The organism is Streptomyces sp. CB01201 (assembly GCF_002803085.1).
Lineage (GTDB): Bacteria > Actinomycetota > Actinomycetes > Streptomycetales > Streptomycetaceae > Streptomyces > Streptomyces hundungensis.
The window spans coordinates 1-57,671 of the sequence record NZ_NNBJ01000031.1; the positions used below are offsets into that span (position 1 = coordinate 1).

Annotated in this window: 47 protein-coding genes and 1 pseudogene (1 of these 48 running past the window's edge); 27 read left to right on the top strand and 21 right to left on the bottom strand. The window is 72.1% G+C overall.

Going from position 1 to position 57,671, the window contains the following annotated elements; translation table 11 throughout:
- Positions 1-481, bottom strand: a pseudogene (locus CG740_RS41380) (hypothetical protein); the annotation flags it as partial.
- Positions 482-603: 122 nt separating this feature from the next.
- Between CG740_RS41380 and CG740_RS37775 the strand changes: the two are divergent.
- Entirely contained in the window at positions 604-1,452 is an 849-nt protein-coding gene (locus tag CG740_RS37775; protein ID WP_100579851.1) for a (2Fe-2S)-binding protein, read from the top strand.
- A gap of 193 nt (positions 1,453-1,645) precedes the next feature.
- Positions 1,646-2,707 (top strand): DUF2637 domain-containing protein, encoded by a 1,062-nt coding sequence (locus CG740_RS37780; RefSeq protein ID WP_100579852.1) that lies wholly within the window; start codon positions 1,646-1,648, stop codon positions 2,705-2,707.
- A gap of 58 nt (positions 2,708-2,765) precedes the next feature.
- Here the strand turns inward: CG740_RS37780 and CG740_RS37785 are convergent, their stop codons facing one another.
- From CG740_RS37785 to CG740_RS37805, 5 genes are all read right to left on the bottom strand, one after another.
- Complete coding sequence (locus tag CG740_RS37785; protein ID WP_100579853.1) at positions 2,766-3,230, bottom strand: ATP-binding protein; 465 nt, start codon at positions 3,228-3,230, stop codon at positions 2,766-2,768.
- Between the two features lie 942 nt (positions 3,231-4,172).
- Positions 4,173-6,068, bottom strand: coding sequence for a serine/threonine protein kinase (locus CG740_RS37790; protein WP_100579854.1), 1,896 nt, complete (start codon positions 6,066-6,068; stop codon positions 4,173-4,175).
- 177 nt (positions 6,069-6,245) lie between these two features.
- Positions 6,246-7,988, bottom strand: a complete 1,743-nt coding sequence (locus CG740_RS37795) for a pyruvate dehydrogenase (RefSeq protein ID WP_100579855.1) — start codon at positions 7,986-7,988, stop codon at positions 6,246-6,248.
- A gap of 27 nt (positions 7,989-8,015) precedes the next feature.
- Positions 8,016-9,839, bottom strand: a complete 1,824-nt coding sequence (locus tag CG740_RS37800) for a protein phosphatase 2C domain-containing protein (protein WP_100579856.1) — start codon at positions 9,837-9,839, stop codon at positions 8,016-8,018.
- Between the two features lie 153 nt (positions 9,840-9,992).
- Positions 9,993-13,772: a S8 family peptidase gene (locus tag CG740_RS37805; protein WP_100579857.1), complete on the bottom strand. Its 3,780-nt coding sequence runs from the start codon at positions 13,770-13,772 to the stop codon at positions 9,993-9,995.
- Positions 13,773-13,984: 212 nt separating this feature from the next.
- Here CG740_RS37805 and CG740_RS37810 point away from each other — a divergent pair, with 212 nt between their 5' ends.
- The 3 genes from CG740_RS37810 (at position 13,985) to CG740_RS37820 (ending at position 16,202) form a co-directional block, all read left to right on the top strand.
- Complete coding sequence (locus CG740_RS37810; protein WP_100579901.1) at positions 13,985-14,965, top strand: helix-turn-helix domain-containing protein; 981 nt, start codon at positions 13,985-13,987, stop codon at positions 14,963-14,965.
- A 292-nt stretch (positions 14,966-15,257) separates the two neighbouring features.
- On the top strand, positions 15,258-15,740 hold the full coding sequence (locus tag CG740_RS37815; protein WP_199846699.1) for a DUF456 domain-containing protein: 483 nt from the start codon (positions 15,258-15,260) through the stop codon (positions 15,738-15,740).
- A gap of 81 nt (positions 15,741-15,821) precedes the next feature.
- Positions 15,822-16,202: a PPOX class F420-dependent oxidoreductase gene (locus tag CG740_RS37820; protein ID WP_100579858.1), complete on the top strand. Its 381-nt coding sequence runs from the start codon at positions 15,822-15,824 to the stop codon at positions 16,200-16,202.
- Positions 16,203-16,244: 42 nt separating this feature from the next.
- Here the strand turns inward: CG740_RS37820 and asnB are convergent, their stop codons facing one another.
- From asnB to rsgA, 4 genes are all read right to left on the bottom strand, one after another.
- Positions 16,245-18,092 (bottom strand): asparagine synthase (glutamine-hydrolyzing), encoded by a 1,848-nt coding sequence (gene asnB / locus CG740_RS37825; protein ID WP_100579859.1) that lies wholly within the window; start codon positions 18,090-18,092, stop codon positions 16,245-16,247.
- 258 nt (positions 18,093-18,350) lie between these two features.
- Positions 18,351-19,451: a calcium:proton antiporter gene (locus CG740_RS37830; RefSeq protein ID WP_100579860.1), complete on the bottom strand. Its 1,101-nt coding sequence runs from the start codon at positions 19,449-19,451 to the stop codon at positions 18,351-18,353.
- Between the two features lie 51 nt (positions 19,452-19,502).
- Positions 19,503-20,864, bottom strand: coding sequence for a bifunctional transcriptional activator/DNA repair enzyme AdaA (locus CG740_RS37835; protein WP_100579861.1), 1,362 nt, complete (start codon positions 20,862-20,864; stop codon positions 19,503-19,505).
- A gap of 401 nt (positions 20,865-21,265) precedes the next feature.
- Positions 21,266-22,411 carry a ribosome small subunit-dependent GTPase A gene (gene rsgA, locus CG740_RS37840; RefSeq protein ID WP_100579862.1) on the bottom strand — a complete coding sequence of 382 codons (1,146 nt, stop codon included), beginning with the start codon at positions 22,409-22,411 and terminating at the stop codon, positions 21,266-21,268.
- Positions 22,412-23,045: 634 nt separating this feature from the next.
- Here rsgA and CG740_RS37845 point away from each other — a divergent pair.
- The 4 genes from CG740_RS37845 (at position 23,046) to CG740_RS37860 (ending at position 27,492) form a co-directional block, all read left to right on the top strand.
- The gene (locus CG740_RS37845; RefSeq protein WP_100579863.1) at positions 23,046-24,794 is read left to right on the top strand and encodes an ABC transporter permease; all 1,749 of its coding nucleotides are present in this window, start codon (positions 23,046-23,048) and stop codon (positions 24,792-24,794) included.
- A gap of 26 nt (positions 24,795-24,820) precedes the next feature.
- A complete protein-coding gene (locus CG740_RS37850; RefSeq protein ID WP_100579864.1) occupies positions 24,821-26,239 on the top strand; it encodes an ABC transporter ATP-binding protein in 1,419 nt (472 codons plus the stop codon).
- Positions 26,240-26,433: 194 nt separating this feature from the next.
- Complete coding sequence (locus CG740_RS37855) at positions 26,434-26,838, top strand: ArsR/SmtB family transcription factor (protein ID WP_100579865.1); 405 nt, start codon at positions 26,434-26,436, stop codon at positions 26,836-26,838.
- 261 nt (positions 26,839-27,099) lie between these two features.
- Entirely contained in the window at positions 27,100-27,492 is a 393-nt protein-coding gene (locus CG740_RS37860; RefSeq protein ID WP_100579866.1) for a VOC family protein, read from the top strand.
- On the opposite strand, the gene CG740_RS37865 is transcribed toward CG740_RS37860, so the two are convergent.
- Together CG740_RS37865 and CG740_RS37870 are read right to left on the bottom strand one after the other, a co-directional pair.
- The gene (locus CG740_RS37865) at positions 27,432-28,154 is read right to left on the bottom strand and encodes a helix-turn-helix domain-containing protein (protein ID WP_100579867.1); all 723 of its coding nucleotides are present in this window, start codon (positions 28,152-28,154) and stop codon (positions 27,432-27,434) included. The genes CG740_RS37860 and CG740_RS37865 overlap by 61 nt on opposite strands.
- Positions 28,155-28,252: 98 nt before the next feature.
- Complete coding sequence (locus tag CG740_RS37870) at positions 28,253-29,458, bottom strand: YihY/virulence factor BrkB family protein (protein WP_100579868.1); 1,206 nt, start codon at positions 29,456-29,458, stop codon at positions 28,253-28,255.
- A 17-nt stretch (positions 29,459-29,475) separates the two neighbouring features.
- On the opposite strand from CG740_RS37870, the gene CG740_RS37875 reads away from it, so the two are divergent.
- The 14 genes from CG740_RS37875 (at position 29,476) to CG740_RS37930 (ending at position 43,019) form a co-directional block, all read left to right on the top strand.
- Entirely contained in the window at positions 29,476-31,122 is a 1,647-nt protein-coding gene (locus tag CG740_RS37875; protein ID WP_100579869.1) for an acyl-CoA dehydrogenase family protein, read from the top strand.
- Positions 31,123-31,453: 331 nt separating this feature from the next.
- Positions 31,454-32,707: a helix-turn-helix domain-containing protein gene (locus CG740_RS37880; RefSeq protein WP_234376738.1), complete on the top strand. Its 1,254-nt coding sequence runs from the start codon at positions 31,454-31,456 to the stop codon at positions 32,705-32,707.
- A 73-nt stretch (positions 32,708-32,780) separates the two neighbouring features.
- The gene (locus CG740_RS37885) at positions 32,781-33,347 is read left to right on the top strand and encodes a GNAT family N-acetyltransferase (RefSeq protein WP_100579870.1); all 567 of its coding nucleotides are present in this window, start codon (positions 32,781-32,783) and stop codon (positions 33,345-33,347) included.
- Between the two features lie 92 nt (positions 33,348-33,439).
- Entirely contained in the window at positions 33,440-33,523 is an 84-nt protein-coding gene (locus CG740_RS41810; RefSeq protein ID WP_310591794.1) for a putative leader peptide, read from the top strand.
- A gap of 114 nt (positions 33,524-33,637) precedes the next feature.
- The gene (locus CG740_RS37890) at positions 33,638-35,335 is read left to right on the top strand and encodes a nitrite/sulfite reductase (RefSeq protein WP_100579871.1); all 1,698 of its coding nucleotides are present in this window, start codon (positions 33,638-33,640) and stop codon (positions 35,333-35,335) included.
- The gene (locus tag CG740_RS41385; RefSeq protein ID WP_161256214.1) at positions 35,332-35,511 is read left to right on the top strand and encodes a hypothetical protein; all 180 of its coding nucleotides are present in this window, start codon (positions 35,332-35,334) and stop codon (positions 35,509-35,511) included. Before CG740_RS37890 ends, CG740_RS41385 begins: the two co-directional genes overlap by 4 nt.
- Positions 35,508-36,299 (top strand): phosphoadenylyl-sulfate reductase, encoded by a 792-nt coding sequence (locus CG740_RS37895; RefSeq protein WP_234376733.1) that lies wholly within the window; start codon positions 35,508-35,510, stop codon positions 36,297-36,299. The genes CG740_RS41385 and CG740_RS37895 overlap by 4 nt, the downstream gene beginning before the upstream one ends.
- Positions 36,296-36,877, top strand: coding sequence for an adenylyl-sulfate kinase (gene cysC / locus CG740_RS37900; protein WP_100579873.1), 582 nt, complete (start codon positions 36,296-36,298; stop codon positions 36,875-36,877). Before CG740_RS37895 ends, cysC begins: the two co-directional genes overlap by 4 nt.
- Complete coding sequence (gene cysD, locus CG740_RS37905) at positions 36,874-37,809, top strand: sulfate adenylyltransferase subunit CysD (protein WP_100579874.1); 936 nt, start codon at positions 36,874-36,876, stop codon at positions 37,807-37,809. The genes cysC and cysD overlap by 4 nt, the downstream gene beginning before the upstream one ends.
- Before the next feature lies 1 nt (position 37,810).
- Positions 37,811-39,160 carry a sulfate adenylyltransferase subunit 1 gene (locus CG740_RS37910; protein WP_100579875.1) on the top strand — a complete coding sequence of 450 codons (1,350 nt, stop codon included), beginning with the start codon at positions 37,811-37,813 and terminating at the stop codon, positions 39,158-39,160.
- A gap of 242 nt (positions 39,161-39,402) precedes the next feature.
- Positions 39,403-40,515 (top strand): ABC transporter substrate-binding protein, encoded by a 1,113-nt coding sequence (locus CG740_RS37915; RefSeq protein WP_100579876.1) that lies wholly within the window; start codon positions 39,403-39,405, stop codon positions 40,513-40,515.
- 45 nt (positions 40,516-40,560) lie between these two features.
- Complete coding sequence (locus CG740_RS37920) at positions 40,561-41,379, top strand: ABC transporter ATP-binding protein (RefSeq protein ID WP_100579877.1); 819 nt, start codon at positions 40,561-40,563, stop codon at positions 41,377-41,379.
- Positions 41,366-42,271: an ABC transporter permease gene (locus tag CG740_RS37925; protein ID WP_100579878.1), complete on the top strand. Its 906-nt coding sequence runs from the start codon at positions 41,366-41,368 to the stop codon at positions 42,269-42,271. Before CG740_RS37920 ends, CG740_RS37925 begins: the two co-directional genes overlap by 14 nt.
- A gap of 7 nt (positions 42,272-42,278) precedes the next feature.
- On the top strand, positions 42,279-43,019 hold the full coding sequence (locus CG740_RS37930; RefSeq protein ID WP_100579879.1) for a sirohydrochlorin chelatase: 741 nt from the start codon (positions 42,279-42,281) through the stop codon (positions 43,017-43,019).
- 167 nt (positions 43,020-43,186) lie between these two features.
- Here CG740_RS37930 and CG740_RS37935 read toward each other — a convergent pair whose 3' ends face one another.
- Positions 43,187-43,819 carry a mycothiol-dependent nitroreductase Rv2466c family protein gene (locus CG740_RS37935; protein ID WP_100579880.1) on the bottom strand — a complete coding sequence of 211 codons (633 nt, stop codon included), beginning with the start codon at positions 43,817-43,819 and terminating at the stop codon, positions 43,187-43,189.
- A gap of 126 nt (positions 43,820-43,945) precedes the next feature.
- Between CG740_RS37935 and CG740_RS37940 the strand changes: the two genes are divergently transcribed.
- A complete protein-coding gene (locus CG740_RS37940) occupies positions 43,946-44,806 on the top strand; it encodes an aldo/keto reductase (protein WP_100579881.1) in 861 nt (286 codons plus the stop codon).
- Here the strand turns inward: CG740_RS37940 and CG740_RS37945 are convergent.
- From CG740_RS37945 to CG740_RS37965, 5 genes are all read right to left on the bottom strand, one after another.
- Entirely contained in the window at positions 44,794-45,366 is a 573-nt protein-coding gene (locus CG740_RS37945; protein ID WP_100579882.1) for a DUF1697 domain-containing protein, read from the bottom strand. The two genes, CG740_RS37940 and CG740_RS37945, sit on opposite strands and share 13 nt — an antisense overlap.
- Before the next feature lie 87 nt (positions 45,367-45,453).
- Positions 45,454-46,659, bottom strand: coding sequence for a S8 family peptidase (locus tag CG740_RS37950; RefSeq protein WP_100579883.1), 1,206 nt, complete (start codon positions 46,657-46,659; stop codon positions 45,454-45,456).
- A 284-nt stretch (positions 46,660-46,943) separates the two neighbouring features.
- A complete protein-coding gene (locus tag CG740_RS37955; protein ID WP_100579884.1) occupies positions 46,944-48,260 on the bottom strand; it encodes an ABC transporter substrate-binding protein in 1,317 nt (438 codons plus the stop codon).
- Complete coding sequence (locus CG740_RS37960; protein ID WP_234376735.1) at positions 48,260-49,099, bottom strand: carbohydrate ABC transporter permease; 840 nt, start codon at positions 49,097-49,099, stop codon at positions 48,260-48,262. Before CG740_RS37960 ends, CG740_RS37955 begins: the two co-directional genes overlap by 1 nt.
- Positions 49,096-50,052 carry a carbohydrate ABC transporter permease gene (locus CG740_RS37965; protein WP_234376736.1) on the bottom strand — a complete coding sequence of 319 codons (957 nt, stop codon included), beginning with the start codon at positions 50,050-50,052 and terminating at the stop codon, positions 49,096-49,098. Before CG740_RS37965 ends, CG740_RS37960 begins: the two co-directional genes overlap by 4 nt.
- A gap of 128 nt (positions 50,053-50,180) precedes the next feature.
- Here CG740_RS37965 and CG740_RS37970 point away from each other — a divergent pair, with 128 nt between their 5' ends.
- Positions 50,181-51,146 carry a phosphotransferase gene (locus CG740_RS37970; protein ID WP_100579886.1) on the top strand — a complete coding sequence of 322 codons (966 nt, stop codon included), beginning with the start codon at positions 50,181-50,183 and terminating at the stop codon, positions 51,144-51,146.
- Between the two features lie 103 nt (positions 51,147-51,249).
- Here the strand turns inward: CG740_RS37970 and CG740_RS37975 are convergent, their stop codons facing one another.
- The gene (locus CG740_RS37975; RefSeq protein WP_100579887.1) at positions 51,250-51,972 is read right to left on the bottom strand and encodes a 3'-5' exonuclease; all 723 of its coding nucleotides are present in this window, start codon (positions 51,970-51,972) and stop codon (positions 51,250-51,252) included.
- A 109-nt stretch (positions 51,973-52,081) separates the two neighbouring features.
- Entirely contained in the window at positions 52,082-53,317 is a 1,236-nt protein-coding gene (locus CG740_RS37980) for an SAV2148 family HEPN domain-containing protein (RefSeq protein WP_100579888.1), read from the bottom strand.
- A gap of 325 nt (positions 53,318-53,642) precedes the next feature.
- Between CG740_RS37980 and glgX the strand changes: the two genes are divergently transcribed.
- The gene (glgX, locus tag CG740_RS37985; RefSeq protein ID WP_100579889.1) at positions 53,643-55,763 is read left to right on the top strand and encodes a glycogen debranching protein GlgX; all 2,121 of its coding nucleotides are present in this window, start codon (positions 53,643-53,645) and stop codon (positions 55,761-55,763) included.
- Positions 55,764-55,861: 98 nt separating this feature from the next.
- Here the strand turns inward: glgX and CG740_RS37990 are convergent, their stop codons facing one another.
- Positions 55,862-57,127: an MFS transporter gene (locus CG740_RS37990; RefSeq protein ID WP_100579890.1), complete on the bottom strand. Its 1,266-nt coding sequence runs from the start codon at positions 57,125-57,127 to the stop codon at positions 55,862-55,864.
- Positions 57,128-57,208: 81 nt separating this feature from the next.
- On the opposite strand from CG740_RS37990, the gene treY reads away from it, so the two are divergent.
- Positions 57,209-57,671 carry the start of a malto-oligosyltrehalose synthase gene (gene treY / locus CG740_RS37995; RefSeq protein ID WP_100579891.1) on the top strand. 1,907 nt of this gene lie beyond the right edge of the window, so only the first 463 of its 2,370 coding nucleotides appear in the window; its start codon is at positions 57,209-57,211; its stop codon lies beyond the right edge, outside the window.

The window sequence follows — 57,671 nt, forward strand, 5'->3', positions numbered from 1 at the left end:
GCACCGGGGTCGCGGACACCCCGAAGCGGTCGGCGAGGGCGGGGGCGGAGTACACCTCGCCGGGCACGAGGTCGCCGTCGACCAGGGCGGTGCGCAGGGCGGCCAGTAGCTGTCCGCGCACGGAGTGCCGGTGGACGGCCGCGCGGGGGGCCGGGGCCGGGGACCCGGCGGTGCGGGGGGCGGTCGGCTCGGCGGTGCGGGCGGCGGGCGGCTCGGCGGTGCGGGCGGCAGGCGGCTCGGCGGTGCGGGCGGCGGCCGGCTCGGCGGTGCGGGGAGCGGGCGGCTCGGCGGTGCGGGCGGCGGTCGGCTCGGCGGTGCGGGGGGCGGGCGGCTCGCTGTGGGTGTGCTCGCCGCGCGTGCCCCCATCGGGTGCGCACCCACCGGGTGCGCCGCAGCACGGCTCGGCGGCCCGGGCCTGGCCGGGGACCCTGGGTGACCCGTACGGAGGCACGGTCGCCTCGCGCCCTCTGCCCTGCTGCACCCCGGCCTCCTACGGCTCCACTGCCCCCACAGACCATAGGCGGACAAAGCGCGAGTTCAAACATCGCCGGTATCGGCTAAGGTAAGCCTTACCTGTCAACGATCGTGATTCGGTGGTCCCGCATGACCGTCTCCACCTTGCTGCCCAGCCCCGCGCCCGGCCCCGTCGCCCCCTCCTATGCCCGGCTCGCCGAGGTGTACTCCGGCCTCGGGATCAGCGAGCTGACCTCGGCGGAACGGCTGCCGAGCGGTGCGGGCTGGGTAGGCGCGGCGGAACTCGCGGCCGGCGGAACGGCCCTGGACGCCTTCCTGGCCTGGGACAACGCCCAGGTCGTACGGGACTACGGACATCAGGCACGCCCCGATGTCATCGCCTCCTTCGGCTTCCACCGCTACGCCTGGCCGGCCTGCCTCCTGGTGACGGTGCCGTGGTTCCTGCACCGCCGGGTGCCGCGCATCCCCGTCGAGGATGTCGCCTACCAGCGCAGCAGCGGCCATATCGCCCTGCGCGTAAGGGAGTTCGCCTGCCTGCCGGACGACCCGGCCGGGGCCCTCCCCGGCGCCCGCGTCGTGGCGGACGAGGAGGCCCTGCGCGGTGCGGTGCGGGACGCGGTGGCCGAGCACATCGGGCCGGTGCTCGAAGGGTTCGGGCCGCGCATGCGGCGCGGCCGGCGGGCGCTGTGGGGCATGGCCACGGACGAGATCGTCGAGGGCCTCTGGTACGTCGGCGCGCTGCTCGGCCAGGAGTCCCGCGCGATGACCGAGCTCGACCAGCTGCTCCCCGGGACCACGAAGCCGTACGTGGGCACGCCGGGCTTCCGCGAACTGACCGCGCCCGACGGGCGGAACCTGCCGACCCGGGACCGGGCGAGCTGCTGCTTCTTCTACACGGTCCGGCCCGACGACACCTGCGTGACCTGTCCGCGCACCTGCGACGCCGACCGCGTGCAGAGGCTCAGCGCCGCATCCTGACTCCATGCCACCCATACGGGTGAGCGCCAGTCGAACTCAACTCGCGCGCCGGGCACGGCAGTTCGAGCGATCGCCCCCTATCCGGCTGCCCTCGCACTCCGTTGGCGTCCTCTTGCCCCGAAACCCCCTGCCGCCCCGCGCGGCTGGAGCAGTATGGCGCCCGATACGCCCTACGCGATGCAAGGGACACCGCATGCGACTGACCGACATATCGCTGGACTGGCTGCTTCCGGGCGGCGTGATGATCGTGGGGGTCGTTGTGGCTCTGGTAGTACTCGCGCGTGGCAAGCGCACCGCTGACAACGCCACCGGGGACGACTCCTGGGAGCGCAGCGAGGAGCGCCGCAGAAGGAAGGAGGCGGTGTACGGCACCGCTTCCTATGTGCTCCTGTTCTGCTGTGCGGCGGTGGCCGCCGCGCTCTCCTTCCACGGTCTGGTCGGCTTCGGCCGGCAGAACCTGAATCTGACGGACGGCTGGGAGTACCTCGTACCGTTCGGCCTCGACGGCGCGGCCATGTTCTGTTCCGTGCTCGCGGTGCGCGAGGCCAGCCACGGTGACGCGGCGCTCGGCTCGCGGCTGCTCGTGTGGACGTTCGCGGGTGCGGCCGCCTGGTTCAACTGGGTGCACGCGCCGCGCGGCATGGACCACGCGGGGGCCCCGCAGTTCTTCGCGGGGATGTCGCTCTCGGCGGCGGTGCTCTTCGACCGCGCGCTGAAGCAGACCCGCCGGGCGGCCCTGCGCGAGCAGGGTCTGGTGCCGCGGCCGCTGCCGCAGATCCGGATCGTCCGCTGGCTGCGCGCTCCCCGGGAGACCTTCGGCGCCTGGTCGCTGATGCTCCTGGAGAATGTGCGCACCCTGGACGAGGCGGTCGACGAGGTCCGCGAGGACAAGCGCACCAAGGAGGAGAACAAGCTCCGCAGGCGCGACCAGGAGAAGCTGGACCGGGCGCACTTCAAGGCGCTCAGCCGGCAGAACCGCTCCTGGGGACGCGGCCGGGGCGGCGGCCGTCAGGTCGACGTCCAGGGCATCGGACCCGGCCCCGGCTCCGCGCAGCCCAAAGCTGTCGCGGAGCCGGCCATAGCAGAGCCAGGACAACTGCCTCTGCGCAACCGGCCCTCCCTCCAGGCCGTCGGGACCGCTGAGTCCCCGGCGGCCAGGACCGTCGATCTCACCGCCGAGGACGACACCCAGGCGTTGCCCCGGCTCGACTCGTTGGAGCGCAAACTGAAGGATCTGGAGCAGCAGTTCGGCTAGCCGACGGCGGCGGCCCGGACCCGACGGACTTCCCCATCGTCCGTCCCGTCCTTCGGGTCTAGTACCGCGCCACCCCGTCGCCGAGTTCGAACCAGACGACCTTTCCACGGTCGTGCTCGCTGACGCCCCAGGCGTCCGCGAGTGCCTGGACGAGCAGCAGCCCCCTGCCGTGCGTGCCGTCGTCGGACGACGGCGCGTACGGCGTGGGCAGTGCTGGCGTGAAGTCCCTTACCTCCACCCGGAGTCCGGCCTCGCCGACCGCCACCGTCACGACGGCGCCGTGGCCGGTGTGGACGAGGGCGTTGGTGAGCAGCTCACTGGTGAGCAGTTCGGCCACGTCCGTCGCCCCCGCCTGCGGCGTGGCCGCGAGGAGTTCCCGCAGCGCGTGGCGTACTTCCCGTACGGCACCCAGATCCGACTGCCCCACTCTCCTGCACAGCAGACGCTGGTCCCCCTGCTGCGCATCAGGTGTCCGGACGGGCCCGCTCCGCGCGGAGCCGAGTCCTGCCTGATGCCTTGTCATAACCCCCACCCGCACGCTGTGACGACCTTTCCCCCTCGAACATGCACACGGGATGCATGCCCAACCGGGCCACGGTCACGCATGGTGATTCCACGACAACCGAAAGGGATTGCCTCCGGGGCGGCGCGGACAGGGGGCCTGGGCATGACAGCCGCGGGCCCGGCGATGGACACCGCGAGCGGGCCGTGCGCCATCTCGCGCGCCCCGCGCAACACGCCGCCGGGTGCCGCCGGTCCCTGGCCGGCCGGCGCCCACCCGCGTAGAACCAAGGCCGCCGCCCTGAGCGTTGACGGCGGCATACGAGGACGGTCGAGGCCGTACGGGAACGGGTCCGGCCCTGCCCGGCGAGCCGGTGCCGGATCCGAAGGGAGGGCAGCCGGGGCCTGGGCGGGAGGTGAGGTCGGGGCGGTTCTCCACCCCGGTTTCCCGGAAGCTCGTCCGGGCTCGCGGACGGAAGGCCCGGCGGACGACAGCACGAGGAGCCCGCCGTAGGGCGTCCCCGCTCGCAACCGGCATATCCCGGAGGCAGCGCAGGCCACGGCCGCGCGGGGGGTCGCACTCCCCCGGGCCGTGGCCGCCCGTCCGGCAGTGCCGCACGCCATCGGACGGACCCCGCGCGGGGACGTCGTGACCGGCGGGCATCGGCCGATCCGCCGACGCGCACCTGCCGAACCCGGCGTATCGCGGATCGAGTTGGGGAACACGCTGCTGCACGTGGTGGCGGCGGCGCAAGCGGTGCGCGGGGGCGACGGTTGCGGAAGCAGGCACTGATGCGTCCGCCCACGGCAATCCGCCCGGCTCGCCCAGCACCCCGCTCCACCACGCGGCGTACCCGCGGCTACGCGAGGAACCGGAGGGCGTCGGCACGGGCCCCGGCCCGGCACCGTGTGCGACCGGGATCGCCCCGGACCGGGCGGCGGCGCAGCACCCGAAGCGGACCCCTCAGTACTCCACGGTGCCGCACCAGGTCTCCGCCCACGCCGAGGGGCCGTACTTGTTGGCCGCACGCATCGAGATGCAGATCTCGTCCCCCGAGAAGGGGCCGTTGATCGTGTAGTTGGTGCCCTGGGCGGAGTAGATGGTGTCGACGCTCTTCTTCGTGAAGTTGCTGCCCTTGTTGGTGTAGTGGATGTCGTAGCGGGTCGCGCCGGAGACCGTCGGCCAGCTCACCGCGATCGGCCTGGAACAGGCGCCGACGCAGCTGTTGGTGTACTGGAGCTTGTATGCCTTCATGTCGGCCGGCGGGGAGCCCGTCTGCGATCCGGAGGATCCGGACGAGCCCGAACCGCCGGACGTCCCCGACGAGCCGGAACCTCCGGACGAGCCGGACCCGCCCGGGGAACCGGACCCGCCCGAGGAACCCGTGCCACCGACGGCACCCCCGCCGGAGCCGCCGGTGGAGGAGCCACCGGCGGTCGAACCCGCCGCGCCGACGCCGCCCGACGAGGCCGAACTACCGCCGCTGGCAGCCGTGTTCTGCCCGTCGGCGCCCTTGCCGTCGGGCCCCTTGGTGGCGTCCTTGCCCTTCTCGCTCGCACTCGCAGAAGGCGAACCGGTCTGCGCCACAGGCGAGTTGTTCATGGACGGCGTGGCACTGACGCCGGGTCCCGTACTCGCGCTCGCGCTGCTGCTCGGCGGCTGGGCATGGGCCTCGTTCCCCGGGTCGCTCCCGAACGGCTGGAGCACCGCGATCGTGCCGCCGCCCACGGTGAGCACGGCGATGACGGGCAGCACCACGAGCCGCCGCCGGCGGCGGGGCCGTTCGGGTTCGCGGGCCGTGACGGGGCCCGTCGTCACCACGCCCTCGGCGGGGCCGGCCGGCGGCGGCCGCAGTGCGACGGTCGCCCGGTCCACGGGCGGCTCCCGCAGGGGCGCCGCCTCCGCGTCGAGCAGCCGGGCGGACTGCTGGGCGATGCGCGCGACGACGCGCGCGGGCAGCCACGCTCCCCGCGCGGTGCTCGGACGCGTCCGCTCCGGGTCCGCCAACAGCTCGTCCACGGACGGGCGTTGATCGATGTCCTTCGTCAGGCAGCGCGTGATGAGCGCGCGCAGCGAGTCGTCCTGGACGCCCGTCAGATCGGGCTCGCCCTCCACGATCTGGAACATCACGGCATGCTGGTTGTCGGCCCCCTGCCCGAACGGCAGCTGCCCGGTCGCCGCGTAGGTCAGTACGCAGCCGAGGGTGAACACATCGCTCTTGGCCCCGGCGCTCTGGCCGCGCACCTGCTCCGGCGACATGAAACCGGGCGAGCCGACCGCCATGCCCGTACTGGTGAGCAGGGACTCGACGGACGTCCCCAGGGCCCGGGCGATCCCGAAGTCGATGACCTTCGTGCCGTCCACGGTGAGCATCACATTGGACGGCTTCAGGTCGCGGTGCACGATCCCGGCGCCGTGAATGTCCTTGAGCGCCTTCAGGAGCCTCTCGGCGAGGGCGTGCAGGGACGAGACCGGCAGCGGTCCGTAGCGCCGCACGATCTGTTCGAGCGAGAGCCCCGGAACGTATCCCGTGGCCACCCACGGCGGTTCGTCGCCCGGACCCGCGTCGAGCACGGGTGCCGTATAGCGCTCGCCGACCTTGCGCGCCGCCTCGATCTCCCGGCGGAAGCGCGCCCTGAACTGGTCGTCGGACACGTGCTCCTCGTGCACGACCTTCACGGCCACCGTGCGGCCGCTGTCCGACCGGGCCAGGAACACCCGCCCCATCCCGCCCGCACCCAGCCGTCCGAGCAGCAGGTACGGCCCGATGCGCGCGGGGTCGCCGGCCGCGAGCGGCTTGATACCCCCCTCGATGTAATCGTCCTGCCCGCCGCGTCCGTCCCCGTTCGTACCACTCATGATGGTGTGGCTCCCCCAGCCCTTCTCGCCTGGTCATCGGCGCAACTGCGCTGAGCGTAGTCGCTGTTGACGACAGGAGTGAAGGCGAGGACGCGGGGGGCGGGCGGGGCGGTTCCGTCCGGTCCGGTGGAGCGGGAGAGTCCGATTCGCGGGCGCCGGGGACCCCGGATCGGGCCGTCAGGGCCTGGGTACGTTGCGGAGGTTGGAGCGGGCCATCTGGAGCATGCGGCCCACCCCACCGTCCAGGACGATCTTGCTGGCGGAGAGCGCGAAGCCCGACACCATCTCGGCGCTGATCTTCGGCGGGATGGACAGGGCGTTGGGGTCGGTGACGATGTCGACCAGGGCCGGGCCCTTGTGCCGGAAGGCGTCCTTGAGCGCGCCCGCGAGCTGCTTGGGCTTCTCGACCCGCACCCCGTACGCCCCGGCCGCGCGCGCGATCGCCGCGAAGTCGGGGTTGTGGTTGGTCGTCCCGTACGAGGGGAGGCCGGCGACCAGCATCTCCAACTCGACCATGCCGAGCGAGGAGTTGTTGAAGAGCACGACCTTCACCGGCAGGTCGTACTGGACCAGGGTGAGGAAGTCGCCCATCAGCATCGAGAAGCCGCCGTCGCCGGACATCGAGACGACCTGGCGGTCGCGGTCGGTGAACTGGGCGCCGATGGCCTGCGGCAGCGCGTTCGCCATGGAGCCGTGGCTGAACGAGCCGATGATGCGGCGGCTGCCGTTGGGCGAGACGTAGCGGGCCGCCCACACGTTGCACATACCGGTGTCCACCGTGAACACGGCGTCGTCGTCGGCGAGTTCGTCCAGGACGGAGGCCACGTACTCGGGGTGGATCGGGACGTGCTTGTCGACCTTGCGGGTGTACGCCTTGACCACGCCCTCCAGGGCGTCGGCGTGCTTCTTCAGCATCTTGTCGAGGAACCTGCGGTCCGTCTTGACCTTCACCCGGGGCGTCAGCGAGCGCAGCGTCTCCTTGACGTCGCCCCACACCGCGAGGTCCAACTTCGATCGGCGGCCCAGGTGTTCGGGCCGCACATCGACCTGGACGATCTTGACGTCGTCCGGCAGGAAGGCGTTGTACGGGAAGTCGGTGCCGAGCAGGATCAGCAGGTCGCACTCGTGGGTCGCCTCGTAGGCGGCGCCGTACCCGAGCAGCCCGCTCATGCCGACGTCGTAGGGGTTGTCGTACTGGATCCACTCCTTGCCGCGCAGCGCGTGCCCGATGGGCGACTTGATCCGCTCGGCGAACGCCATGACCTCCGCGTGCGCCCCGGCCGTTCCGCTGCCGCAGAACAGGGTCACGCGCTTGGCCGCGTCGATGAGCGCGGCCAGCCTGTCGATCTCGGTGTCGCCGGGCCGCACCGACGGCCGGGACGTCACCAGGGCATGGTCGATCGCCTTGTCGGGCGCCGGCGCGGAGGCGATGTCGCCGGGCAGCGCGAGGACGCTGACGCCGCCGCGTCCGATGGCGTGCTGGATCGCGGTCTGCAGCACGCGCGGCATCTGCTGCGGGTTGGAGATCAGCTCGCTGTAGTGGGAGCACTCGCGGAACAGCTGGTCGGGGTGGGTCTCCTGGAAGTACCCGAGACCGATCTCCGAGGACGGGATCTGCGAGGCGAGGGCGAGCACGGGGGCCATCGAGCGGTGCGCGTCGTACAGGCCGTTGATGAGGTGCAGGTTGCCGGGCCCGCACGAGCCGGCGCAGGCCGCCAGCTTCCCGGTGAGCTGGGCCTCGGCGCCGGCCGCGAAAGCGGCGGTCTCCTCGTGCCTGACCTGGATCCAGTCGATGGCGGGGGTGCGCCGGATGGCGTCGACGACGGGGTTCAGGCTGTCGCCGACGACTCCGTACAGTCGCTTCACGCCCGCGCGGGTCAGGATGTCGACGAACTGCTCTGCAACGTTCTGCTTGGCCATGGGTCCATCAACCCACGGCCTTCGCCGTTACGCCTCCCAGACGGCGACCGCCGTACGGTCGTCGGCGTAACCCTTCACCCTGAGCTGTACGTCGGCGAGGAATCCGGCGAGGCCGGGCGGCTCGGGGACGGCCCAGCGTTCGGCGAGTTCCTCGGCCAGGGCGGACTCGCCGCGCAGGGGCTCGGCGAGGCCGCCGCTGCACAGGAGCAGGGTGTCGCCCGGTCGGGCGACCGAGGCCCGGAAGCGGAACGGTTCGCCCGGCGGGGCGGGCGGGTCGATGTAGGGGCGGACGGGCTCGACGGTGCCGAGATCCATGGTGAGGCGGTCGCCCTGCTCGGTCTCGGCGGGCGCCGAGCCGAAGCCGACCACCGGCTCGCCGCGGGCCTCCCCCGGCTCGGGCACGGCGGGCTCGATGTCCTGCCACACGCCGCCGCGCAGCCGGAACAGACCGCCGTGGCCGACCCCGAAGAACACCCGGGTGCGGCAGGCCGGGTCGGCGGACAGCAGCAGACAGCGCAGGTTCGCGGTGTACTCCTCGGGCTCGGCGCCGAGCTCGGCGGCGCGGGCCCGCAGCATGCCGTAGCTGCGGTCGGTGAGCCGGTGCAGGCCCGACTTGAGGTCGCCGCGCCGGCCCGCCCTGATGTCCTCGGCGAGGCGGACGTGGCTGCGGCCGATGGCACCGCCGATCCAGTGACAGGCGTCGGCGGCGGCGAGCTGCGCCCGCTCGCTGGTCCGTACGCCGCTGGCCACCGCGACCAGGACCAGGGCGTTCTCGCCGGTGCCGAAGCGGGCGGTGAGCAGCGCGTCGCGGCGCGGCTCGCCGCGGTAGCGGGCCGAGTCGCCGCGCGAGGAGACGGCGCGCAGGACGTAGGCGCCGTAGCGGGCGCCGTCGAGGACGGTGTCGGCGACGAGGTCGTCCAGCTCGTCGGGCCGGGCGGCGGGCAGCGCGGTGGGCTCGGCGTCGTAGGTGGGCGGCCCGTCACCCACATGGCCGGTACGCGGCCGGGGCACCGGCGCGAACTGCTCGGGAGGCGCGGTCTCGGGCGCCGCGAACTGCTCGTCGGGCGCGGTGACGGGCGGTCCGGACGCCCCGGTGGCGGGCGTGCGCAGACTGCGTGGGGCGTTCGTGACGCGCTGCCCGTCGTCGGCCGCGCGGGGCGGCTCGGGCGGGGCGGTGGGCGGGGGTGCGGTGAGCGGTGTTGCGGTCGGCCGCGCCGGAGCCTGGCGTTCGGCGCCGGGCGCGTCCTCCTCGGCCCAGCCCGGCGGCAACTCGGGCACGGGCTCCGTCGGCGGGGGCGGGGCCGCCGGCACGGATTCCCACCAGGCGGCGGGCTTGCGCACCACCGCCGGACTCTCGGGCGGCTCCCAGGGAGCGCGAGGGCGGGTCCGCGGGGTGGAATCGCCGGCAGGGGGCGGCGTGCTGGGCGATTCCGATCGCGCGGGGGCGGGGTGCGCGGCGGGAGTTGGGGCCGGCTCCGCGGAGGCGGGCGGCACGGCGGGCGCGGCGGAAGGTGAGGCCGGTTCCGCGGAGGCGGGCGGCACGGCATGCGCGGCGGCGGGCGATGGCGCCTGCGGGGCCGGTTGCGGGGCGGGGTGGGGGGCCGGTTGCGAGGCGGGGCGTTCGGGCGTGGCCGGGGTCTGCGCGCTCGGGCCCGGCGCGGCGGGTCCGGCCGCCCCGGAGTCCGCCGGCCTGCCCTCCTTCGGGGGTGAACCCACCGTGTCCGACGCCGAGTTGAAGCGGTCGTCGAGGCTGTCGCGCGAACCGTCGGGACCGGCGTCCGGGGCCGACTCGTCGTACAGCCGGTTCCACCAGTCGTCGTCCCGCGTCGGCCTCTCCCCCTGCTGACTCATGCCCTTATTGTCCACCGCTGGAGGCATACGAAAACGGGGCATCGGGAAAATGTGCTCAACGGACAAGTGTGGCAACGGCAGAGAAAAGTCCGCCGGGCGCCCCCACCCCCCACGGGGAGGACACCCGGCGGACCGCCTGTGTGGCGAACGCGGCTACCGCACCGCGTAGGCGTTCACCACGGTCTGGGTGACCGAGTTGCCGTTGGCGTCGGTCAGTTCGGTCTTCAGCGTGACGCTCTTCGCGGCCGCGCCCGCGTGGTTCACCGTCGCGGTCCAACTGCCGCTCCGATGCGTGGACTTGGCCTCGGTCCAGGTGGCTCCGCCGTCGTACGAGTACGAGAGCCTGGCCGCCGTCAGGGCTGCGGGGGTGTAGCCCGCGTGGCCCGTTGCGGTGAGGACGATCTTCTGGCCGTCGGCCGCCGGGACCGTCTTGAGGCCGTCCTCGGGGACGCCGTAGTGCGGGAAGAGCAGCGGGATGCCCTGTGAGTACGCCTTGTCGTCGAGGTGCGAGCGGAACTTCCAGCTCGTGACGACTTCCTGGGACCTCTTCCAGACCGCTCCGGAGGGCCCGATCTTCTGGTTGTCGCTGACGAGCTCGTACGCCGCGTCGTCCGCGGGAACGGTGAAGACCCCCGACGGCCAGCCGCTGCTGTCGTAGTCCTCGCCGTTGCGGCGCAGGAGCAGCGAGCCGATGTCCCCGAACGAGCCCGGCTGGGCGCTGTGTTGGGAGTCGCCCCACATGCCCGGGGCGAAGCCCATCAGGTTGCCCTGGCGCTCGGCGGCGAGCAGCGGCTTGCCCGTGGCGTCCCGTCCGGCGTCGGGGCCGACGACCCCGTCGTACCAGCTCTCAGCGGTCTGCCTGCCCGCCTGGTAGGCCTTCGCCGGGGACAGCATGAACTCGCCGAAGGGGAAGCTGGACGAGACGAAGTGGTCCCAGGTGGTGGGGCCCGCCGTGTAGTACTCGGTGCGGGTGGAGGGGACGGACACCAGGTCGATGCCGGAGACGCTGATGGGACCGGCACCGCCCGGGCGATAGGCGGAGACGCCGTCGATGAAGTCGGCCGGCACGCCCATCGAGTGGTACGTCGAGACATTGCGGCCCAGCTGTGCGTCACGCACCCGGTAGGTGCGGTCGGACCCGAGGCCGCCGTCCTCCTGGAAGCCCAGGTTGTAGACGTAGCCGCTCTTCGCGGTGGCCTTCCAGCGCAGGGTCACCGGGCCCGCGGACAGCCGGCCGGCCAGCGCCTTCGCCTCGGCGGCCTCGACGGCGAGGGTGGGCAGCGGGCCGCCCGCGAAGCCGTACGCGGGCAGCCAGCGGCCGGCCGACGGACGGTGCACGACAAGGGCCTTGGCACCCGCGGCCTTGGCGTCCTTGCCCAGGGTCAGGGCGGAGGCGTCGCCGTCCGGCACCGCGACGAAGGCGATCTTCCCGCTGACCCCGGCCGCCTTGAGCTCGGCCGGGGTGCCCTTGCCCGCGTCGACGAGCGGCGCCCGGCCGGTGCCGTCGAGGTTGTCGGAGCCGACGCTCGCGGTGAGCGGATGCAGCTCGGGGCCGCCGACCGCACCCAGCTCTTCGAACTGCGGGGCGTAGGCCCGCCAGTAGCTGCCGAACTCGAAGTCGCCGGTACGGGCGCTGCCCTGGACGTCCGCGAAGTAGTCCTTGATCAGGCGGGATCCGCTGATGGAACCGGAGTGCAGCCACTGGCCGCCCCAGGAGCGGGCGAAGTCCAGTGTCGTGGTGCGGACTTCGCTCGGCCTGTCGGTCTTCACCGCGAGCCGGTGGGCCTTGCGGGCGTCGAGGACGAGGGTGGTGTCCTTCTTCAGGTCGAGCTGCGGGCGGCCGAGGTAGCTGACCGAGCCGACGTTCGCGCCGGTGGCGTCGCCCGGGTCGGCGGAGGCGACGAAGGACGACACGAAGTAGGCGCCGGGGCGCAGCCGGTAGACCTGGTCGGTGGCGCCCTCGTTGAAGCGGCGCTCGCCGGTCGCGGTGTCGGTGCCGATGACGTCGAGCGAGGAGGCGCCGGCGGCCGGCCTGCCCTGGCGGTCGACGAGCTTGACGCGCAGGGTGACCGTCTCGGGCTCGACGTACAGCGAGAACGGGGTGGAGACCTTGACCCCGTTCGCCGTGGCGAGCACCCGCCCGGTGACGTCCCCGTACTGGGCGGCCTTGAGGCGGGCGGTCGGGTCGATGGCGAGCGGCACCTTGACGGTGGCTCCGGCCGGCACCGTGACCGAGCGTGAACCGAGCTTCGCCACACCGGAGTTGATGGCCGAGCCGTCGTTCCCGGTGACGCCCGCGACCGCGAGGTCGAGCTTCACGGACTTGCCGGAGACGTTGGTGTAGGGCACCTGGACCGTGGTGCGGTCGCTCTTGTCCTGCGGCCAGTTGAAGGTGCCGGCCTGCACGGCGGGCGCGCCGAGCACGGTCTCGTCGATGGCGGCCTTGACGTCGAGCCGCCCGCCGCCGGTCTCGCGCACGTCCCCGGGGATGCCGCTGTTGGCGGAGGAGACGAGCGCGGCCTTGATCTGCTGCGCGGTCCAGTCGGGGTGGCGCTGCTTGACGATGGCGGCGGCGCCCGCGACATGCGGTGTGGCCATCGAGGTGCCGGACATCGTCTGGTACGCGTAGACGCCCCGGCCGCCCGCGTTGGCGGCGGAGATGCCGACGCCGGGGGCGGTGATCTCCGGCTTCAGGGTGTGCGTGAAGGGCGCCGGACCGCGGCTGGAGAAGCTCGCGGTGGTGTCGTCGCGGTCGACGGCGCCGACGGTCAGGACGCCGGGCGCGCAGCCGGGCGAGGACACGGTGTTCAGGGCCGGTCCCGAGTTGCCCGCGGCGATGACGAACAGGGTGTGCGTGGAGCTGGTCGCGAGCTCCTGCGCGGCGGTGCTCATCGGGTCGGTGCAGTCGGTCGGGACGGGGCTGCCGAGCGACATCGAGACGACGTCGGCCTTGTTGTCGACGGCCCACTGCATGCCGGCGATGATCCACGAACTGTCGCCGGAGCCCGAGTCGTTGAGGACCTTGCCGACCAGTAGGCCGGTGCCGGGTGCGATGCCCTTCTTCTTGCCGTCGCTGGCCGCGCCCGAGCCGCCCACCGTGGACGTGGTGTGGGTGCCGTGGCCCTGGCGGTCCTCGGTGTCGGGCGAGTCGGTGAAGTTCTTGGAGGCGGTGATGCGGCCCTTGAGGTCGGGGTGTTCGGCGTCCACCCCGGTGTCGAGGACCGCGACCTTGGTGCCCTTGCCGTCGTATCCGGCGGCCCAGGCGAGGTCCGCGCGGATCTGCTTGGCCGACCGGTCCAGGGAGGCCGTCACCTTGCGGTCGAGCCACAGCTTCTTGATCCCGGAGGCCGAGCGGCCGCGGGGGCTCGTGACGTTCGCCCACACCTGGGCGGCCTTCGCCTTGTCCGCGCTCAGGGCGATGCCGTTGACGGCGGGCAGGTTCAGTCCCGCCTTCGCGCCGCGCGGCACAGCCGGGGCCGCCGAGCGCGCCGCGCCGTCGCCGTACACCGCGATGAGCGGGAGCGACTTGGTGTGCGCGTCGTCGTAGCCCTGGCGGATGAGCCCGGAGACGTTGAACAGTTCCTCGTCGACCCGGCCGGCGGCGAGCGCCCCCGCCGCGTCGTCGGGGTAGACGTACAGCTCGTTCCCCGACCGCCTGGTCTGAACGAGCGGTACGGAACCGTCGGCGCGCGGCAGCGCGGTGACGCCGGTGGGCGTCCCGGAGCCGTCCCTGCTCACCACGACCTTGTCGCCGGTGACGAGGGTGACGGTGGCCGGCGTTCCCGTGCTGCTCGCGGCGCTGCCGACGAGCGGTCTCCTGGCGGTGTCGGCTGTGCCGTCGGTTCGTGGCGCTGCCACGGACGGCGCCACCGCGGTGACGGCGAGGGCGGCGGCGGTCGCCACCCCCAGAGCCGTACGCGATATCGGGCGCATCGCTCTCCCCAGATCGATCCGGCACAGAAGCACTCGCGCCCGAAGTGCGCAAATGCCCCGTATCCAGAGGCTGTTGGTGCTGCGGTGGCTCGACATTGGCAGAGCGGCGGCCGATCCGGGGATGATGTTGTGCGGCGGGTTTGTGCCGGGGCGGTTTCCCGCCAGCGCGCAGGTGAGGGCCTGGCGGCAGGCTTTGAGGGAGGCGGTCCGTGGTGCTGGGAGCGATAGGTCTCGACGAGACGCAGGAGTCGGCGTACCGAGCCCTGGTCGCGGTGGGCGCGGCCGAGGTGAGCGACCTCGCGCACCGGCTGGCGCTGCCGGAGAACGAGACCGAGCGCGCGCTGCGCCGCCTGGAGCGCCAAGGCCTGGCCGCCCAGTCCTCGGCCCGCACCGGGCGGTGGGTCGCGGCTCCGCCCGGGGTCGCGCTCGGCGCGCTGCTCACCCAGCAGCGGCACGAGCTGGACCAGGCCGAGCTGGCGGCGGCGCTGCTCGCCACCGAGTACCGGGCCGAGGCGGCCGAGCCGGCCGTGCACGATCTGGTCGAGGTGGTGACGGGGGCGAGCGCGGTGGCGCACCGCTTCCACCAGTTGCAGCTGGGCGCGGCCGAAGAGGTGTGCGCCCTGGTGACGGGGAAACCGGTCGCGGTGACGGGCATGGACAACGAGTCCGAGGAGCAGGCCTCGAACCGCGGGGTGAGCTATCGGGTGGTGGTCGAGCGCGAGGTGCTCTCGCTGCCCGCCGGGATCGTCGAGCTGTCCGCGGCGCTCGGCCGGGACGAGCAGGTGCGCACGGTGGACCGGGTGCCGACCAAGCTCGTCGTCGCGGACCGCACCCTCGCGATGGTGCCGCTGACCGGGCGCGGCGCCGAGCCGGCCGCGCTCGTGGTGCACGCCAGCGGGCTGCTCGAATCGCTGATGGGCCTCTTCGAGGCGGTGTGGAAGGACGCGCTGCCGCTGCGCCTGGGCGGCGGGGGCCGGGGCGTGGTGGAGGAGGGTCGGGGCCCGGACGCCACCGACCTGGAGATCCTGTCGCTGCTGCTCGCCGGGATGACCGACGCCAGCGCCGCCAAGCAGCTGGAGCTGGGCCTGCGGACCGTGCAGCGCCGGGTCAAGGGCCTGATGGAGCTGACCGGGGTCACCACCCGCCTCCAGCTGGGCTGGCACGCCTACGAGCGGGGCTGGGTGGCCCGCTGAACCCTGCTGAACCCTGCGGTGTCCGGCGGGCCCTTCCCGCGGCCCCGGAAGCCATCCCCGGCACGCGTCCCCGGCAGGTCCGGGCGGCAGTCACGCGCAGACGCGGGTCGGGCGCGCGGGACGGGCCGATCCCCTTGCCCCGGGCGGGGCCCGGGGCCCTGCCCCCGGAGGGGCCCGGGTGGCGGCCCACCGCACGGAACCGCGGGGCGCGCCGGCGTCCGCCGCGCCCGTGAGGCCCCGGCGGCAACCGCACGGAACTGCGGGAACGCCGCGTTTCCTGCACCCTTGGCAGATGGGTGTGTGGCAGCTCCTCGCGGTGGGGGCGGTGATGCTGATGGGCCTGTGCGGGGTGCTGGTCCCCGGCGTTCCCGGGCCGGCGATCGTATGGGCCGCCGTGGCGTGGTGGGCGCTCGACGACACCACCGGCCTCGCCTGGGCCGTGCTGGCCGGGGCGACGGGCGTGCTCCTGCTGAACCAGGCCCTCAGACCCCTGCTGCCGCCGCGCCGCTTCAAGGGGGCCGGGGTGTCCAGACGCTCGGTGCTGACCGCGGGCGCGTCGGCCGTCGCGGGGTTCTTCGTGCTGCCCGTACTGGGCGGGATCGCCGGGTTCCTCGGCGGCCTGTACGGCGCGGAGCGGGTGCGCCTGGGCAGCCGCGCGGACGCCTGGGCCTCGGCCCGTACGGCGCTGCGCGCGGGCGGCTACTCGGTGATGGCCGAGCTCTTCGCCTGCCTGCTGGTCGCCGGCGCCTGGCTCGGCGCGGTGGTCTGGGGCTGAAACGGGGGCCGCGGGACGGCCCCCGAGACCTGGGTCCGGTTCCCGGTGACGCGGTGGCGGCGGGCGTGTGAGGCTGGTGCCATGAGCGAATTCAGCGAGGCCGAGCGTGTGTACCTGAAGAGCCAGCGGCTTGGCCGGCTCGCCACCGTCGACGGGAAGGGCCAGCCGCAGGCCAACCCGGTCGGCTTCTTCCCGCAGGACGACGGGACGATCCTCATCGGCGGATACGCGCTCGGCACGACGAAGAAGTGGCGCAACCTCCAGGGCAACCCGAAGGCCGCCCTGGTGGTCGACGACGTGGTGAGCGTACGGCCGTGGAAGGTGCGTGGCGTCGAGATCCGTGGTACGGCCGAACTCCTCACCGGGCCGCACGAGTTGGGCCCGCACTTCAGCGAGGAGCTCATCCGCATCCACCCCGACAAGATCCACAGTTGGGGCCTGGAGGAGACCGGCCCCAACTAGGGTGCGCCGGGGGGTGGTTGGACGGCCCGTGCGCCGACCGGGCTACGGCTGGGACAGCTTCAGCTCCGGCTTGTACAGGTCGAGCCAGATCGCCAGGTCCAGGGTGCGTTCCAGGCCGCGTCGCGAGGCCTGGTGGATCTGCGGGCCGCTCACCTCGGCGGCCCGGCGCAGCCCTTCGCGGTCGATGAGGTCGAAGACCGGGTGCGAGGGCTGGGCGAGCAGGTCCTTGGCGTGCCCCTGGAGGGCGATGGCGTACTTCGGGTCCTGGGTGGAGGGGTAGGGGCTCTTCACCCGGTCGTACACGGACCGGGGCAGGACGTCCTTGGCCGCCTCGCGCAGCAGGCTCTTCTCGCGGCCGTCGAAGGACTTCACCGACCAGGGCGCGTTGTAGACGTACTCGACGAGCCGGTGGTCGCAGAACGGCACCCGCACCTCCAGGCCGACGGCCATGCTCGCGCGGTCCTTGCGGTCGAGCAGGATGCGCACGAAGCGGGTCAGGTGCAGATTGCAGATCTTGCGCATCCGGTACTCGAAGTCGCTCTCGCCGTCCAGGCGTTGGACCCCGGCGACGGCGGTGTCGTAGGAGTCCTTGACGTAGGCGGGGACGTTCAGGGCGGCGGTCAGGTCCGGGCGCAGCAGACCGGAGTCGTCGCCGAACTGCTCGGCGAACTTGACGAGCCAGGGGAAGGTGTCGGCGGCCCGGGCCTCCTCGTCGAAGAACTGCTTGTAGCCGCCGAAGACCTCGTCCGCGGACTCGCCGGACAGGGCGACCGTGGAGTGTTCGCGGATCGCCTTGAACAGCAGGTAGAGCGAGGCGTCCATGTCGCCGAAGCCCACCGGGATGTCGCGGGCCCGGATGACCTTGGCCCGCACCTCGGGGTCGGCGAGCGCCTGGGCGTCCAGGACGATGTCCTGGTGGATCGTGCCGGAGGTGCGGGCCACGTCGTGGACGTAGGGGGTGTCGGGGGTGGCGCGGAGTTCGTCGGCGACGAAGTTCTCGGTCTGGCCGACGAAGTCCACGGCGAAGCTGCGTACTTGATGGCCCACCTCGCCGAGCTGCCGGGCGGCGAGCGCGGTCAGCGCGGAGGAGTCGAGGCCGCCGGAGAGCAGCATGCAGCGCGGCACGTCGGCTATGAGCTGGCGGCGGACGATGTCGTCGAGCAGCTCGCGGACGTGGGCGATGCTGGTGGCGCGGTCGTCGTCGTGCGGACGGGTTTCGAGCGTCCAGTAGGTGTGGGTGCGCAGTCCGCCGCGGTCGACGGTCACGACGGTGCCCGGTTCGACCTCCCGCATACCGTCCCACACCGCGTGGCCGGGCGTCTTGACCATGGTGAACAGCTCGCGGAGCCCGTCGAGCGAGACCGAGCGGCGGGCCAGCGGGTTGGCGAGGATCGCCTTGGGCTCGGAGCCGAAGAGCACGCCGTCGGCGGTCTCGTAGTAGTAGAAGGGCTTGATGCCCATCCGGTCGCGGATCATGACGAGCCGCTGGACGCGCTCGTCCCAGATCGCGAACGCGTACATGCCGTTGAGGCGTTCCGCGACGGCCTCGCCCCATTCGAGGTAGCCGTGCAGGACGACCTCGGTGTCGGAGTCGGTGGTGAACCGGTGCCCGCGGGCGGTGAGTTCGGCCTTGAGCTCGGTGAAGTTGTAGGTCTCGCCCGAGTAGACGAGGGCGACGGCCCGGCCGCCCGCCTCGACGCTCATGGGCTGGCGCCCGCCCGGAAGGTCGATGATCGCGAGCCTGCGGTGGCCGAGGGCGGCCGGCCCGTTGGCCCAGACGCCGCGGTCGTCGGGGCCGCGGCAGTCCATCGTCTCGGTCATCGCATCCAGGGTGTCCCGCTCGGCGCGCAATTCACGTTCGAAGGAGATCCAGCCGGTGATGCCACACATGGTGCCTCCTGCTTGGCCTCTTCGGCCGGAGGGGGGACGTTCCGCCGACCGAATCAGATGTATGGAGCAACTACCTACCTTTCGATCGTGTGACTCGGCAGGCCATCCGTCAACATGTCCGTAACAGAGGTGGCTTGATTACGACGCCCAGTAGGCCGGGAACGCACGGGAAAAGAGCGGGGAACGTATACGGACCGTAGGGGCCGCAGGCAGGGGCCGGGCGGCGGGCGCGGGCGCGGCCGGATCCCCGGGCGGGGACTACGGGCTGACGGCGAGCACGATGTACGCGGCGAACAGCGAAAGGTGGAGTCCGCCCTGCATCAGGGTGGCGCGGCCCGGTACGACCGTGAGGATGCCGACGGTGACGGTCAGCGCGAGCAGCACCATGTGGCTGGCTCCGAGCCCGAGCACCAGCGGGCCCGACAGCCAGATCGTGGCGAGCGCGACCGCCGGAATGGTGAGGCCGATGCTGGCCATGGCCGAGCCCAGCGCGAGGTTGAGGCTGGTCTGCACGCGGTCGCGGCGGGCGGCCCGTACGGCGGCGATGGTCTCGGGGAGCAGCACGAGCAGCGCGATGACGACACCCACGACGGAGGCGGGCAGACCGGCCGCGGCCACCCCCCGCTCGATGGTCGGCGAGACGCCCTTGGCCAGGCCCACGACCGCGACGAGCGCGACCCCGAGCAGGGCGACGCTGGTCCACGCGGTGCGCGCGGAGGGCGGGTTGGCGTGGTCGTCGTCCCGCATCACCTCGCCCTGCTGGGTCACTGGCAGGAAGTAGTCGCGGTGGCGCACGGTCTGGGTGGCGACGAAGAGCCCGTACAGGAACACCGAGGCGATCGCGGCGAAGATCAGCTGGGCGGCCGAGAACTCGGGGCCCGGCTTGCTGGTGGTGAAGGTCGGCAGGGCGAGGCTGAGGCCCGCGAGGGTGGTGACCGTGGCGAAGGCCGTGACGGTGCCCTCGGCGTTGAACACAGCGAGCCTGCGGCGCAGGGCGCCGACCAGGAGGCACAGGCCGACGATGCCGTTGCAGGTGATCATCACGGCGGCGAAGACGGTGTCGCGGGCGAGCGAGGCGCTCTTGTCGCCGCCGTCCGACATCAGGGTGACGATCAGCGCGACCTCGATGACGGTCACGGCGACCGCGAGCACGAGTGATCCGAACGGTTCGCCCACCCGGTGCGCGACCACCTCCGCGTGGTGCACCGCGGCCAGCACCGCACCGGCCAGGAAACAGGCGACCACGGCGACGAGCCAGGCGGGCAGCGACCGCCCCCACGTCAGCGCGAGCAGCACGAGGGCGAGCGGCGGCAGCAGCGCCGACCAGCGGTCCAGGGGCAGGCGCGCGAGACGGATCATGCCTTCGACGTTCCCAGAAGTGGCCCGGCCCCGCCCGTCGGACTACCCCTGTCAGGCGGCCGCGACCGCGAGGTGGCGGCGGGCGTAGGAGCGCCAGGGCCGCCAGGCGTCCGGCCCCGCACCGCCCACGTCCGGGTCGCCGAGCGCCCGCGTACGGATCACCTGGACGGTCCCCTCGTCCATGCCGGGCAGCGCCCGCATCACCCGTACGGCCTCGTCGCGGTCGGCACCGGCGTCCAGGCGCAGGCTCCCGTCGGCGAGGGCGGCGGCCAGGGCGGCGAGGCGCGGATCGGGGTGGGCGGCGAGCACCGCCGGTTCGGGGAAGAGGTGGGTGAGCGTGCCGCAGGGCGCGTCGAGCCGTTTGCCGTACGTCTCCACGAGCCCGGCCGCCGCCTCCGCGCCGACCAGCGCCCGCACCGCGCACTCCTCGGGATCGGCGGCGCCCGGCGAGCGAAGGCCCGGGGTGCGTGCGACGAGCGGGGCGAGCTCCGGGTCCGCGCCGAGCCGCTCGTCGACGGCGTACGGGTCGGCGTCCAGGTCGAACAGCCGGCGCAGGCGTTGCACGGCGGTGGTGAGATCGCGCAGATCGGTGAGGTGGATCCGGGCCTCCAGCCAGCCCTGGCGGGCCGCGGTGTGCGCGGGGGCGGCCTCGTCGACGGCCACCACGGCGGCGCCGTGGGGCAGTCGCAGGGTGCGCCGGTAGACGCGGGCGCCGCTCGCGCCACCCACCTCCTCGATGCGCTCGACGGCCTCGCCCGCGAGGAGGTCGAAGGTCTCCCGCACCGCGTACGCGCCCCGGTGGGCGAGCCGGAGCGGAACGCCGGCGCTCGCCGCGACGCCGCGCTCGGCGGCCATGGTCCCGGCCTCCTCGCGCAGGCCGCTGGGGGTACGGGCGTAGATCTGCCGGATCGTGTCGTTGAACTGGCGCACGCTGGCGAATCCGGCGGCGAAGGCGATCTCGGTGACCGGGAGCGAGGTGGTCTGGAGCAGTACGCGTGCGGTGTGGGCGCGCTGCGCCCGGGCGAGGGCCACGGGTCCCGCGCCGACCTCGGCGGTGAGCTGCCGCTGCACCTGCCGGGTGCTGTACCCGAGCCGGGCGGCGAGCCCCGGCACGCCCTCGCGGTCGACGACGCCGTCCCCGATCATGCGCATGGCCCGGCCGACGACATCGGCCCGCGTGTTCCACTCGGCGGACCCGGGCACGGCGTCCGGGCGGCAGCGGCGGCACGCCCGGAAGCCGTGGCCCTGGGCGGCGGCGGCGCTGGGGAAGAACCGGACGTTCTTACGGCGTGGGGTGACGGCGGGGCAGCTCGGCCGGCAGTAGATCCCGGTCGTCGCCACGGCGAAGAAGAACTCCCCGTCGAACCGGGCGTCCCTGCTGCTGACCGCCTCGTACTGGGCGTCTGGGTGCATCACGCTTCCCAGTGTGCGGTTCCCCCAGCGGGGCTGCTGGCGCTTTTCGGACACCGAGCCCGCCCAACCCCGGGGGTCCACGGGCCCCCGGCCCTCCCCTTTCGTCCTCGCGCTTTGCGTGGTTGCCCGCGCCCCCGAAACCCGCCCTTGCCCGCGGACCGGGGTCGCTTCCCACGCAGTTCCCCGCGCCCCTGCAGGTGACCCCGAATGCCTCGGTCCGGGCCGGCGCAGGCACCCTCAGCCCGTCATGGGGGTCCCCCCGGCCCTTGAGGCCTAGGGGAAGATCGAGGACGAGCGCCCTCAAGGCGCGAACGGGGTCTGGGGCGGAGCCCCAGGGGGAGCCTCGGGGAGCCGGGTCCCCGTACCCAGTACCCCCCAAGACCCCGCACCCCCCGGAGGGATCAGCGGAGGCGGCCCCGCTTCAGGGCACCGTTCGCCCGCCCGGCCGCACCCTTCGCCTTCCAGTCGCGCCGGATCTCCGCCCGCAACCGCGCATCCGTCTTGGCCACGATCCGCTGGTTCTCGCGGAGCAGCTTGCGGTAGCTGTCCAGGCGGCGCACGGCCAGCGAGCCGTCCTCGATCGCGGCCAGCACCGCGCACCCCGGCTCCGCCTGGTGCGCGCAGTCGTGGAAGCGGCACTCGGCGGCGAGCGCCTCGATCTCGGCGAAGACCTGCCCCACACCCGACTCCGCGTCGTAGAGCCCGACCCCGCGCAGCCCGGGAGTGTCGATGAGCACACCCCCGCCGGGCAGCACCAGCAGGTTGCGGGTGGTCGTGGTGTGGCGGCCCTTGCCGTCCACCTCGCGCGCGGACTGCACCGCCATCACCTCGTCCCCGAGCAGCGCGTTGGCCAGCGTGGACTTGCCCGCACCGGACTGCCCGAGCAGCACGCTGGTGCCGCCGGCGACGACCGCGGCCAGGGCCTCGACGCCCGCCCCGCTCGTCGAGCTGACCGGCAGCACCTGGACTCCGGGCGCGGCCGTCGTCACGTCCTGGACGAGGTAGGAGAGCCCGACCGGGTCGGGAACCAGGTCGGCCTTGGTGAGCACGACGAGCGGCCGGGCGCCCGACTCCCAGGCCAGCGCCAGGAAGCGTTCGATCCGGCCGAGGTCGAGTTCGACGGCGAGCGACACCGCGATGATCGCGTGGTCGACGTTGGCCGCGAGGATCTGCCCCTCGGACCGGTTGGAGGAGGTGCTGCGCACGAACGCGGTGCGCCGCGGCAGATACGTACGGACGAAGCGCGGGTCGCCGACCGGCTCGACGGCCGCCCAGTCGCCGGTGCAGATGACCCGCAGCGGGTCGTGCGGGGTGACGAACGCGGTGTCGGCGCGCAGCGTCCCGTCGGCGGTCACGATGTCGCACTGGCCGCGGTCGACCCGTACGACCCGGCCGGGCACCAGGCCCTGCTCGGCGTACGGGGCGAACTCCGCGGCCCAGCCGTCGTCCCAGCCGTACGCGCCGAGCGGGCGCGCGGGAGCGGAGCCGTTGAAAGCGGCGCCGGAGAGCTCAGAGGTGTGCTGCGAGAAGGAGAACGAGGAAGACAAGGGAAACCCTTCGAAGGGCGGCCCCGGCGCCACGCGCACAGGCGTGGTGGAGAGAGTCGGTCAGCCGGAGACCGCGGGCATGGTGTGGATGAACTCCGGGATGCGGGCAGCGCCCTTCGCAACGACAGCCATCGTTCACACCTCCCCAACCACGTCTCAGTACCGGCGACGACGATGCGTCGCCCCGCTCGAACGATGCCGACTCTAAGCGCACCGGGCCCGACGGCGCCAGCGATTAAACGCGTACCGGACGCGAGGCCGTACAGAGCGACCTGCCCGCGTTCCGCGTCCGCGGCCCCGCCGCCGGGCGCAGCGGGCGCCCAGCGGCCAACTCCCTTGTGCAAGGCTCCCGTTGGATCAGGCACAAGATCCCGTCCCGCGCCCCCGGAACGTACCCGCGCCCACTTATTTGCGTATGGGCGCAAGAAGCGTCAGACTGCTGAAGCCGCTGGACACCGCATCACCGAAGGGGGCAGCCATGGACGCGGATCCTCCCAGTCCGCACCGCCCCGCCGGGCGTCGCTGACCCTTCCCCCTTCCTTCCTTTCTCACCACGTCGGGCTCTGCCACGCCGGGGTGCGCGGTCGCGCCTCCGGGACTCCTGTGCCCACAGTGTGGTCGGAGGTCTCTTGTGATGTCGTTCCGGACGAGCAGCCCCGCACCGCGGGCCACCTCCCGCTTCGCAGGGCGCCTGGCCCGGCTGAGCTGGGTCGACGCGGTGGTCGCCGCGGCCGTGCTCGTGCTCTTCTACGTCGTGCTCCAGGTCGGCCACGGCACCACGGTCCGGTTCTCCACCGATCAGTCGATCAAGGTCGACACCGATCCGGCCCAGCTGCCCTACGACGCCGCCCGCTCGCTCCTGCGCATGTTCATCGCGCTCGCCGCCTCGCTGGTCTTCACCTTCGGGTACGCACTGGCCGCCGCGAAGAGCAGGCGCCTTGAACGCATCCTGATCCCGGCGCTCGACATCCTCCAGTCGGTGCCGGTGCTCGGCTTCCTCACCGTCGCCGTCAGCGGGTTCATCGCCCTGTTCCCCGGCTCCATGCTGGGCCTCGAATGCGCGTCGATCTTCGCGATCTTCACCTCGCAGGCCTGGAACATGACGTTCGGCTTCTACCAGTCCCTGACCTCGCTCCCGCGCGAACTCGACGAGCTGTCGCGGTCGTTCAGGTTCACGCGGTGGATGCGGTTCTGGAAGGTCGAGCTGCCGTCCGGGATGATCAGCCTGGTCTGGAACGGGATGCTCAGCTTCGGCGGCGGCTGGTTCTTCCTCGTCGCGTCCGAGGCGATCAGCGTCAACAACAAGGACTACGCGCTGCCCGGTGTCGGCTCGTACGCGGGCGCCGCGATCGCCGACGGCGACCTCGGCAAGGTCGGCTGGGCCATCATCACCATGGCCGTGATGGTCATCGGCGTGAACTTCGTCTTCTGGCGGCCGCTGACCGCCTGGGCCGAGAAGTTCAAGAACGAGCAGTCCGAGGCCGGCGAGGTCCAGCGCTCGCTCGTGCTGGACTTCCTGCGCCGCTCCAACTGGCCCCGGGTACTGGGCACGGCCCTCCGCCCGCTGGGGCGGGCCCTGAACCGCGTGGGCCGCGTCCTCGGCACCGACGACCGGCCGCTCACCGTCAACGGAACCCGTCGGCGCACCGGGGACGTCGCCTTCACCGTCGTCGCGGGCGGACTCATCCTGTGGGGCCTGTTCGACCTCGGCCGCTACCTCCGGGAACAGACGGGGCTCGGGGTCTTCGGCGAGCCGCTGCTGCTCGGCCTCGCCACGCTGGCCCGGGTGGTGGTCCTGGTGGCCGCCGCCACCGTCATCTGGGTGCCGATCGGCGTGAAGATCGGCTTCTCGCCCCGGCTGACCCGCATCGCCCAGCCCGTCGTCCAGGTCCTCGCCAGCTTCCCCGCCAACTTCCTCTTCCCGCTGGCCGTCTGGTTCTTCCTGAAGACGGGCCTGTCCATCAACATCGGCGGCATCCTCCTGATGGCGCTCGGCGCCCAGTGGTACATCCTCTTCAACACCATCGCGGGCGCCATGTCGATCCCGAGCGATCTGCGCGAGGCCATGGACGACCTGGGTGTCGTCGGATGGCAGCGCTGGAAGCGGCTGATCCTGCCCGGCATCTTCCCGGCGTACGTCACCGGCGGCATCACCGCGTCGGGCGGCGCCTGGAACGCCTCCATCGTCGCGGAGGTCGTCACCTTCGGCGGCACGACCCTGACGGCCACCGGCCTCGGCGCCTACATCGCCAAGGCCACCGCCGCCGGCGACTTCCCGCATCTGCTGGCGGGCGTGGCGGTGATGAGCCTGTACGTCGTCGGCCTCAACCGCCTGCTGTGGCGCCGCCTGTACCGGCTCGCCGACACCCGCTTCGCCCTCTGACACCCCTGAGCCTTCTGGAGCCCCCCATGGTTCTGAACACCCTGCGCAACCTGCGCAGCGCACGGCACGCCGTCGCCCCGCGGGCGCCCCGCCCGGCCGACGGGGAGGTCCTGCTCGAAACCGTCGGCCTGACCAAGGCGTACGCGGGCGCCGACGGCGAGCTGCCCGTACTCGGCGGCATCGACCTCCAGGTGCGGGCCGGCGAGGTCGTCGCGCTGCTCGGCAAGTCGGGATCCGGCAAGTCGACGCTGCTGCGCTGTCTGGCCGGGCTCGTACCGCCCAGCTCTGGCGCTGTGTCGTACCGGGGCACCCCGCTGACCGGCGCCAACCCGGGCACCGCCATGGTGTTCCAGACCTTCGCGCTGCTGCCCTGGCTGACCGTGCTGCAAAACGTCGAACTGGGCCTGGAGGCACGGGGCGTACCGGCGGACGCGCGGTCGCGGGCGGCCCGCCAGGCGATCGACCTGATCGGCCTCGACGGCTTCGAGTCCGCCTATCCCAAGGAGCTGTCGGGCGGCATGCGCCAGCGCGTCGGCTTCGCGCGGGCCCTCGTCGTCGAGCCGGACGTCCTGATGATGGACGAGCCGTTCTCCGCGCTCGACGTGCTGACCGCGGAGAACCTGCGCGGCGAGCTGATGGAGCTGTGGGAGTCGGGCCAGTTCCCGACCCGGGCGATCGTCCTGGTGACCCACAACATCGAGGAGGCGGTCCTGATGGCCGACCGGATCGTGGTGCTCGGCTCCCGGCCCTACGGCACGATCCGCGAGACGTTCGAGGTGGGTCTGGAGCGGCCGCGCGACCGTGACGCGCCCGCGTTCGAGGAGCTCATCGACCGGGTCTACCGCACGATGACGGGCCGTGTGAAGGAGACCCACGGGTCGGGTCCCAGCCCGGTCCGGGCCGGTCAGACCCCGCTTCCGGGCCGCGCCGAGGGCATCGAGCCCGACCGGCGCACCCCCGCGAACAGCCCGCTGCCCGGCGCGAGCGTGGACGGCCTGTCGGGCCTGGCCGAGATGGTCGCCCACCGCGGCGGCAGCTGCGACCTCGCGGACCTCGCCGACGATCTGGGTCTGGAGATCGACGACGTACTGCCGCTGGTCGACGCCCTGGAGCTGCTCGGCTTCGCGGTCGTCACCGGTGACGACCTGGTCCTGACCGACCGGGGCACCACGTTCGCGGGCGCGGACGTGCGCCGGTCCAAGGAGATCTTCGCGGCGGCGGCGGTGGACGCGCCGCTGGTCCGCCTGATCACCACCAGCCTGCGCCAGAACCCCGAGGCCGCCCTGCGGGCCGGCTTCTTCCGGGACGTGCTGGCCCACCACTACACGAGCGAACAGGTCACCCAGCAGTTGGAGACCGCGACGGACTGGGGCCGTTACGCCGAGCTGTTCGGGTACGACGCGGAGCGCGAGGAGTACCGGCTGGACGAGGGCGCCGCGGCGTAGCCCCGCCCGGGCCGGCGCTCCCGGTTCCGCGCCCTTCCCACGCCCCGGGTCGGGCCCGGGACCCCGGGACGGGGCCGCCCTGCGGGCCTGCGCACGGGAAGCCCTCCGTCTGCGGCCCGATGTTCCCGCTCGCGCAGTTCCCCGCGCCCCTCGAAGCATCGCGCGGTACCCCGTGCCCCCGTTACGCTATTTGCATGGGAGCGCAAATGGACAGCTGGGACGCGGAGCGGGCCGACCGGGCGGTGGCCGTACTGAAGGCGGTGGCCGACCCCTCGCGGTACCGCCTGCTGTGGGCGCTCGGCGGGGCCGAACTGCCGGTGAGCGCGCTCGCGGAAATCCTGGGCGCGCATGTCGCAGCGACCTCGCAGCATCTGGCCAAGCTGCGCGCCGCAGGGCTCGTCACCTCGCGGCGCGAGGGCACGCGGATCTACTACCGCGCCGCCCACCCGGGAGTGCGGGGGCTCCTTGAGGAGGCGTCCGTGGTGGCCCTCGCGGTGTCGCCCGAGGCAACCGCGTCCGGCGCCCCCGCCCCGACGGGCGAGACCGTCCCGGCCCGGGCCACCCGCCGGGCCGGAGCCCCGCGCCCGGTCACCGAATAGCGGCCCGCCCGGCGTGCGCTGCCGGGCGGCCGGGGTGTCTTGAGGGGTGCGGGGAACCGCGCGAACGGCCGGGATCCGGTCCGCAGGGCGGACGTTTCCCCGGGCGCCCCGGATGCCACCCCGCACGGACGTGTCCCGGGCGCGCCCGGCACGGCCCGAGCGACGTGTACGGGGCGCGCCCGTGGTGGCCCCGCGCCCCGCCCGGCGGACGTGTCCGATTCGTTCAAGACCCGTGCCCGGCGCGCTGCCTACGGTGGGGCCATGACTCCACGACTCGACGCCATCGGCCTGGTAGTGGCCGACATGGCCGCATCGCTCGCCTTCTACCGCCGCCTCGGCCTGGACCTCCCGGCCGACGCGGACACCCAGCCGCATGTGGAGTGCACGCTCCCCGGCGGCACCCGGGTCCTGTGGGACACCGAGGACACCGTCCGCTCCTTCGACCCGGGCTGGAAGCGGCCCGAGGGCGGTGGCCGCGCCGGGCTCGCCTTCGCCTGCGCATCGCCCGCCGAGGTCGACGCGACGTACGAGGCGCTGACCGCCGCCGGTCACCACGGGCACCTCAAGCCCTGGGACGCCTTCTGGGGCCAGCGCTATGCGACCGTCCACGACCCGGACGGCACGGAGGTGTCGCTGTTCGCCGCCTCCGTGTAGGCGGTCAGTGTCATCCCGGCGAGCGCGCGCATCTCGCGCGCCAGGTGCGCCTGGTCGGCGCAGCCGGCGGCGAGCGCGGCCTCCGCGTACGGCACGCCCCGCGTCACCAGCGCGAGGGCGCGCCGCAGCCGCAGGATGCGGGCCAGCGTCTTGGGCCCGTAGCCGAAGGCGTCCAGGCAGCGCCGGTGCAGTTGACGGGCGCCGAGGCCGGTCTCGGCGGCGGTGGCCCGCACGCTCCACCCCGCGGCGAGGCGGGCCGAGACCACCCGCGTCAGCGGGTCCGGCGGCGGTGCCTTCGCGAGGGCCACCGCTTCGAGGGCTGCGGCGGGAGCCGTCGCGTCCCCGATGCGCAGGGCGAGCGAACGCACCTCGGCGCCCGGCCAGAGCGCGTCGAGCGGGACCCTGGTGTCCCGCAGTTCGTGGGCCGGGACACCGAGGACCGCGGGCGCGGCGCCGGGGGCGAACCGGATCGCGGCGTACCGCGTGCCGGGGGCCGCGTCGGGGACGTACGCACGGGTGTCGGGGCCCGCGACCAGGAGGCGGCCCTCGCACCAGAGCAGGTCCATGCAGCCGTCGGGCAGCACGGGCCGGGGTGCGCCACCGTCCACGGTCCGGGTCCAGACGACGGCGCCGGACAGCCGTGACGGCCGCTCTCGATACATGCTTCGATGCTAGTCCCGCAGCCTCGGCGGACCGCCGGTCAACGGTGCGGACCGCCCGTCACCCATGCAGCCCGCACGTCAGCCGCGCGGACCGCCCGTCAGTCCTGGTCGCGCGGGGACTTCTCGTGGCCGCGCGGGGGCTTCTCCGGCGACTTGCCCGAGGGCTTCTCCTCGTGCTTGCGCACGGTGTGCAGACGGGACTTGACGTCCTCGGGGGGCAGGAACTTCGACCAGCGTTCGGGGAATTCGGACGGCATGCCCGGGTCGCCCGCCTCGTCCCCGTCCTCCGTGCCGTCGAAGAGCATGGCCTGCATCGGCTGGGAGCGGGCCACGATCTCGGCGGCCTGCGCGGCCTTGACCCGCTCGCCCGCCTCGCGGGCCGCGGCCGTGGCGACCGAGGGCCACACCCGGTCGATCGCGGCGTTGACGGCCGCGCCGACCAGCACCGCGAACGCCGAGATGCCGATCCAGAGCAGCACCGCGATGGGGGCCGCGAGCGAGCCGTAGATGGTGGGGCCCTCCACCGTGCTGGTCAGGTAGATCCGCAGCAGGAACGAGCCGAGCACCCACATCGCCAGGGCCACCAGCGCGCCCGGCACGTCCTCGATCCACGGCGAGCGGACCGGCACCGAGACGTGGAAGAGGGTGGTGAGGAAGGCGATGGACAGCAGGATCATGGTCGGCCAGTACAGGAAGCTGATCACGTCCGTGCCCCACGGGATCCACTCCACCACCCGGTCCGGGCCGACCACCGCGAGCGGCAGCACGACCGCGCCGATCAGCAGCGCCACGACGTAGAGGACCAGCGAGAGCGCCCGGGTCTTCACGATGCCGCGGTGCCCGTCGAGCCCGTACATCACGGTGATGGTGTCGATGAAGACGTTGACGGCGCGCGAGCCCGACCACAGCGCGATGGCGAAGCCGATCGAGACGATTTCCGGGCGTTTGCCCTTGGTGACGTCGTCGAGGAGCGGCTGCGCGAACTCGTGCACCCCGCGGTCGGACAGCACGGTTCCGGCCGCGTTCAGGATGTTCTGCTCGATGCTGGCGACGGTGTGGGTACTGGTCCAGCCGTCCACGTAGCCGAGCAGCGCGATGACACTGAGCAGCAGCGGAGGCAGCGAGAGCAGCGTGAAGAACGCGGCCTCGGCGGCCAGGCCCAGGATGCGGTACTCCACACAGGAGTTGACCGTGTCCTTGAGGAGCAGCCAGCCCAATTGCCGCTTGGAGACGTTGCGGTAGAGGACGCGGGCCCGATGAAGGCGGCCGGATGTCCGCTCGGGTGTTTCATTTGCTGGCTGCACGTCCTTACCGTATCGGCATGGCAGCCACCACCCACACAGTGACCAACCAGGCTCCGCCCCTGGTCGGGTACGACGTCTTCACCGCCGACCGGGCCCTTGGCGAGGCCGTCGAGCGGCACGTAGCGCCGGAGCTCCTCGACGGCGTCCAGGAGGAGCTGGCGGTCCTCGGACGGTCGGCGGGATCGGCCCAGGCGCAGGAGTGGGGTGTGCTGGCGAACGAGAACCCGCCGAAGCTGCACACCCACGACCGCTACGGCAACCGGATCGACGAGGTCGAGTTCCATCCGAGTTGGCACCGGCTGCTCGGCAAGGCCGTGTCCTCGGGCCTCACCGACGCCTGGGGGCGGCCCGCCGGGCATGTCCGCCGGGCCGCCGGGTTCCTGGTGTGGACGCAGGCGGAGGGCGGGCACGGCTGCCCGGTCTCCATGACGCACGCGGCCGTCCCCGCGCTGCGCACCGACCCGGCGCTGGCCGCCGAGTGGGAGCCGCGGCTCACCTCGCACGTGTACGAACAGGGGCTGCGGCCCGCCGCCGAGAAGGGCGGTGTCCTGTTCGGCATGGGGATGACGGAGAAGCAGGGCGGCAGCGACGTACGGGCCAACACCACGTCCGCGGCCCCGCTCGGTGCGGACGGCGAGTACGTCCTGACCGGGCACAAGTGGTTCTGCTCGGCGCCGATGAGCGACGGGTTCCTGGTGCTCGCCCAAGCATCCCCTTCCAAGAAGGACAGCCTCACCTGCTTCCTGGTGCCGCGCGTGCTGGCCGACGGCACCCGCAACGCGTTCGCGATCCAGCGGCTCAAGGACAAGCTGGGCAACAAGTCGAACGCCTCCAGCGAGGTCGAGTTCGACGGGACGTGGGCGCGCCGGGTCGGCGAGGAGGGCCGCGGGGTGCGCACCATCATCGAGATGGTGGCCGCGACCCGTCTCGACTGCGTCATCGGCTCGGCCGCGCTCATGCGGCAGGCCGTGACCCAGGCGGTCCACCACGCCGCGTACCGCAGCGCGTTCGGCGGGGTGCTCATCGAGAAGCCGCTGATGCGCAACGTGCTGGCCGATCTGGCCCTGGAGTCGGAGGCCGCGACCACGCTCGCGCTGCGGCTCGCAGCCGCCTACGACGCCGACGCCGAAGAGGAGCGGGCGTTCCTGCGGCTCGCGGTGCCGGCCGCCAAGTACTGGGTCACCAAGCGGTGTACGCCAGTGGCGGGCGAGGCGCTCGAATGCCTCGGCGGCAACGGCTACGTCGAGGAGTCCGGGATGCCGCGGCTGCTGCGGGAGGCGCCGCTGAACTCGATCTGGGAGGGCTCGGGCAACGTCCAGGCCCTGGACGTGCTGCGGGCCCTCCAGCGCGAACCACAGGCCATCAACGCCTTCCTCCAGGAGGTCGGCAGGGCGCGCGGCGCGGACCACCGCCTCGACGGGGCGATCAAGGACCTGCTGACCGAACTCGCGGATCTGGACGGCATCGAGGGGCGGGCCCGGCGTCTGGTGGAGCGGATGGCCCTCGTGCTCCAGGGCTCGCTGCTCGTGCGCTGGGCACCGCCCGCGGTGGCGGACGCCTTCTGCGCCTCACGGCTCGGCGGCGACTGGGGGGCGGCGTTCGGGACGCTGCCGCACTCCCTGGACCTGGCGTCCGTGGTGGAGCGGGCTCGCGTCGAGATGTGAGCGGTGCCCGGGGCGCGGCCGAAAAGCGGCGCCCGGGGCGGTCCGTCGGGGGTGGTGCTGCGCCGACACGGCACCACCCCCGCACTCTCATGCGTCCGAGGACGGAGCATGACGACCGGACTTCCGGTGCACTGCCACCTTCGTACACACGCACGGCCGTTCGCGAGAGTTGCAAAGGGTTGCAACCATGTGGGGCATATCGCCGCGCGCCGACTACCGGGCGGGCACGATGAATTCAGGACATCCGAGCCCGGCCCCGCCGGGCCGCCGGTGTCGACGGCAGGAGGATTCCGTGCACACCACCACGCTGGACGTGGCCCGGCTGGCCGCCATGGACGCCCGGGAGGCGACCCGGCTCCTGAAGGGCGTGCGGGCGGCCGCGCTCGCGGGCCGGAGCTCCACGGTCGCACCGCGCACGGAGATCGGGGAGTCCTGGGGGCGGGTGCTGCGCAGCGGGCTCGATCCGGACGGCGACAACCACGCGGGCCTGCTGTCGCTGTCCGACGTCGAACGGCGGCGACAGCACTCGCCGTTGGCGGAGGTCCTGCCCGTCCTGCGGGACGCGCTGGTGTCGGTCGCGGACGCGGCCCAGCACATCATGGTCGTCTCGGACGCCGAGGGCCGGCTGCTGTGGCGGGAGGGGCACCCGTCCGTCCTGAGGCTCGCCGACGGCCTGGGGTTCGAGGTCGGCGCCGACTGGAGCGAGAGCGCCGCCGGCACCAACGGCGTGGGCACCCCGCTCGTCACCGGGCGGCCGGTGCAGGTGTTCTCGGCCGAGCACTTCGTGGCCGCCCATCACACCTGGACCTGCGCGGGCGCACCGATCGTCGACCCGCGCGACGGGCGGCTGCTGGGCGTGGTGGACGTCAGCGGCCCGCTGAACACCATGCATCCCGCCACGCTCTCCTTCGTGACCTCGGTCGCCCGGCTCGCCGCGGCCGAGCTGCGCGGCCGGCACTTCGCCGCCCTGGAGCGGCTGCGCACGGTGGCCGCGCCGGTGCTGTGCCGGGTGGGCGGGCGGGCACTCGCCGTCGACGACAACGGCTGGGTCGCCGCGGTCACCGGCATGCCGCCGACCGACCGGCTGACCCTGCCCAAGTCGCCCCGGGCGGGCCGCGTTTGGCTGCCCTCGCTCGGCATGTGCACCATCGAGCCGCTGCCCGGCGGCCGGCTCGTGCGGGTCGGCGGCGAGTCGGCCGGGCCCGGCCCGGCCACGGCCCGGCGAGTGGTGCTGGACCTCTCCCGGCCCCGGCGCTGCACGGTGACCGTCTCCGGCGACGCGGGCGACTGGACGCAGGAGCTCAGCCCCCGCCACGCCGAGCTGCTCCTCGTGCTCGCCCTGAACCGGGAGGGGCGCAGCGCCGCGCAGCTCGCCCAGGACATCTTCGAGGACCCGACGCGCACGGTGACCGTACGGGCCGAGATGTCCCGGCTGCGCCGCCGTCTCGCGGAGGTGCTCGCCCACCGCCCGTACCGCTTCAGCGAGGACGTACGGGTGGAGGTGGTCCGGCCCGACCACCCCGCGGACCTGCTCCCCCACTCCTTGTCCCCGGCGGTCGCGACGGCCCGGGGCCGGCTGCCCTGACCTGCGTTGGCCCGGGGCCGGCTGCCCTGACCTGCGTTGGAGGGTTCGGCGGCCGCATGATTGCCTGGCGTCCATGAGTATCACCGTGACCACCTGGTCCCTGGAACAGACCTCCCCCGCCGATCTGCGCCCGGCCGCCGAGCCCGCGGACGACATCACGATCGTGCGCGCCGAGGTGCCCTCGCCGGAGTTCAGCCGGTTCCTCTATACGGCGGTCGGTGGCGACATCACCTGGCTCGACCGGCTCGGCTGGAGCTACGCCGAGTGGCAGCGGGCGCTGGAGAAGCCCGGCACCGAGACCTGGGTGGCCTACGAGCGGGGCACGCCCGCCGGGTACGTCGAGCTGGAGGCGCAGCCGGGCGGCTCGGTCGAGATCGTCTACTTCGGCCTGATCGCCGCCTTCCGCGGCCGGCGCATCGGCGGCCACCTCCTGACGCAGGGGCTGCGGCGGGCCTGGGACCTGGCCGAGCGGTGGCCGGAACTGCCCGCCACCGAGCGGGTGTGGGTGCACACCTGCTCACTGGACGGGGAGCACGCCATGGACAACTACCTGCGGCGGGGCTTCAAGCTCTTCGACACCAAGGAGGAGCAGGCCGAGGACGTGCCCGCACCGGGCCCCTGGCCGGGCGCGGGTCAGTGACCCGGACCACAGCGTCTTACGATGCGGGACAGCTTTGTCCACCATATGGATAGTGGTGGACTGGGTCCAAAGTCCCGTGACACGCTTCCGTCATGTCTGGAACTGGAATTGCCTTGGTGAGTCGGCGGCACGTCGACCTCGGCCGCATGTCCAGCGCCATCTGTCCGGCACGCTGACTCCGCCAGTCACGCCGCGATTCCCCTCCTCTCTGTCCTGACTGCACACCGCCGCGCCGAAGCGCGAGTGTGCAGGTCAGAGCCGCCCACCCGCAGTCCCGAAGGACATACGCCATGGCCGCCAGCCCAGATAACCCTGCCCCCACGACGCCCCGCCGCAAGCCGGGCCGCCACCGGGGTGAAGGCCAGTGGGCCGCCGGCCACTTCACGCCGCTCAACGGGAACGAGCAGTTCAAGAAGGACGACGACGGTCTCAATGTGCGGACACGCATTGAGACGATCTACTCCCAGCGCGGCTTCGACTCGATCGACCCCAACGACCTGCGCGGCCGGATGCGCTGGTGGGGCCTGTACACCCAGCGCCGCCAGGGCATCGACGGTGGCAAGACGGCGATCCTGGAGCCGGAGGAGCTGGACGACGAGTACTTCATGCTCCGCGTCCGCATCGACGGCGGCCGTCTGACCACCGAGCAGCTGCGGGTCATCGGCGAGATCTCGCAGGAGTTCGCGCGCGGCACGGCCGACCTCACCGACCGGCAGAACGTGCAGTACCACTGGATCCGCATCGAGGACGTCCCCGAGATCTGGAACCGCCTCGAAGCGGTCGGCCTGTCCACCACCGAGGCCTGCGGCGACACCCCGCGCGTCATCCTCGGCTCGCCGGTCGCCGGGATCGCCGCGGACGAGATCATCGACGGCACCCCGGCCATCGACGAGATCCAGCGCCGCTGCATCGGCAACCCGGCCTTCTCCAACCTGCCCCGCAAGTTCAAGAGCGCGGTCTCCGGATCGCCGCAGCTGGACGTCGCGCACGAGATCAACGACATCGCCTTCGTCGGTGTCGAGCACCCCGAGCACGGCCCCGGCTTCGATCTGTGGGTCGGCGGCGGGCTCTCCACCAACCCCAAGCTCGGGGTGCGACTCGGCGCCTGGGTGCCGCTCGACGAGGTGCCCGACGCGTACGAGGGCGTCATCTCGATCTTCCGCGACTACGGCTACCGGCGGCTGCGCACCCGCGCCCGCCTGAAGTTCCTGGTCGCCGACTGGGGCGCGGAGAAGTTCCGCCAGGTCCTGGAGGACGAGTACCTGAAGCGCAAGCTGGTCGACGGCCCCGCGCCCGAGCTGCCCAAGGAGGTCTGGCGCGACCACCTCGGCGTGCACCGCCAGAAGGACGGCCGCTTCTACATCGGCTTCGCGCCCCGCGTGGGCCGCGTGGACGGCGCGACCCTGAGCAAGATCGCCGAGCTGGCCGAGACGCACGGCTCGGGGCGCCTGCGCACCACCGCCGAGCAGAAGCTGATCGTGCTCGACATCGAGGAGGGCCGCGTCGACTCGCTCGTGGCCGGCCTGGAGGCACTCGGCCTCAAGGTCGACGCCTCGCCGTTCCGGCGCGGCACGATGGCCTGCACCGGCATCGAGTTCTGCAAGCTCGCCATCGTCGAGACCAAGGCGCGCGGCGCCTCGCTGATCGACGAACTGGAGCGCCGCCTGCCGGAGTTCGACGAGCCGATCACCATCAACATCAACGGCTGCCCCAACTCCTGCGCCCGCATCCAGGTCGCCGACATCGGCCTCAAGGGACAGCTGGTCCTGGACGGCGACGGCAACCAGGTCGAGGGCTTCCAGGTGCACCTGGGCGGCGCGCTCGGCCTGGAGGCCGGCTTCGGCCGCAAGGTCCGCGGCCTGAAGGTCACTTCGGCCGAGCTGCCCGACTACGTCGAGCGGGTCCTGGGACGTTTCCAGGCGGAGCGCGCCGAGGGCGAGCGGTTCGCCACCTGGGCGGCACGCGCCGACGAGGAGGCCCTGTCATGAGCGAGCGCGCGGCCCCCTTCTACTGCCCCTACTGCGGCGACGAGGACCTGCGGCCCAACGAGACCGGCCACGGCGCCTGGGAGTGCGCGGCGTGCAACCGGGCCTTCCAGCTGAAGTTCCTCGGGCTGCTCGCCCGTGGAGTGCAGCGCAACGACGGTGGAGGGGAAGCGATATGACGGCCACTCGGACCGGCACGGAGACCACCCAGGAGCACCCGGCCCACGCCGAACAGCACCCGGCCGGAGCCGACCGGGCGGACCTCACCCCCGGCGGCCACACCGCGGAAGAGCTCAAGGCGCTCGCCGAGCAGGCCGGCCGGGATCTCGAAGAGGCCTCGCCCCTGGAGATCCTGCGCTGGGCCGCCGAGACCTTCGGCAAGCGCTTCTGCGTCACCTCCTCCATGGAGGACGCGGTCGTCGCCCACCTCGCCTCCCGGGCGATGCCCGGGGTGGACGTGGTGTTCCTGGACACCGGCTACCACTTCCCCGAGACCATCGGCACCCGGGACGCGGTCGCCGAGGTGATGGACGTCAACGTCATCACCTTGACGCCGCGTCAGACCGTGGCCGAGCAGGACGCCGAGTACGGCCCCGAGCTGCACGACCGCGACCCCGACCTGTGCTGCGCGCTGCGCAAGGTCAAGCCCCTTGAACAGGGCCTGAGTTCGTACGCCGCCTGGGCCACCGGGCTGCGCCGCGACGAGTCCCCGACCCGGGCGAACACCCCGGTGGTCGGCTGGGACGAGAAGCGGCAGAAGGTCAAGGTGTCCCCGATCGCCCGCTGGACGCAGGACGACGTGGACGCCTATGTCGCCGAGCACGGCGTGATCACCAACCTCCTCCTCATGGACGGCTACCCCTCCATCGGCTGCGCCCCCTGCACCCGCCGGGTCGCCGAGGGCGAGGACGCGCGCGCCGGACGCTGGGCCGGACGCAACAAGACCGAGTGCGGACTGCACGGATGACGGACCGTCAGAAAACGGATCAGGAGACTTCGATGAGCGTGACGGAGGCGGGAGCCACCATCTGGCTGACCGGTCTGCCGAGCGCCGGCAAGACCACCATCGCCTACGAGCTCGCGGGCCGGCTGCGCACGGCCGGGCACCGGGTGGAGGTGCTCGACGGCGACGAGATCCGCGAGTTCCTCTCGGCGGGCCTCGGCTTCAGCCGTGAGGACCGGCACACCAATGTGCAGCGGATCGGCTTCGTCGCCGAACTCCTCGCCGCCAACGGCGTGAAGGCCCTGGTCCCGGTGATCGCCCCGTACGCCGACAGCCGCGAGGCGGTTCGCAAGCGTCACCAGAGCGAGGGCACCGCCTATCTGGAGGTGCATGTCGCGACCCCGGTGGAGGTCTGCTCCGTCCGCGATGTGAAGGGCCTGTACGCCAAGCAGGCGGCCGGTGAGATCAGCGGCCTGACCGGCGTCGACGACCCCTACGAGGCACCCGTGACACCGGATCTGCGGATCGAGTCGCACACCCAGACCGTGCAGGAGTCCGCGGCCGCGCTCCATGCGCTGCTCACCGAGAGGGGCCTGGCATGACTTCCGCCATCACCGTGGGCGAGGGCGTCGACAGCCCGTACGCGCTCAGCCACCTGGACGCCCTGGAGTCCGAGGCGGTCCACATCTTCCGTGAGGTGGCGGGTGAGTTCGAGCGGCCGGTGATCCTGTTCTCCGGCGGCAAGGACTCCATCGTCATGCTGCACCTGGCGCTGAAGGCGTTCGCCCCGGCCGCCGTGCCGTTCACACTGCTGCACGTCGACACCGGGCACAACTTCCCCGAGGTCCTCGCCTACCGCGACCGCGTGGTGGCCGAGCACGGGCTGCGACTGCACGTCGCCTCGGTGCAGGACTACATCGACGCGGGCAAGCTGCGCGAGCGCCCCGACGGCACGCGCAACCCGCTCCAGACCCTCCCGCTGACCGAGGCCATCCAGCAGCACCGCTTCGACGCGGTGTTCGGCGGCGGCCGGCGCGACGAGGAGAAGGCCCGCGCCAAGGAGCGGGTGTTCTCGTTGCGGGACGAGTTCTCGCAGTGGGACCCGCGCCGTCAGCGCCCCGAGCTGTGGCAGCTCTACAACGGCCGGCACGCCCCCGGTGAGCACGTCCGCGTGTTCCCGCTGTCCAACTGGACCGAGCTGGACGTGTGGCAGTACATCGCCCGCGAGGACATCGACCTGCCGCAGATCTACTTCGCCCATGAGCGCGAGGTGTTCAAGCGGTCCGGGATGTGGCTGACCGCCGGCGAGTGGGGCGGCCCCAAGGCCGACGAGAGCGTCGAGACACGTCTGGTGCGCTACCGCACCGTAGGCGACATGTCCTGCACCGGCGCCGTCGACTCCGACGCCACGACGCTGGACGCCGTCATCACCGAGATCGCCGCATCGAGGCTCACCGAGCGGGGCGCCACCCGCGCCGACGACAAGATGTCCGAGGCCGCGATGGAAGACCGCAAGCGCGAGGGGTATTTCTAGAATGTCCAACTCCGTTGACACCGCAGTGCAGTTGGCCGACCTGTCGGCCACCACACTGCTGCGCTTCGCGACCGCCGGATCCGTCGACGACGGCAAGTCCACCCTGGTGGGCCGGCTCCTGCACGACTCCAAGTCGGTCCTGACCGACCAGCTGGAGGCCGTCGAGGCGGCCTCCCTCAAGCGCGGCCAGGAAGCCCCCGACCTCGCGCTGCTCACCGACGGCCTGCGGGCCGAGCGCGAGCAGGGCATCACCATCGACGTGGCCTACCGCTACTTCGCCACCCCCCGGCGCCGGTTCATCCTGGCCGACACCCCCGGGCATGTGCAGTACACCCGCAACATGGTGACCGGCGCCTCCACCGCCGACCTCGCCGTCGTCCTGGTCGACGCCCGCAACGGCGTCATCGAGCAGACCCGCCGGCACGCCGCGGTCGCCGCCCTGCTGCGCGTGCCGCACGTGGTCCTGGCCGTCAACAAGATGGACCTGGTGGCGTACGAGGAGAAGGTCTTCGCCTCGATCGCCGAGGAATTCACCGCGTACGCCAGCGAGTTGGGCGTCCCGGAGATCACGGCCATCCCGATCTCGGCGCTGGCTGGGGACAACGTGGTGGAGCCCAGCGCCAACATGGACTGGTACGGCGGGCCCACCGTCCTGGAGCACCTGGAGACGGTCCCGGTCAGCCACGACCTGACCTCGTGCCACGCCCGGCTGCCCGTGCAGTACGTGATCCGCCCGCAGACCGCCGAGCTCCCCGACTACCGGGGCTACGCGGGCCAGATCGCGGCCGGCACCTTCCGGGTCGGCGAGCCGGTGACCGTGCTTCCCTCGGGGCGCACGAGCACCGTGGCGGGGATCGACCTGCTCGGCGAGTCCGTCGACGTCGCCTGGACCCCGCAGTCCGTCACGCTCCTCCTGGCGGACGACATCGACATCTCGCGCGGCGATCTGATCGTGCCGAGCGGGGACGCGCCGGCCACCACCCAGGACGTCGAGGCGACCGTCTGCCACGTGGCCGACCAGCCCCTGACGGTGGGTCAGCGGGTGCTGCTCAAGCACACCACCCGCACGGTCAAGGCGATCGTCAAGGAGATCGAGTCCCGGCTCACCCTGGACGACCTCTCCCAGCACCCCAACCCGGGCCAGCTCGTCGCCAACGACATCGGCCGGGTCAAGGTGCGCACCGCCGAACCGCTGGCGCTCGACGCCTACGCCGACTCCCGGCGCACCGGTTCCTTCCTCCTGATCGACCCGGCGGACGGCACCACGCTGGCCGCCGGCATGGCGGGCGAGTCGTTCGCCACCCACAAGGTCCTCACCACGGTCGAGGACGAAGAAGGCTGGGACTTCTGATGACCAACGACGTCTATGCGACCTTCGCGAAGGAGGGCGGCCGCGTGGGCAGCGGCGCCCTCGGCAGCGGCCAGGGCGGGGTGTCGCGATGTGCGCGATGACGTACGCGCACCGCTCGCGCGCCCGGCTGCACCACCACCAGCACCACCTCACACACCACCGAAGACCTGCCGACTTCCCGGCCGCGTACCGGAGTTGAGACTCCCTACGTAAGCACCGGGCCTCCGAGAGGACACCCTCCCGTGCCTGCCAGCTCCACCTTGAGGCGCAGCCTCGTCGCCGCCGCCACCCTGCCGCTGCTGTTCGGTGCGCTCGCCGCCTGCGGCTACGGCTCGTCCGCCGACAAGAGCGACGCCGGGAAGGCCTCTCCCGCCGCCAACGGCGCGAAGCTCTCCGCCGACTCCGTGAAGATCGGCTACTTCCCGAACCTGACCCACGCCACCCCGCTGATCGGCGTCCAGGAAGGGCTCTTCCAGAAGGAGCTGGGCGGCACGGCCGTCAAGACGGCCACCTTCAACGCCGGCCCCTCCGAGATCGAGGCGCTCAACGCGGGCTCGATCGACATCGGCTGGATCGGCCCCTCGCCGGCCATCAACGGCTTCACCAAGTCCAAGGGCCAGAGCCTGCGCATCATCGGCGGCTCGGCGTCCGGCGGGGTGAAGCTGGTGGTCAACCCCAGCAAGGTGAAGTCGCTCGACGACCTCAAGGGCAAGAACATAGCCACGCCGCAGCTCGGCAACACCCAGGACGTGGCGTTCCTGAACTGGATCGCCGAAAAGGGCTGGAAGGTCGACGCGCAGAGCGGCAAGGGCGACGTCAACGTGGTCCGCACCGACAACAAGATCACCCCGGACGCCTTCAAGTCCGGCTCGATCGACGGCGCCTGGGTGCCGGAGCCGACCGCCTCCAAGCTGGTGTCGGAGGGCGGCAAGGTGCTGCTCGACGAGTCCGACCTGTGGCCGGACAAGCAGTTCGTGATCACCAACATCATCGTGTCGCAGAAGTTCCTCAAGGAGCACCCCGACGTCGTCGAGGCGGTCCTGCGCGGCTCGGTGAAGACCAACGACTGGATCTCGGCCCACCCCGACCAGGCGAAGGCCTCCGCGAACGAGGCGCTCAAGAAGCTGTCCGGCAAGGCGCTTCCGGCGGACATCATCGACCCGGCGTGGAAGTCCATCAAGACCCTGGACGACCCGCTGGCGGCCACCCTCCAGGCACAGGCCGACCACGCGGTGAAGGCCGGTCTCCTCAAGAAGCCGGATCTGAGCGGCATCTACGACCTGGCTCCGCTCAACAAGGTCCTCAAGTCCCTGGGCAAGCCTGAGGTCGGCGACGCCGGTCTCGGCGTCAAGTAGTCCACCCACCCGGCCGGTTCACAGGTTTCCCAGGAGGTGACGACCATGGCCACCGCACTCGCCAAGGCCACGGACCGCACGGCGGCAGCGCACGAGTACGCCGCCCGCATCGAGCACGTCTCGAAGTCCTTCGACGGTCCCGCGGGACCGCAGCTCGTCCTCGACGACATCACCCTCGATGTCGCACCGGGCGAGTTCGTCACCCTCCTGGGCGCCTCCGGCTGCGGAAAGTCGACGCTGCTCAACCTGGTCGCCGGGCTCGACGCGCCGACCGCGGGCGCCATCGAGACGCCCGGCGGACGCCCGGCCCTGATGTTCCAGGAGCACGCCCTGTTCCCGTGGCTGACCGCGGGCAAGAACATCGAACTCGCCCTGCGGCTGCGCGGGGTGGCCAAGAGCGACCGGCGCGACCGGGCCGAGGAACTCCTGTCCCTGGTCCGCCTGGAGGGCGCGTACGGCAAGCGCGTGCACGAGCTGTCGGGCGGTATGCGCCAGCGCGTCGCGATGGCCCGCGCGCTCGCCCAGGAATCCCAACTCCTGCTGATGGACGAGCCGTTCGCGGCCCTGGACGCGATCACCCGGGACGTCCTGCACGACGAGCTGACCCGCATCTGGCGCACTGCGAACACGGGCGACTCCGTCGCGGGCAACCTGTCGGTGCTGTTCGTGACCCACAACGTGCGCGAGGCGGTCCGGCTCGCCCAGCGCGTGGTGCTGCTCTCCTCGCGTCCCGGCCGCGTCGCCCACGAGTGGACGGTGGACATCGAGCAGCCGCGCCGCATCGAGGACGCCGAAGTGGCGGAGCTCTCCGTCGAGATCACTGAACAACTGCGTGGGGAGATCCGCCGCCATGGCCAGCACTGAGACCACTGACGTCGAGACCACCGCCGTCAAGGACTCCCCCGGGCTCGGCAGCCTCGAAGCGGGCCTCGACGCGCTCGAAACCGTGCAGTCCCACCGCACTCCGGTGCGCGAGGTGCTGGTCAAGAAGGTCCTGCCGCCGCTGAGCGCGATCGTGCTCGTCCTGGTGGTGTGGCAGGTCCTGGTCTCGGCGAAGGTCACCGACGAGTACAAGCTGCCCGCACCGTCCGCGGTGTGGTCGAGCCTGACCGACATGTGGCTCCAGGGCACCCTGCTCGACGTCGTGTGGACGAGCGTCTCGCGCGGACTGCTCGGCTTCCTGCTCGCCCTGGCCATCGGAACGCCGCTGGGTCTGCTGGTGGCCCGGGTCAAGTTCGTGCGGGCGGCCATCGGCCCGATCCTGTCCGGCCTCCAGTCGCTGCCGTCGGTGGCCTGGGTGCCGCCGGCCGTGCTGTGGCTGGGCCTCAACGACTCGATGATGTACGCCGTGATCCTGCTCGGCGCGGTCCCCTCCATCGCCAACGGCCTGGTCTCCGGCGTCGACCAGGTGCCCCCGCTGTATCTGCGGGCGGGCCGCACGCTCGGCGCGACCGGGGTGCGCGGCGCCTGGCACATCCTGATGCCGGCCGCGCTGCCGGGCTACCTCGCGGGCCTCAAGCAGGGCTGGGCGTTCTCCTGGCGCTCCCTGATGGCCGCCGAGATCATCGCCTCCTCGCCCGATCTCGGCCTGGGGCTCGGCCAGTTGCTGGAGAACGGCCGCAACAACTCCGACATGCCCGGCATCTTCCTGGCGATCTTCCTGATCCTGATCGTGGGCATCGCCATCGACCTGCTGATCTTCAGCCCGCTGGAGCGCAGGGTGCTGCGCGGCCGCGGTCTGCTCGTGAAGGGCTGAGCCGCCCGTGCACCGCCCGGTCCTCCTCGTCATAGCGCACGGCAGCCGCGATCCCCGGCACGCCGCGACCGTGCACGCCCTGGTCCGGCGGACCCGGGCGCTCCGTCCCGGCCTGCGCGTGGAGACCGCGTACCTGGACTTCAACGCCCCCTCGGTCCCCCAGGCCCTGGACCGCCTGGCCGCCGAGGGAGTACGGGACGTGGTGGCCCTCCCGCTCCTGCTGACCCGCGCCTTCCACGCGAAGGCCGACATCCCGGCGGCCCTCGACCGCGCCCCGGCCCGCCTGAACATCCGCCTGGCGGATGTCCTCGGCCCCTCCCCGCTGCTGCTCGCCGCACTGGAGCGACGGCTGTACGAGGCGGGCCTGACGCCCGCCGACAAGCGCTCGACCGGGGTCGTCCTGGCCTCGGCGGGCTCCACCGACCCGGAGGCGATCGCAGTGATCGCTGAAATCGCGCGGGAGCTGCGGCACACCGGTTGGTGCGCCGTGCGGCCTGCGTTCGCCTCCGCGGCACTGCCCCGCACGGAGGACGCGGTACGCGCCCTGAGATCCGAAGGCGTGCGCCGCGTGGCAGTAGCCCCCTACGTCATAGCCCCCGGCTTCCTGCCCGACCGCATCGCGCGGGGTGCCGAGGAAGCGGACATCCTGTCCGAAGTGCTGGGCGCTGCGCGGGAGTTGGCCGACCTGCTCCTGCACCGCTACGACGAGGCACGGGTACGGGACGGGGTGCCGGCGCTGTCCGCGTAGGGGCACAGCGGCGGACGGCTCCGAACCCACCGGCCGTGGCCCGAGGTCCCCCTGCCCCGAAGGCCCCGCGCAGAGCCCTCGCCCCTCCGGGATCCCGGAGCCGAGCACCTTGGGGGTGCGGGCGGGGCGGAGTGGGGCCACCATCCCCGCGCCGGCCGGGACCCACCTCAGTCGAACCGCAGACCCCCCGTCCGCGTCCGCTTCAGCTCGAAGAAGTCCGGGTACGCCGCGATCGTCCGCACGCTGTCGAAGAGCCGCGCCGCCTCCTCGCCGCGCGGGATCGAGCCGAGCACCGGCCCGAAGTAGACCTTGCCGTCCAGGTGCATGGTCGGGGTGCCGACATACCCGTCTTCGGCCGGGTCCTTGCCCGCATCGTGGCTGCGCCGCACCGCCTCGTCGTACGCCGGGTCGTGCGCGGCACCGGCGAGCGCGGCCGGGAGACCCAGCTCCGCGAGGGCCTGGACGATCACCTCGTCGAAGTCCTGGTTCTTGTCCTGGTGGATGCGCGTGCCGAAAGCGGTATACAGGTCGCGCAGCACACCGTCCCCGTGCGCTTCGGCCGCGGCCACGGCGACCCGGACGGGCCCGATGGACCGGTCGACCAAATCCCGGTACCAGTCGGGCAGTTCATTGCCGATGTTGTGCAGATACAGACTCATCGGCCGGAACCTCAGCTCGATGTCCCGGTGTTTCTCCACCTCCAGCATCCAGCGGGAGGTGATCCAGGCGAAGGGGCAGGCGGGGTCGAAGTAGAAGTCGACGGTGGCGGGTTGCGCGGACGCTGACGCGGTGTCGTTCATACCCCGACCCTAGCCCGCCATTGGCCCCCGCCTCTGGGCCATTGCCGCCTTGGTCGACTGGGCCACTTCGGCTCTCGGCCCCACCCCCGCCGGACGAAGCCCGAACCCCTTCGATACCGTCGCAGCATGATCCCTGAGACCCCCGAGACCTTCGTCCTGGGCGGGGACCGCCCCCTGCGGCGCCTCGGCTTCGGCACCGCGCAGCTGACCGGCCCCGGTTACTGGGGACCGCGCGGGGCTCGGGGGGACGCGCTCGCCCTGCTGCGCCGGGCCGTCGAGCGGGGTGTCACGCTGATCGACACCGCCGACAACTACGGGCCGGACCTGGCCGAGGAACTCGTCGCCGAGGCCCTGCACCCGTATCCGGCCGATCTGGTGATCGCCACCAAGGGGGGTGTCGTACGCACCAGCGACAGCGCCTGGCACATCGAGGGCCGGCCCGAGCGGCTCCGGGCGATGTGCGAGGCGAGTCTGCGCCGACTGCGGGTGGAGAGCATCGACCTGTACCAGCTGCACCGGCTCGACCCGGACGTCCCGATGGCCGAACAGCTGGGCGCGCTGGAGGAGTTGAGGAACGAGGGCAAGATACGGCACATCGGCCTCGACAGCGTCACGCCGGAACAGCTGGAGCAGGCGCTCCCGTTGGCCCGCATCGCCTCGGTGCAGAACCGCTTCAACCTCCTGGACCGGGAGTCGGAGGCGGTCCTCGCCCTCTGCGAGGCGCACGGCCTGGCGTTCCTGCCCTGGTTCCCGCTGGCCAACGGCGCGCTGACCGGGGGCGCGGCGGCCGCGCTCGACCGGATCGCCCATCGGCACCGTGCGAGCAGGGGCCAGATCGCCCTGGCCTGGCTGCTGCACCGCTCACCCGTGCTGTGCCCGACACCCGGCACCGGCTCGCTCGACCACCTGGAGGAGAATCTGGATGCCGCCCAAGTCAAGCTCACGGACGACGAGTTGGGGGCACTCGACGCTCTTCAGCCGGCCTGAGCATCACCGGCCGCCCGCGTCATCTCCACCAGGGCCTTGACGGTGTTCCAGTTGCGGGAGGTCGCGTCGACGCCCTTCAGCAGCCCGGGCCGGGACAGGGCGGCGGCCAGCTGTGACGTGCCGAGGCCGTCGGGCGCGTACAGATAGAGCACCTGATCGCCGAGTCGGAACTCCTCGGGGAGGTAGGCCGACGCGTCGATGGAGGCGAACCGCTCCGCGGTCACCGGCGGGCCGGCGAAGAAGGTGGCGTGCAGCTGCTTGCCGGCCAGCTCCTCGGCCGGGAAGGGGCACGCGTCCAGGACGGACCGCAGATAGGGCCCGGTGCGCACCATGCAGGCGACCTCGAAGCCGAAGCGCTCCTCGATGGCGGCCGCCAGCTCGGCGGCGAGGGCGTCCGGGTCCCGGGACGCACTGGTGAAGACGGCGTTGCCGCTGTTGAGGTACGTCCTCACCTGGCCGTGGCCCAGCTCCTCCAGGATGTTCCGGAGCTCGGCCATGGGAACCTTCTTCTTCCCGCCCACATTGATGCCGCGCAGCAGAGCGGCGTACGTCGTCGTCATGGCCCCACAGTAGGGCCCCGCGGGACGGCCCCCGCGCCCCGTGGGGGACGGGCGCGGAGGCCGTCGTTCAGTGCTGCCGGGCGGTGTCTACTCGACGACCTTCAGCAGCCTGTTCGGGGTGCCCGGGCTCGCGTTGGAGATCTTGTCCGCCGTGGCGCCCTTGGTGAGGGCGTCGGAGACCTGGGCGGGAGTGGCGTCCTTGTGCCCGGCCAGGTAGACCGCCGCGGCGCCGACGACGTGCGGGGTCGCCATGGACGTGCCGGAGATGGTGTTGGTGGCCGTGTCGCTGGTGTTCCAGTCGGAGGTGATGTCCGATCCGGGGGCGTAAAGATCCACCACGGAACCGAAGTTGGAGAAGTCGGACTGCTGGTCGTCCTTGGTGGAGGAGGCGACCGTGATGGCTTCCTTGACGCGGGACGGCGAGCCGTTGCCCGCGTCCGCGGACTCGTTGCCGGCCGCCACACCGAAGGTGACTCCGGAGGCGATCGCCTTCTGGACGGCCGCGTCGAGCGCCGGGTCGGCCGTCCCGCCGAGGCTCAGGTTGGCGACGGACGGGCCCTTGTGGTTCTTGGTCACCCAGTCGACGCCCGCGACGACCTGGTCGGTGCTGCCGGAACCCTGGTTGTCGAGGACCCGCACTGCGACGATCTTCGCCTTCTTGGCCACGCCGTGCTCGGCGCCCGCGATGGTGCCCGCGACATGCGTGCCGTGGCCGTTGCCGTCGTCGGCCTTGTCGTTGTTGTCGACCGCGTTGAAGCCGTAGGAGGCCCGGCCGCCGAAGTCCTTGTGGGAGATGCGGACTCCGGTGTCGATGACGTACGCGGTGACACCGTCGCCCGCGCTGTCGGGATAGGTGTACTTGCCGTCGCCCGCGGTCGCACTCTGGTCGATCCGGTCCAGGCCCCAGGACGGCGGGTTCGCCTGCTCCGCGTTGATGTGGAACTTCTTGTTCTGCACGACCTTGCCGACGGACGGGTCCGCGGCGAGCCGCTTGGCCTCGGTCTGTGTGAGACCGCTGGCGGAGAAGCCGTTGAGGGAGGAGGAATAGTCGCGCTGGAGCTCGCCGCCGTACTCCTCGGCGAGCTTGCGCTTGGAGTCGGCCGTGGCCGACTTGTCCAGCAGGACGATGTAGCTTCCGTCGACCGCGTCCTTGGCGTCGAGTCCGTAGACCGCGCCCTCGGCGGGGGCGGCTCCGGCGAACGAGGAGCCCAGCGTGATGAGTCCGGCGGTCGCCGCCACGGCGGCTATGCCGGCGGTGAGTTTGGTCCTGCTCGCGCGCTTGTGAGTTGCCATGAAGAGGGGTCTCCTCGTCACTATGTGTGGGGGGTTTGCCTACCGGAAGGAAACTTTCCGGGGCTGGTTCGAAACCCTTGCCGATTGACGCGCGCAGATCAAGGACTTCATACGGCTGTGACTTAGCCAACAAGGTTTCGTAATGCGAAAGCCACCCAGGCGGGAACAACTCGGGCTTTATGGAGGGCCGATGGACACTCTGCGTGAACCCGACCCTCTCCGCTGCGTACTCAACTCGCTTCCCGCAGAGGGCATTTGGGCTGGAATCCGCACCGCCTTCCCCCTCAGCGCCGATAGCGCGCGAGCACCCGGTTTCCGTCCTCGACCAGGCGCTTCTTCAGCTCGGCCGTGTCGATCGCCCCGCTGTAGTACTCCTGAAGAGCGGGCGTGGCGACCTTGTCCTTCCACTCCGGGTAGCCCCGTACCGACTGCGCGGGTGCCGAGCGCAGATGGGGGGCGAGCGCCGCACCCGTCGCCCAGCCGTCCTCGACGGTGTGCAGGGACGGGTCCTTGAGGGCTTCCGTTCCCGTCGGCAGCATCCAGTCACCCTTGGCCAGTCGCACCATGTGCGCCGGGCTCAGCAGGAAGTCGATGAACTCGGCGGCCTCCTTCTTGTGCCGGCTGTCCTGGGCCACCGACAGGGTCTGCGGGCTGACGCCCTGGTCCAGGCCCGCGCTGCCGGCGGGTGCGGGCAGTACCGTCCACGCGAAGCCGGGCGGCGCCTGCTGCACGATCTGCTGACGGTAGGAGAACCCCAGCGGCACCATGGCGTACTTGCCCGCGAAGAACCCGGGCAACGTGTCCGAGCCGCCCATGCCGAGGGTGGTACGGGCGGCGCTCCTGTCGGTGTTCACCTGCGCGTTGACGGTGTCGGGGACCACCGCGTCGCCCGCCGTGAACTCCACCTTCGCCCTGCCCTCGCCATCGCGCGTGAAGAGCCGGCCGCCCGCGGAGAGGGCCAGGTTGAGCGTGACCGAGACCGGCTCCTTGAGCGGCCAGGCCACCCCGTACCTGCCGTTCCCGCTCAGCTCCTTCGCCACCTGCCTGAACTCCGGCCAGGTCCAGGGGTGTTCGGGCGTGGAGATCCGGACCCCCGAGGCCTTGAGGATCTTCGTGTTGGCGATCAGCACCCTCGGCTCCTGGAGGAACGGGACCCCGTACACCCCCTTCCCGAAGGTGGTCGTCTGCCAGCTCCGCGCCGGGATGGCGTCCTTGAGCCGCTCGGGCAGCGCTCCGCTCAGATCCGCGAGGTAGCCGCCGTAGGCGAAGTCGGCCAGGTCGTCGGAGGCATCGTGGATGACGTCCGGCGCCTCACCGCCCTCGAAGGCGGTGAGCAGCTGGTCGTGCACGGTGTCCCAACTGCCCTGGACGTACTGGACCTGGACGGCTGGGTGCGTCGCGTTCCACTCCTCGACCAGGGTCTTCGTGGCATCCACGGACTCCTTCTGCCAGGCCAGGGACTGGAAGCGGAGCGTGATCACCCCGTGCGCGTCCGAGCCCGACCCGTTGCCGGAACACCCGGCGAGCAGTGGCAGCAGGAGCGCGAGGGCCGCCGCCACCCTCAACAGGGCGCTGCGCGACCCCTGTTCACCGTTTCGCATCAGCTCTTCACCGCCCCGGTCAGCATGCCGCCGGTGATCCGCTTCTGGATGATCGCGAAGATCACCAGGGAGGGCAGGGTGGCGAGGAAGGCTGCCGCGGCCAGCGGCCCGAGGTCGGCGACGCCCTCCGCGCCGAGGAAGTGGGTGAGGACCACGGGCAGGGTCTGCTTCTCCGGGGTCTTGAGGAGGACGAGCGCGAAGAAGAACTCGTTCCACGCCGTGATGAACGCGAAGAGCGCGGTGGCCACGATGCCGGGGGCGAGCAGGGGCGCGGTGACCGAGACGAGGGTGCGCAGGCGCCCCGCGCCGTCGACGGCCGCCGCCTCCTCCAGTTCGGCGGGCACGGCGCGAACGTAACCGTTCAGCATCCAGAGCGCGAACGGCAGCGACCACACCACGTACACCAGGACGAGACCGCCCACCGAGTTGATCGCGTGCAGGTTCTTCAGGACGAGGAAGAGCGGAATGATCAGCAGCACGAACGGGAACGCCTGGCTGATCACCACCCAGCCCGTGGCGGCGGCCGCGAGGCGGCCTCGCCCGCGAGCCGTGACGTACGCCATCGGCGTGGCGATCAGTACCGCGATGACGGCGGCCGAGACGGCCGCGACCAGGCTGTTCAACCCCGCGTGCAGCAGCGGCTGTTCGTCGAAGGCCTGCCGGAAGTTGTCGAGGGTGGGGTGGCGCGGGATCCAGGTCGGATGGAGTGAGCCCAGTTCGCGCGGCGACTTGAAGGCGGTGGAGATCAGCCAGAGGAAGGGAAAGGCGAGGAACACGAGATAGGCGAGGAGCGCGAGGTACTGCCCGGTGCGCCCCAACACCTTTGTGCGGGAGTTCACTTGTCCCTCCCTTCGTTGATGCGGCCCACCAGGAAGAGGGCGAGGCAGACGGCGATCACGGCGACCATCACACAGCCCATGGCCGCCGCGTATCCGAACTGGCCGTAGCGGAAGGCCTCTTCGTAGGCGAAGAGCATCGGAAGCCGGGTGCGGCCACCCGGTCCGCCGTTGGTCAGGACATAGACCAGGGCGAAGGAGTTGAAGTTCCAGATGAAGTTGAGCGCCGTGATCGCGAGGGCCACCGGTTTCAGGGCGGGCCAGGTGACCGCGCGAAACCTGCGCCAGGCGCCGGCGCCGTCGATGGCGGCGGCCTCGTGCAGTTCTCGCGGGGTGTTCTGGAGTCCGGCGAGGAGGGCGACCGTCGTCTGGGGCATCCCGGCCCAGACGCCGACCAGGATCACGGCGGGCAGGGCGGTGGCGAGACCGGTCAGCCAGTCGTGGCCGTCGCCGAACCCCAGGGTGCGCAGCGTCTCGTTCAGGATGCCGGCGTCCGGCTGGTAGACGAGGCGCCACATGATGCCGACCACGACCTCGGGCATCGCCCAGGGGATGATCGCGAGTGCCCGGGCCAGCCAGCGGAGCCGGAGCCTCTGGTTCAGGAGCAGAGCGAGGCCTAGCGCGAGCAGGAACTGGGGGACGGTGACCCCGACCGCCCACAGCAGGCCGATCCGGAACGACTCCCAGAACAGCCCGTCGTGCGCCAGATCACGGAAGTTGAGCAGCCCCACCCACCGGGTCGCGGTGGTGCGACCGGACTGGGAGTCGGTGAAGGCCAACGCGATGCCGTAGAGCAGCGGGCCCACGCTGAGCACCAGAATGGGCAGGAGCGCGGGGAGCACCAGGAACCAGGCGCCACCGCCATGCCGGTCCCCGCCTCTGCGTCCGCTGCTTCCGGGAGGTCTGTTCGTCGGCTTTGTGGTGGCTGACCGCGTACCGGCGGTCACTGATGTCACCTTTTCCACCCCTTTGTCCAGTAATGCCGAACAGCCCCCGTCATCGTGCTGACGGTCCGTCCGTTCGTCAAGACGACCTGCGTGAATGCGAGACTTGGCCGGGACCTGACGATCACCGGGAGACACCTATGGACGAGGCACGGGCACGCGAACTGCTGGCCGCGGCGGCGCTGAACGACCCCGGCACCCTTGCCGGAACCGCGACCGCCGAGCTGCTGGCCCTGGGCGAGAACGCGGTCTTCGCCCTGCCCGGCGCGGACTCCGCCACCCCCACCGACGCGGGCGCGGGCACCGGCACCGGCACCGGCACCGGCACCGGCACCGGGCACGGCCTGGTCGTCAAGGTCGGCCGGGATGCCACCCGGCACCCGGAACTTCTGGAGCGTGCCGAGCGCGAGGTGGCCGTCGCGACCTGGCTCGCCGAGGCCGGCGTACCCGCCGTCCGGGCCGCGGAGCCGAAGCCCCGCCTGGTCGAGGGCCACCCGGTGACCGTGTGGCACCGGCTGCCCGCAGGGGAGCGGCCGGCTGCCCCCGCCGATCTGGCCGCGCTGCTACGGCACGTCCACGCCCTGCCGGCGCCCGCCTTCCCGCTGCCGCGCCGTGAACTCCTGGGCGGCGTCGAGCGCTGGCTACAGCTGGCCGGCGAGGCGATCGACCCGGCGGACGCCGCGTATCTGCGCGCCCGCAGGGACGGCTTCGCCGAGGCGGCCGCCGCGCTCACCCCGTATCTTCCCGTCGGTCCCATCCATGGCGACGCCCTCCCCCGCAATGTGTCCATCGGCCCCGACGGGCCGGTCCTGGTCGATCTGGAGACCTTCTCCGCCGACTTCCGCGAGCACGACCTGGTCGTGATGGCGCTCTCCCGCGACCGGTACGGGCTGCCCGCCGAGCAGTACGACGCGTTCGTCGAGGTCTACGGCTGGGACGTCCGCGAGTGGGACGGCTGTGCCGTTCTGCGCGGTGCGCGCGAGACGGCCAGCTGCGCCTGGGTCGCCCAGCACGCTCCGACCAACCCGAAGGCGCTGGACGAATTCCGCCGCCGGGTCGCCTCGCTGCGCGACGGGGACGCCGAGGTACGCTGGTACCCCTTCTGAGCGGCGACGCGAGCGGGCCGGACCGCTCCCCACGACCCTCGCGCGGGCGGGACCCAACTGCGGACCGGGTCAGCCGTGAGCCGGGCTCAGCCGTGAGCCGGGGTCAGCCGTGAGCCGGGGTCAGTTCGCGCAGCGGCCAGGAGCCGTCGATCACCGCGTCCGCGGTGCCCTTCCGGCGCAGGAACTGCTGGAAGTCGGCCGCCCAGTCGGCGTACCACTGGATCTGACGGTCATGCAGCTCCGCCGGTTCGAGCCGCGCCACCTGCGGGTGGCGCTCGGCTATCGCCACCGCCACCCGGGCCGCCGCGAGGGCGTCGGCCCCCGCGTCGTGCGCCGACTCCAGGACCACTCCGTACTCGGCACACACCGCCTCCAGGGTGCGCTTGCCCTTGCGGTAGCGGTCCACCGAGCGGTCGATCGTGTACGGATCGACCACCGGGCCTATGGGCGCTCCCCCCAGCCGCTCGCCGAGCGAGGGCAGTTGGTGGCGGCGCAGCTCGGCGGCGAGCAGCGTCAGATCGAAGGCCGCGTTGTAGGCGACCACCGGCACGCCCCGGCGCCAGTGGGCGGCCAGGGTCTCCGCCACCTCGTCGGCCACCTCGGCCGCCGGCCTGCCCTGGGCCGCGGCGTGTTCACTGCTGATCCCGTGGACCGCGGAGGCCTGCGCCGGGATCCGTATCCCCGGATCCGCCAGCCAGCCGCGCTGCCCGACCACATCGGCGCCCCGCACTTCGACGATCGCCGCCGTCACGATGCGTGCCTCGCGCGGCTCGGTGCCGGTCGTCTCCAGGTCGAACCCGACCAGCGGTTCCAGGTGCCAGCTCATGCTGTTGCCCCTCCTTCGTGGTGCTTTCCCCCAGTTGACGACCACCCTCGCACGCGCCACTGACAATCGGCCGGGCGGCCGGAATCCACCAGGGAATTCTCACCATGAATCAGGACACAGGACGCGAATCCACCCAGACTGATTCAAATTCCTCGCGGTACGTCTCGAAGAGGCCGTGCTCGACGTCCTGGCCCGGCCGCACCACGCCCCGCCGGCCGCCGCCGCGCAGCACCAGCACCGGCGCCTCCATCCCCCGCGCGCGGCGCAGATAGGACTGGACGACCGCGAGGCCGTCCGCCCCGTCGCCGTCCACCAGATAGGCGGTGAAGCGCGGGGTCTCGTCGAAGACCTGGATCTCGAAGGCCCCCGGGTCGCGGAGCGCCGTCCGCACCCGCCGCATATGGAGAATGTTCATCTCCACCGACCGACTCAACTCGCCCTTCTTCAAACCGAGTTCGCGCTCCCTGCGCTTGACCGCGCTGCTCGCCGGGTTGAGGAAGAGCAGCCGGACGCGGCAGCCGGTCTCGGCCAGGCGCACCAGACGGCGGCCCGAATAGTTCTGCACCAGGAGATTGAGACCGATGCCTATCGCGTCCAGGCGCCGGGCGCCGCCGAAGAGGTCCTCGGCGGGCAGCTGGCGCTGGAGCCGCACCCGGTCGGAGTGCACGGAGACGACATCGGCGTACCGGTCGCCGACCAGCTCCTCGACGGCGTCGATGGGCAGGCGGTGCGCGGCCGGGGCACCGCCGGCGCCGCCGAGCACGTCCAGGAGCCGCGCCGAGGCCCGTTCGGCCTGGGCGAGCACCGCCTCGTTCAGGGCCCGGTTGCGGGAGACGACGTTGCGGGCCACCTCCAGCTCGTCCAGGGCGAGTTCGACATCGCGCCGGTCGTCCACGTACGGCTCGAAGCACGGCCAGTGCTGCACCATCAGCTCCCGCAGCTGCGGGAGCGTGAGGAAGCTGAGCACGTTGTCGTCGGCGGGGTCGAGCAGATAGCCCTTGCGGCGCGAGACCTCGCGCACCGCCACGGCCCGCTGGACCCACTCCTGGCCGGCCGGTCCGGCCGCTGCGACCACCCAGTCGTCGCCGTGCACCGGTTCGTAGATCGGCCGGAGCACGGCGGCCACCACGGCGCGCAGCCGCTGCTCCACCAGGTTCAGCCAGATGTAGGCGCGCCCGGCCCGCTGCGCGCGCGTACGCACCTCGCTCCAGGCGTCCGCGCCCCAGTCCAGCTCCGCCCCGATCTCCATCGGACGCGCCAGGGATACCGCTCCGGGCGGGATGTCGCCGGACTCCCCCTCATGACCCGTGTCACCAGGGGGCAGCTCAAGGCCTCCCGAGCTCACCCACGCACCGCCTTCCGCCCCCGGCACACCCCTGCGGGCCCGGCCCGCCCCCGCACGCCCTTCAACGATCAAGGAAGGGTACTCCGGGAGCAGGAGGCGCTGCATCCCGATCACGCGTCGAGTTTGCCAACTGGCCCGAGGATACGGCCTGTTCTGATGGGCACTATCTGACGGGGTGAGCCGATTCATAGCGCGTGCACCGCGCGCGCCGGACCCGGGTCACCCATTGGCGCACGCGGACGTCCCGGGTGACGGTCGTTTTTTCAGGGAGGATCTGGCCGAACAGCCCCCCAGTAACCCGAGTGGAAGTGGAAGAGTCTTGCCCATGCAGGTGTGGCCGGGACAGGCTTACCCACTCGGCGCCACGTACGACGGCGCCGGGACCAATTTCGCGGTCTTCTCCGAGGCCGCCCGTCGGATCGAGTTGTGTCTGCTCCACGACGACGGCTCGGAGACGGCCGTCGAACTGCGCGAGTCCGACGCCTTCGTACGCCATGCCTACCTGCCCGGTGTGCTGCCGGGCCAGCGGTACGGCTTTCGGGTGCACGGACCGTACGAGCCGCAGCACGGACATCGCTGCAACTCGGCGAAGCTGCTCCTCGACCCCTACGCGCGCGCCATAAGCGGCCAGGTCGAGTGGAACGAGGCGGTGTACGGCTACCACTTCGGGCGGCCCGACAGCCGCAACGACCTGGACTCGGCGCCGCACACGATGGCCTCGGTGGTGGTGAACCCCTTCTTCGACTGGGGCGACGACCGGCCGCCCCGCACCGACTACCACCACACCGTCTTCTACGAGGCCCATGTCAAGGGCCTCACCATGCTCCACCCGGAGCTCCCGCCGGAACAGCGCGGCACCTATGCCGCGCTCGCCCATCCGGCGATCATCGATCACCTCACACAACTCGGCGTCACCGCGCTTGAGTTGATGCCGGTGCACCAGTTCGTCAACGACCACCGGCTGGCCGATGCCGGAATGTCCAACTACTGGGGCTACAACACCATCGGCTTCTTCGCCCCGCACAACGCGTACGCGTCCTGGGGCGACCGCGGCCAGCAGGTCCTGGAGTTCAAACAGGCGGTGCGGGCGCTCCACGAGGCCGGCATCGAGGTCATCCTGGACGTCGTCTACAACCACACGGCGGAGGGCAACCACCTCGGCCCCACGCTCTCCTTCCGCGGCCTGGACAACGCGCAGTACTACAGGCTGGCCGACAACCCGCGCTATTACGAGGACACCACCGGCACCGGCAACAGCCTCCTCATGCGCTCCCCGCACGTCCTCCAGCTGATCATGGACTCGCTGCGCTACTGGGTGACCGAGATGCACGTGGACGGCTTCCGCTTCGACCTCGCCGCGACACTGGCCCGCCAGTTCCACGAGGTCGACCGGCTCTCGTCCTTCTTCGACCTGGTCCAGCAGGACCCGGTGGTCAGCCAGGTCAAGCTGATCGCCGAGCCGTGGGACGTGGGCGAGGGCGGCTACCAGGTGGGCAACTTCCCGCCGCTGTGGACGGAGTGGAACGGCAAGTACCGGGACACCGTACGGGACTTGTGGCGCGGCGAGCCGCGCACCCTGGCCGAGTTCGCGGGGCGGCTGACCGGCTCGTCCGACCTCTACCAGGACGACGGCCGCAGGCCGCTGGCCTCCATCAACTTCCACACCTGCCACGACGGCTTCACCCTCAACGACCTCGTCTCCTACAACGACAAGCACAACGACGCCAACGGCGAGGGCAACCGGGACGGCGAGAGCCACAACCGGTCCTGGAACTGCGGTACGGAGGGCCCCACCGACGACGCCGGGGTGGCGGAGCTGCGCGCCCGCCAGATGCGGAACTTCATCGCCACCCTGATGCTGTCGCAGGGCGTGCCGATGATCAGCCACGGCGACGAGTTCGCCCGCACCCAGAACGGCAACAACAACGCCTACTGCCAGGACACCGAGCTGTCCTGGGTGCACTGGCCGGAGCCGGGCGAGGACCCGGACGGATCGCTCCTCGCGTTCACCCGGGCCATGGTGTGGCTGCGCCGGGACCATCCGGTCTTCCGGCGCAGGCGCTTCTTCCACGGCCGACCGGTGCAGGGCACCCACGACGAGCTCTCGGACATCGCCTGGTTCACCCCCGAGGGCGCGGAAATGGCCGAGGAGGACTGGCAGTCGGCGAGCGCGAAGGCGCTGTCGGTGTTCCTCAACGGCAACGCGATCTCGGAGCCGGGGCCGCGCGGCGAGCGGATCGGCGACGACTCGTTCCTGCTGATGTTCAACGCCAGCGCGGAGGACATCGACTTCGTGGTCCCGGTCAACCACGGCCGGCAGTGGCAGGTGGTCGTGGACACCGCACGCTCCGATGGCCTGCCGCAGGGAGGCGGCCCGAAGGTGACGGGGGGCGAGCGCATCGGCCTGATCGGCCGGAGCATGACCGTGCTGCGCCGACCGGCCTAGCGCGCGGGCCGGACGGCCTCAACCGACCTGACCTGCGCCGGAGTTCGATTGTCAGTGGGCTCCGGCACAGTGGGTCCATGAACGCGAACCCCGCCCGGTCAGCTGTCGACCGGGGCCCTCGGGGCCGCCGCGACGCCGGGTGGGACGGCCTCGCGGGCGGCCGCGCCCGCCCGCCCCGCGCCGAGCCCGCGCACGGTCCAGGAGAGCAGCGCGCACAGCGCCCCGGCCGCCAGCATGACGGCGAACGCGGCGGCCGCCCCGTGGTCCTGCGCGAGCCGTCCCGACAGGGCGAGCGCGAGCGCCTGACCGCCGACGACCCCGCTCGTCAGGAACGCCATGGACTCGGCGAGCCGCCCCGCCGGGACGAGCCTCTCCGTCAGCCCGAACACGGTGATCAGATGGGGCGCGTACGCCACCCCGAGCACGGTCACCGTGACGTACAGGCCGAGCAGTGTGTGCACGAACAGCAGCGGCACACAGAGCACGACGAGCGCCGAGGTGGCGATCCGCCAGCGCGCCGGCAAAGACAGCCGCTCGGGTACCGCGACCATAGCGAGCCCCGCGGCCGCGCTCATCACGCCCATCGCCGCGTACACGAGGCCGGTCTGCGAGGGCCGGCCGAGCTGGCCCGTCAGGGCCGTGATGCCGGCCTGGGACGCGCCGAACATGGCCCCCTGGAGCGCCATCGTGACGCGCAGCGCGTAGACGGCGCCGGGCAGCCGGGTGCGGGGCGTCCGGGTGCGCCGGGGCGCGGTCACCTGACGAGCCGTCGGATGAAGCGCGAAGGCCGTGCCGCAGACGGCGAGCAGGGCCGCCGCCGTGAGCAGGGCCGCGGCCGGCTGGGCGAGGGCGGCCGCGAGGCCCACGAGGGCCGGGCCGAGGACGAAGGAGATCTCGTCCAGGGTGCCCTCGAAGGAGAGCGCGCCGGCCACGGTCCGTTCGTCGGCGCCCGCCCGGTGCGCCAGGGCCACGGTCCGGCTCCGGGCGAGCGGGCCCACCTGCGGCACGCTCGCCCCCGCGAGGGCGCCGAGCAGGGCGAGCCGTCCGGTCGAGAGGTGGGAGAGCGCGGCGAGCACCAGCCCGGTCACGGCGACGGCGTTCGCACCCGCCGCCAGGAGCACCACGGTCCGCTGTCCGTACCGGTCGGCGGCGCGCCCCAGGAGCGGCCCCGCCACGGTCTGCCCGGCGGCGAGCGCGCCGCCGACGAGCCCGGCCGTCGCCAGGCTGCCACTGGTACCGGCGACCAGGAGGACGCTGCCGAGCTGGCACATGGCCGTCGGCAGGCGCCCGAGGAAGGAGATCACGGGAAGCAGCGGACCGGTCAGGTGGAGCACATTGCGATAGGTCTGCAGGGATCCGGCCATCAGGCGAAGCTAACGCGGCCGACCGGGGCATACGCATGGGCCGAAGGCACAGAAGCCGTCCGACGGGGTACGTACGTTCATATGACCCCGCTGACCCAGCCCATCGCGACCTACCGGCTCCAGCTCCAGCCCGGGTTCCCGTTCGCCGCCGCCGAGAGGGCACTGCCCTACATCGCCGGTCTCGGAGTCTCCCACGTTCATCTGTCCCCGGTCCTTGAGGCCGTGCCCGGCTCGACACACGGATACGACGTCACCGACCACGCCAAGGTCCGCGAGGAGCTGGGCGGCGAGTCGGGGCTGCGTCAACTGTCCGCTCGGGCCCGGGAGTTCGGGCTCGGCCTGATCCTCGACATCGTGCCGAACCACATGTCGGCCGCCGCGCTGCACAACCGGCAGCTGTGGGACGTGCTGCGCGCGGGCCCCGCCTCGCCCTACGCCTCGTGGTTCGACATCGACTGGGAAGGGGGCGACGGACGGGTCCTGCTGCCGGTGCTCGCCGGCCCGCTGGCATCAGAGCTGGACCGTCTGACGGTGGAGGGCGGCG

Excerpts from the sequence above, each read along its gene's own strand:
- CG740_RS37775 (WP_100579851.1), top strand. The coding sequence starts at position 604 with ATGACCGTCTCCACCTTGCTGCCCAGCCCCGCGCCCGGCCCCGTCGCC.
- CG740_RS37780 (WP_100579852.1), top strand. The coding sequence starts at position 1,646 with ATGCGACTGACCGACATATCGCTGGACTGGCTGCTTCCGGGCGGCGTG.
- CG740_RS37785 (WP_100579853.1), bottom strand. The coding sequence starts at position 3,230 with ATGACAAGGCATCAGGCAGGACTCGGCTCCGCGCGGAGCGGGCCCGTC.
- CG740_RS37790 (WP_100579854.1), bottom strand. The coding sequence starts at position 6,068 with ATGAGTGGTACGAACGGGGACGGACGCGGCGGGCAGGACGATTACATC.
- CG740_RS37795 (WP_100579855.1), bottom strand. The coding sequence starts at position 7,988 with ATGGCCAAGCAGAACGTTGCAGAGCAGTTCGTCGACATCCTGACCCGC.
- CG740_RS37800 (WP_100579856.1), bottom strand. The coding sequence starts at position 9,839 with ATGAGTCAGCAGGGGGAGAGGCCGACGCGGGACGACGACTGGTGGAAC.
- CG740_RS37805 (WP_100579857.1), bottom strand. The coding sequence starts at position 13,772 with ATGCGCCCGATATCGCGTACGGCTCTGGGGGTGGCGACCGCCGCCGCC.
- CG740_RS37815 (WP_199846699.1), top strand. The coding sequence starts at position 15,258 with ATGGGTGTGTGGCAGCTCCTCGCGGTGGGGGCGGTGATGCTGATGGGC.
- CG740_RS37820 (WP_100579858.1), top strand. The coding sequence starts at position 15,822 with ATGAGCGAATTCAGCGAGGCCGAGCGTGTGTACCTGAAGAGCCAGCGG.
- asnB (WP_100579859.1), bottom strand. The coding sequence starts at position 18,092 with ATGTGTGGCATCACCGGCTGGATCTCCTTCGAACGTGAATTGCGCGCC.
- CG740_RS37830 (WP_100579860.1), bottom strand. The coding sequence starts at position 19,451 with ATGATCCGTCTCGCGCGCCTGCCCCTGGACCGCTGGTCGGCGCTGCTG.
- CG740_RS37835 (WP_100579861.1), bottom strand. The coding sequence starts at position 20,864 with ATGCACCCAGACGCCCAGTACGAGGCGGTCAGCAGCAGGGACGCCCGG.
- CG740_RS37845 (WP_100579863.1), top strand. The coding sequence starts at position 23,046 with ATGTCGTTCCGGACGAGCAGCCCCGCACCGCGGGCCACCTCCCGCTTC.
- CG740_RS37850 (WP_100579864.1), top strand. The coding sequence starts at position 24,821 with ATGGTTCTGAACACCCTGCGCAACCTGCGCAGCGCACGGCACGCCGTC.
- CG740_RS37855 (WP_100579865.1), top strand. The coding sequence starts at position 26,434 with ATGGGAGCGCAAATGGACAGCTGGGACGCGGAGCGGGCCGACCGGGCG.
- CG740_RS37860 (WP_100579866.1), top strand. The coding sequence starts at position 27,100 with ATGACTCCACGACTCGACGCCATCGGCCTGGTAGTGGCCGACATGGCC.
- CG740_RS37865 (WP_100579867.1), bottom strand. The coding sequence starts at position 28,154 with ATGTATCGAGAGCGGCCGTCACGGCTGTCCGGCGCCGTCGTCTGGACC.
- CG740_RS37875 (WP_100579869.1), top strand. The coding sequence starts at position 29,476 with ATGGCAGCCACCACCCACACAGTGACCAACCAGGCTCCGCCCCTGGTC.
- CG740_RS37880 (WP_234376738.1), top strand. The coding sequence starts at position 31,454 with ATGGACGCCCGGGAGGCGACCCGGCTCCTGAAGGGCGTGCGGGCGGCC.
- CG740_RS37885 (WP_100579870.1), top strand. The coding sequence starts at position 32,781 with ATGAGTATCACCGTGACCACCTGGTCCCTGGAACAGACCTCCCCCGCC.
- CG740_RS41810 (WP_310591794.1), top strand. The coding sequence starts at position 33,440 with ATGTCTGGAACTGGAATTGCCTTGGTGAGTCGGCGGCACGTCGACCTC.
- CG740_RS37890 (WP_100579871.1), top strand. The coding sequence starts at position 33,638 with ATGGCCGCCAGCCCAGATAACCCTGCCCCCACGACGCCCCGCCGCAAG.
- CG740_RS41385 (WP_161256214.1), top strand. The coding sequence starts at position 35,332 with ATGAGCGAGCGCGCGGCCCCCTTCTACTGCCCCTACTGCGGCGACGAG.
- CG740_RS37895 (WP_234376733.1), top strand. The coding sequence starts at position 35,508 with ATGACGGCCACTCGGACCGGCACGGAGACCACCCAGGAGCACCCGGCC.
- cysC (WP_100579873.1), top strand. The coding sequence starts at position 36,296 with ATGACGGACCGTCAGAAAACGGATCAGGAGACTTCGATGAGCGTGACG.
- cysD (WP_100579874.1), top strand. The coding sequence starts at position 36,874 with ATGACTTCCGCCATCACCGTGGGCGAGGGCGTCGACAGCCCGTACGCG.
- CG740_RS37910 (WP_100579875.1), top strand. The coding sequence starts at position 37,811 with ATGTCCAACTCCGTTGACACCGCAGTGCAGTTGGCCGACCTGTCGGCC.
- CG740_RS37920 (WP_100579877.1), top strand. The coding sequence starts at position 40,561 with ATGGCCACCGCACTCGCCAAGGCCACGGACCGCACGGCGGCAGCGCAC.
- CG740_RS37925 (WP_100579878.1), top strand. The coding sequence starts at position 41,366 with ATGGCCAGCACTGAGACCACTGACGTCGAGACCACCGCCGTCAAGGAC.
- CG740_RS37935 (WP_100579880.1), bottom strand. The coding sequence starts at position 43,819 with ATGAACGACACCGCGTCAGCGTCCGCGCAACCCGCCACCGTCGACTTC.
- CG740_RS37940 (WP_100579881.1), top strand. The coding sequence starts at position 43,946 with ATGATCCCTGAGACCCCCGAGACCTTCGTCCTGGGCGGGGACCGCCCC.
- CG740_RS37945 (WP_100579882.1), bottom strand. The coding sequence starts at position 45,366 with ATGACGACGACGTACGCCGCTCTGCTGCGCGGCATCAATGTGGGCGGG.
- CG740_RS37950 (WP_100579883.1), bottom strand. The coding sequence starts at position 46,659 with ATGGCAACTCACAAGCGCGCGAGCAGGACCAAACTCACCGCCGGCATA.
- CG740_RS37955 (WP_100579884.1), bottom strand. The coding sequence starts at position 48,260 with ATGCGAAACGGTGAACAGGGGTCGCGCAGCGCCCTGTTGAGGGTGGCG.
- CG740_RS37970 (WP_100579886.1), top strand. The coding sequence starts at position 50,181 with ATGGACGAGGCACGGGCACGCGAACTGCTGGCCGCGGCGGCGCTGAAC.
- CG740_RS37975 (WP_100579887.1), bottom strand. The coding sequence starts at position 51,972 with ATGAGCTGGCACCTGGAACCGCTGGTCGGGTTCGACCTGGAGACGACC.
- glgX (WP_100579889.1), top strand. The coding sequence starts at position 53,643 with ATGCAGGTGTGGCCGGGACAGGCTTACCCACTCGGCGCCACGTACGAC.
- CG740_RS37990 (WP_100579890.1), bottom strand. The coding sequence starts at position 57,127 with ATGGCCGGATCCCTGCAGACCTATCGCAATGTGCTCCACCTGACCGGT.